The organism is Actinomadura sp. KC06, from assembly GCF_004348735.1.
Taxonomy (GTDB): domain Bacteria; phylum Actinomycetota; class Actinomycetes; order Streptosporangiales; family Streptosporangiaceae; genus Spirillospora.
In genome coordinates this window covers 1-55690 of sequence record NZ_SMKT01000044.1, presented here as the reverse complement: position 1 = coordinate 55690, position 55690 = coordinate 1, and the positions used below count along the sequence as shown (strand labels likewise).

Below are 55690 nucleotides of genomic sequence, written 5' to 3'. Positions count from 1 at the left end.
GCTCGGCGAACGGCATTCCGAGGGCGAGCAGGCTCACGGCCGCGGCGCCGAGTAGCCATGCGATCCATGCCTGCTTGCTGATCCGGCGCACCACCGCCGGCGTGATCAGGGCGGCGGTGAAGTAGCCGGCGCCGGAGACACCGAGCATGATCGCGAACGTTTCCAGGCCGGTGTCGGGGTCGTCCGCGAAATGGTTCCGGCACAGCAGCAGCGTCATGATCAGGACGATGCCGTACAGGAACCGGTGGAAGGAGATCGCGCCGAGCGCCAGCGCCGCCTGCGGCCGGCGCGCGATGTGCCGCGCCCCGTCCACGAGGCCGTCGATCACGGTGCCGAGCGCTTCGCGGATCCGCGGCGAGTCCGAGTGGGGGGTGCCGGGCAGGGCGTCTTCGGACGGATGCGGCCCGAGCAGCCTCCTCGGCAGCCGCGTCGCGATCAGCCCGGCGGCGAGGAACAGCCCGGCGGCGGAGACGAGGATCAGCGCCGTCCCGTGGTTTCCGGCGCCGAAGACGCGCCGGAGGAGGTAGCCGACGCCGCCGCCCATGAACGCGATGACCGTGCCGGACGTGACGGAGAACGCGTTCGCCGTCACCAGATGGTCGCGCCGCACCACGTGGGGAAGCGCCGCCGACAGCGCCGCGAGGAAGAACCGGTTCACGCCGAGGACGGCGAGCACGCCGATGAAGAAGACCGGGCCGTCCTGTCCGGCGGCCACCAGGCCCGCGACGCCCAGGACCAGCAGGGCCCGCAGGATCGGCGTCCACACCAGGATCTGCCGCCGCTGCCACCGGTCGATGAACACCCCGGCGAACGGCCCGAGCGCCGAGTACGGCAGCAGCGTCACCGCGAACGCCGCCGCCGCTTTGGCCGCGGTCGTCTGCCGTTCGGGCGAGAAGAACACATACCCCGCGAGAGCGACCTGGAAGACGCCGTCGGTCATCTGGGAGGCGATCCGCGTCCCGTACAGCCGCCGGAAATCGCGTCCGCGCAGAATCTCCGGCAGTTCGGCAGCCCTCACCAGATCAATGTACGCGCTCCTCCCACCCCTAACCCCGGGACCGCCGACCCACGACACCGAACAGCCGCGAAGCGACAGGGCCCGGCTAAACCGCACCCGCTATCGCGCTGACATCAGCCCCCTCCGCAACCCCGCGACAACCTCAATCGTCGCGATCGCGTCCGAAGGCAGGTTCGAGCTTGCGAGAACCTGATCGCGCAGCGAGCCGCCAGGCGAGCCGAAGCGATGCAGCGATCGCACAGCGTTGCTCGACGATGGAGGGCCCCAGGCCCGAAGGAGGAGCGCAGCGCAATAGGCACAGCAGGGCCGCCAAGGCCCGAAGGAGGAGAAAAAGGCAATTCAACGCAGCCAGAGGCGGGTGTAGTCATAGCCGGCGGTGGTGGGGAGGAAGCGGGTGCCGTGGACGCGGGAGGAGCGGAAGATCGTCTGGGCGCGGTTGAGCAGCGGGACGATCGCGGCGTCCGCCATGATCTTCTGGTCGGCCTGCTGCCAGGACTGCGCGGCGCGGGCCGGGTCGGGTGCGGTGAGGGCCGCGTCGATGAGGGCGTTGACCTGCGGATTGTCGTAGCCGCCGTAGTTGGTGGAGTTCTGCCCGTAGGCGCGTCCGTCGAACAGCGGCTGGATGATCGAGCGGCCGTTGTTGCCGTACCAGTCGGGCGTCCAGCCGGGGGCGGCGATGTCCCATTCGCCGGCGGCGGCCTTCGCGGGGGTGGCGATCGTGGCGGCGTAGAAGGAGCCGCCGGAGTCGGCGGTGAGCTCGGTCTTCACGCCGCAGGCGTCGAGGTTCTCCGCGATGGACTGGGCGATCAGCTTGTGGACGCTGTTGGTGCGGTACGGGAATTTCAGCGTGAGCCCGGAGTGGCCCGTCCGGCCGAGGAGGGCGCGGCATTTGGCGGGGTCGCCGGAATCGCCCGGTGTCGGGTAGTGGTCGGCGGGCGCGTACCCGGCGTTGCCCGGCGGGATCACCGTGTGCAGGGCCTGCGCGACCGACGGGCCGCCGACGATCTTGATGAGGGCGCTGCGGTCGATGGCGTACTCCAGCGCCTGCCTGACCTCCCGCTTGCCGAGCGCGCCGCCGTTGCCGGGGCTTCGCGTGTTGAACACCAGGTAGGGGCTGTTGCTCGGCGTCTGCATGATCGCGAAGCGGGGGTCGTCGCGGAGCCGTGGGATCGCCGACGTCGGGACGGGCTGGTCCCACGCGAGGTCGGCGACGCCCTGCTCGATCTGCTGCTGGACGGCCTCCGGCGAGTCCTGCCCGAGGGTGATCCGGATCTTCTCCACATGCCGTCCGCGGAGCGGATCGCTGCCCGGCCGCCACGCCGGGTTGCGGGTGAGCAGGTAGGACATGCCCGGCTTGTACTCGGTGATCTGGTACGGGCCGTCCGAAATGGTGTGCTGCCGGAACTCCGGTCCGTCCGGGATGTAGCGGTCGTACTCCTGCGGCGCCGCGGCGGTGGACGGCAGCGAGAGCAGGTTGAGGAAGTCGCTGGCGGGTCGCTCTAACCTGAACACGAGCGTCTCGTCGTCTTTCGCGCTGACCCCGTCGAACCCGTGGTCGCGCTGGTAGGCGGCGGTCGCCCCGGCGTCATGGGCGTTGACGGCGCCGAAGCCGCGGCAGAACTCGTCCATGCCCTTGAGCGTGGACGTGAAGTAGCCCTTGCCGCCGGACGGCGACGCCGGGTTGCACAGCCGTTCGAAGCCCCGGACGAAGTCGTGCGCCGTCACCGGCCGGGGCGGCTCGGTGTTCCACCGGACGTCCTTGCGCAGCCGCACGGTGTAGGTGCGGCGGTCCTTGCTGATGTCGCCGTTCTCGCGCGTCGGGATGCGCGCGGCCACGTCGGGGTGCACGGGGATCGTCTCCTGGAAGGTGTTGGACGCCCGCGTCCCGAACAGCGTCCGCGCGAACGTCCGGACGAGCCCGTACGCGCCCACGCTCGCGACGGACGCGGGGTCGAGGTGCTCGACATCGGACGAGCCGACGATCCGCAGCGTGCCGCCGTCGCGGGGACGTCCCTCCGCGGACGCGTCGTCACCTCCTCCGGCGCATCCCGTCAGCCCGATCACGAGCCCCGTCAGCCCCGCCGTCACCTTGGTCATCTCGCGGGCCATCGCGTTCTCACCTCAAGACTCGGAACTTGGCGCGCAGTAACCGTCGGTGTCACAGTAGGGCCAGAGGGTGACAAAGGACCGGTACATCACCGTTTTCTCTAGAGATCTCCAAAGAAGTAAGGACGCCCTGACAGTGGGTGTCCACTATCAGGGCGTCCCTTGGGAATGCCATGGCGAGGCCCTGCGCGGCCTCATTGCGCGGAGACGAACCCCAGACCGTCGCTAGAGGCGACGCTCCGAAGAGCCCCTCGTCAGCGGTCGACCTCGCCGCGGATGAACTTCTCGACGGCGTCGTGCGCCTGGTCGTCGTTGTACTGCTCGGGCGGCGACTTCATGAAGTAGGACGACGCCGACAGGATCGGCCCGCCGATGCCCCGGTCCTTGGCGATCTTCGCGGCGCGCACCGCGTCGATGATCACGCCGGCGGAGTTCGGGGAGTCCCAGACCTCCAGCTTGTACTCCAGGTTGAGGGGCGTGTCGCCGAACGAGCGGCCCTCCAGCCTGACGTAGGCCCACTTGCGGTCGTCCAGCCACGGCACGTGGTCGGACGGGCCGATGTGGACGTCCGCCTTCGCCATCTCGTGCGGGATCTGCGACGTCACCGACTGCGTCTTGGAGATCTTCTTCGACTGGAGGCGCTTGCGCTCCAGCATGTTCATGAAGTCCATGTTGCCGCCGAAGTTGAGCTGGTACGTGCGCAGCAGCTCGACGCCGCGGTCCTCGAACAGCCGGGCCATCACGCGGTGGGTAATGGTCGCGCCGACCTGCGACTTGATGTCGTCGCCGACGATCGGGACGCCCGCGTCCGTGAACTTCTGGGCCCACTCGGGGTCGCTGGCGATGAACACCGGCAGCGCGTTCACGAAGCCGACCTTGGCGTCGATCGCGCACTGGGCGTAGAAGCGGTCGGCGTCCTCGGAGCCCACCGGCAGGTAGGACACGAGGACGTCCACCTTGGCGTCCTTGAGCGCCTGGACGACGTCGACCGGCTCGGCGTCCGACTCGTCGACCATGTTCAGGTAGTACTCGCCGAGGCCGTCGAAGGTGTGGCCGCGCTGGACGGTCACGCCCATCGGCGGGACGTCGGCGAACTTGATCGTGTTGTTCTCGCTGGCGTGGATGGCCTCGGACAGGTCCATCCCGACCTTCTTCGCGTCCACGTCGAACGCCGCGACGAACTCGACGTCGCCCACGTGGTACTCGCCGAACTGGACGTGCATCAGGCCGGGAACTCGCGTCTCTGGGGCCGCGTCCTTGTAGAACTCGACACCCTGGACGAGCGAAGAGGCGCAGTTGCCCACACCCACGATGGCTACGCGCACCGAACCCATCCGGTTGCTCCTTCTCTTTTGCGGAACATGTGGTGTTTCTTCACCCGACCCCGGGGTCTCCGGGCCGCTTCAGCTCAGCGGCCCTCGTCCCGAGGCATGTCCTGTCTGGTTTCTGAAGACCTGTTATCTGAAGATCTGGCTTGCTGTTCCTGCTCGGCCCGCTCGCGTCCGATCAGCTCGTTGAGCCACCTGACCTCGCGTTCGACGGACTCCAGCCCGTGGTTCTGCAGCTCCAGGGTGTAGGAGTCGACCCGTTCGCGGGTCCGCGCCAGGGCGGCCCGGACGCTCTCCAGGCGTTCCTCCAGCCGGCTGCGCCGGCCTTCGAGGATCCGGAGCCGGACGTCGGCGCGGGTGTGCGAGAAGAAGGCGAAGTGCACGCCGAACCCCTCGTCCTCCCATGACGCCGGCCCGGCCTCGGTCAGGAGCTGCTGGAGGCGCTCCTTGCCGTCCGCGGTGAGCTTGTAAACGATCTTCGACCGGCGGCTCTGCAGCGCCAGCGCCGTGTTCGGCTCCTCCGGCCGGTCCTCGATGATCAGCCCGTTCGCGAGCAGCTGCTTGAGGCACGGGTAGAGGGACCCGTACGAGAAGGCGCGGAACATGCCCAGCAGGGTGTTGAGCCGCTTGCGCAGCTCGTACCCGTGCATCGGGGACTCGTGCAGCAGTCCGAGCACGGCGAGCTCCAGCACGCCCGCGCCCTTCCTGGCCGCCATCGTCCCACCTCCGCAGAGCCGGATGTCTCGATCCGATGTATCGAGTGAATGTATCGACTCGATACATCGCCAAGATACGTAGTGCGGCCCGTCCTGGCAAGTGGGGATCCGCCGGGACGCCGCGCGGGGACGTGCCGAGGCGCGCCGCGGCCGCCCCGATGGACCACAAAAACGGAGAATTCAGGGTGTATGTGGTGGAAGTGTGTCAAAGTTGCGCGTGGAACCACCTGGCGACGGCGTACGTCCTCGGCCACGGGGAGCAGAGCCCCGGGCGGCAGACGAACAAGGAGGAACCACCGGCCACCGCGTCCGGTCGGGGCGTTGACCAGCCAGGACGTACCTTCGCCCTGCACTTGCTCCCCCCGCTCACCAGCCCGCACAGTACGCTTCGGACGGCGCACAGCCGCTCTTAGCCGTGGGTGACCCCGGCCCCTCGGCAACTAACCGTTGTCCCCTGTTGATGAGGTCGCGTGAGTAATCCAAGCCAGCCCCGACCGGAACCCGGGTCGCAGAGGCCGGGCGGGCAGCAGAACCCCCGTCCCGGCGATTCCGGCGACCCCGAGCAGCCGGGCGTCCACCGCGAGTCCACCGCGCCAGGCGCGGCAGAGACACCGGCTGGACCGCAGGACCACACCCTGAGCTTCATGGGCGGCCCCTCCGTCCCCGGCCCCTCCGTTCCCGGACCTTCCGTTCCGTCCGAATCCGGGACGCCGCCCGGCCACGGCATGCCCAGCGAGCCGGGCGCCCTCAGCGGAACCGCCGCATCCGCCGGCCCGAGCCTTCCATCGGAGCCGAGCACTCCCGGCAGCTCTCCTTTGACCGACCCGGCTTTCCCTGGCTTGCCATCGTCCGCCGGTTCTGGAATGCCAGGCGGGACGACCGGAGGCGCTGCACCGGTGGGATCGAGCCCGTCGAGTGATTTTGGCTTGCCGAGCGACTCCGGTTTCCCCGGCTTGAGCCCGTCGGCTGGTTCCAGCGTGTCTGGTTTCCCTGGATTGGAATCGTCCTCCGGATCTGGAACGCCGGGAGCCCCGGGTGGCGGCGTTGGATCCTCGGGCGGGACGAGCGGAGGCGCTGGGTCGGCTGGATCGAGCCTGCCTGGTGACTTCGGTTCTCCGAGCGATGCTGGTCTGCCCGGGTCAAGTGGTGCACCCGGCGGTGGGCTGGGCGGCTCATGGACGGGCGGGGCCCCAAGCGGATCCGGCAGCCCTGGTGGTCCGAGTAACTCGAGTGGTCCGGGTGGGGCTACTGCGCCTGAAGGGTTGGGCGGATTTGGTGACGCGGCCACGCGAGGCGGCCCTGGTGGGTCCGGGTGGTCGAGCGGCCCTGGCAGCGCAGGCGGACAACCGCCCTTGAGCGGGCCGGGGATGCCGGGTGGAAGCGGTGCGGCCGGAGGGCCGAACGTTCCGGGTGCGCCGATCAGATCGCCTATGGGCGACGCCATGTCCGGCGGGCGCGGTCCGGTTGGCGCGGGTGGACCTGGCCCGGGTGGTCCGGGTGGGCCTGGTCCGGGGCGGCCTGGGATGAGTGGGCCTGCGATGAGTGGGCCTGGTGGGCCGAATATGCCTGGTGGGCCTCGGCCGCCTAACGCGTCCGGCATGGGCGGTGCTCCTCGGCCGGGTGCGGGAAGACATGCCGCCGGTGCGGCAGCCGGGCCAGGGATGGCGGCCGGTGCCGGGGCTGGAATGGCCGGGTTCGGGACGACCGGTAACGGCGTCCGGGAGAAGCTCGGCGGGCTCGGGAAGCTAGGTCAGGACCTCGGGTCGAAGGTCGCCGGGAAGTTCCGCGGCGGCGGGAGCGGGACGCGTGCGTCGCATCGGGCGGGCAGCCTCGTAGGACCGGGCGGCCCCGGCCGTCCAGGCGGTCCAGGCGGGCCGGGGGGACCAGCAGGGCCCGGCGGACCCGGAGGACCTGGGCCTAACAAGACGAGCTTTATCGATCATCTGCGGTCCCGGGGCGAGGGCTGGCGCAAGTACATCCCGTCCTGGAAGGTCGTGGCCGGTGTCTGCGGGCTCGGGTTCGCCGCGTTCATCACGCTGATCTGGGTCGCGTACGCGAACACGCCGACGCCCGCGGAGCCCACGGTGGCGGGCGTTGAGGACCAGGCGTCGATCTTCTACCACACCGACGGAACCGAGATCGGACGCATCGGCAAGAAGCGGCAGAGCGTCGAGCTGAGCAAGGTGCCGCCGACCGTCCAGGACGCGGTGCTCGCGGCGGAGAACCGCAGCTTCCGCACCGACCCCGGATTCTCGGTCAAGGGCACGACGCGGGCGGTGTGGAAGAACCTGACCGGCGGGTCGGGCGGCGGCTCCACGATCACGCAGCAGCTGGCGAAGAACTACTACTCCGACCCGAACAACCGGACGATGAACCGGAAGTTCAAGGAGCTGTTCATCTCGCTGAAGCTGGAGGACAAGCACACCAAGGACGAGATCCTCAAGCTGTACCTGAACACCATCTACATGGGCCGCGACACGTACGGCATCCAGGCGGCGTCCCGCGAGTACTTCGGGACGGACGTGTGGAAGCTCAAGCCGGACCAGGCCGCGTTCCTCGGCGGCATCATCCAGAACCCGAACCGCGACCCGGGCCAGGAGGGCAACCGGGCGTGGGTGACCGGCCGGTACCAGTACACGCTCGACGGCATGGTCAAGATGGGCAAGCTCAGCCAGGGCGACGCCGACAAGTACAAGCAGCGCCTGCCCAAGATCAAAGAGGCGGGCACGGGCAACCAGCTGTACGGCGGCCAGCGCGGCTACATGCTGATGCGCGCCAAGGAGGAGCTGCGCCGGCTCGGGATCGACGACAAGGAGCTGACGACCAAGGGCCTGCGCGTCTACACGACGTTCGACCGCAAGCGGATGGCGATGGCGAAGCGGGCGGCGGAGCAGACCGTCCCGCAGGTGGACCCGAAGAAGCTGGCGAAGAAGAAGATCCGCGTCGGGCTGGTGTCGGTGAACACCGCGAACGGCGAGGTCGTCTCGTTCTACGGCGGTCCCGACTACCTGGACCAGGCGTTCAACAACGTCTGGCAGGGACGCGCGCAGGCGGGGTCGGCGATGAAGCCGTACGTGCTGGCGACGGCGCTGAAGCAGAACTACAGCCTGAAGAGCATGGTGGAGGGCCGGTCGAAGATCCCGCTCGACGGTGAGGGCAACGTCGTCTCGCGGAGCGATCCCAACGCCGTGATGGTCCCGAACTCCCATCAGGTGCCTCCGGCGGTCAACCTCATCACGGCGACGGAGGAGTCGGTGAACACCGCGTTCCTCCAGCTGATGGGCAAGGTCGGCATCGAAGAGGTGATGAAGACGGAGACGGACGCCGGGATCGCGTCCGATCTGCTCAAGCCGCACAAGTGCTGCCTGAACCTGGCGCTGGGCGTCAACGACATCCGTCCGATCGAGCAGGCCGCCGGGTACGCGGTGTTCGCCAACGGCGGCGTGTACCACCAGCCGCATGTGATCCGCCAGGTCAGGCAGTCCGACAACAAGACGGTGCGGCTGAAGCCGAAGTACGAGAAGCGCCGCGTCTTCACCCCGAAGGTCGCCGCGGACGCCACCTACGCGATGCAGCAGGTCATCCGGGGCGGCACGGCGACGGCGGCGCGGCTGCCGGATGGACGCCAGGCCGCGGGCAAGACCGGCACGACCGACCGGAACGTCTCGTCGTGGTTCATCGGGTACGTGCCGCAGGTGTCCACGGCGGTGACGCTCTACAACGACTCGGTGGGGCCGAACGGGAAGAAGAAGTCGGTGATCCTGCCGGGGATCGGCGAGGTGGAGGGCGGCACGATCCCCGCCCGCATCTGGCGGTCCTACATGTCGGACGCGCTGCGCGGCGTGGAGGCCAGGCAGTTCCCGCCGCCGGCCTGGGGCGGGCTCGTCCAGACCTGGGCGAAGCCGCCGGAGAAGAAGGACGACAGGCCGCCGTGGTGCGACAGCCCGATCGGCGAGTACGACCCGCGCTGCAAGGGCGACGGCGGCGGCAACGGTGGTGGCAACGGCGGAGGCAACAAGCCGCCGTGCCAGTCGCCGTTCCCCGACCCCAACTGCAACCCGAACAGGCCGCCGAGCTACCCGGCGCCGCAATGGTGGTGCAACATGCACCCAGGCCACCCCGCATGCCGGATACGGGGCGGCGGTGGCCTCAACGAGCCCAGTACGGCGGGCCTCGCTCCGCTGTACCCGGTGTCGAGGCCGCCGGAATGAACCGGCGGACCGTCCCGTCCGAACCGTCCCATGGAGGCGGTGGTGTGACATGAAGCATGTTCCCGAGTCGCCGCACGCCAGGGGGCGTGACGGAGCGCGCCCGGAGCTCCGGGGGGAGGCGAGGCTCGGCGCCTCGGCCCCCGCGCCTCCGGGGGCGCAGTACTCTCTGACGACGCACAGCCGTACCCCAGTTGATGAGGTCGCGTGAGTAACCGAAGCCCATACGGACCGGAATTCGGAGATGGCCCCGACCGGAGGGCGACCCCCCGCTCCGGCGGTTCGGGCCCGCCCGCCGGTGCGCCGCGCGGCGGGTCGTCCGGCACCCCCGGCCGGGTCCCGCGCCCCGGCGGCAGGTCGGGCGGACGGAGCGGCGGGCCGGCGAGGATCGGAGGCGGCGGCGGACGGCGCCGCGGCACACCTTCATCGATGCGTTCGGGCCCGGGCGGCCCTCCGGGCCGTCCCGGACGGGCCGGTGCCGCGGGCGGCGCCGCAGGCCCCGGCATCCCAGGCGGACCCGGCGGCCCTGGTGGCCCCGGCGGTCCCGGCGGTCCCGGCGGGCCGGGTGGACGCGGGCCGGGCGGCGGAGGCGGCTTCGGCCGGCGCGGCGGCCCCGGGGACGACGGGGACGAGAGCTTCTGGGGCGGCAGCGGCGGCTCCGGCGGCAGGCGCGGCGACGGCATGCGCGACGGCCTCGCCTTCTGGAACCGCCGCGGCAAGGGCCCGGACGGCGACGACCCGGAGAAGACCGGCTGGCGGCGGTACGTGCCGTCCTGGAAGGTCATGGTCGCCGTCGTCAGCGTGCTGATCCTCGGCATGGCCACGCTCGTCGTCGTCGCGTACGCCAACACCCCCATCCCGACCGAGAAGCAGCAGGCCGCGCTCCGGCAGGAGTCGCTGATCACGTTCTCGGACGGCGCCCCGCTCGCCCGCATCGGCACCCACCGCGAGGACATCCCGCTCGACAAGGTCCCGAAGCACGTCCAGAACGCGATCCTCGCCGCGGAGGACCGCAACTTCTGGCACGAGCCGGGCATCTCCCCGACCGGCATCGCGGGCGCGATGTACCGGGCCGTCGCCGGCGGCGAGGTCGCCGGCGCCTCGACGATCACGCAGCAGATGGCGCGGAACTACTACGCGGGCCTCAGCCAGGACAGGACGGTCAGCCGCAAGCTCAAGGAGATCCTCATCTCGATCCGTCTCGGCAAGGAGATGGACAAGAAGATGATCCTCCAGCTCTACCTCAACACCGTCGCGTTCGGACGCCGGTCGTACGGCATCCAGGCGGCGTCCCGCGCCTACTTCCACAAGCCCGTCACCGAGATCAACGAGTCCGAGGCGGCGATGCTCGCCGCGCTGATCCAGCGCCCCGGGTACTTCGCGACCTACGGCCCGGCGTCCAACCCGGCCAAGCAGGCGCTGATCGACCGCTGGAACTACGTCCTCGACGGGATGGTCGAGCAGGGCTGGCTCGACCAGACCAAGCGCGCCGCGGCGAAGTTCCCGCAGACGCAGGAGAACTGGAGCGACGTCCCGGACGACGAGAACACCGGCTACCTCCAGGACCGCGTCCTCGCCGAGCTGAAGGCGCTCGGCATCGACGAGCAGATGCTGGAGACCGGCGGCCTCCGGATCAAGACGACCTTCAACCGGCAGATGCAGGACTACACCAACAAGGTCGTCAAGCAGATCAAGAAGGAGAACGGGCTCGGCAGCGACATCCAGTTCGGTCTCGCCGCCGTCGACCCGAAGACGGGCGGGGTGGTGGCCGCCTACGGCGGTCCGGACTACCGCAAGCAGCAGTTCGACAACTCCTTCCAGGGGCTGGTGCAGCCCGGGTCGTCGTTCAAGCCCATCGTGCTGGCCACCGCGCTCGACCAGGGCATCAGCCTGCAGACGACGATGGACGGCAGCTACAAGCGGACCATCAACGGCGCGACGTTCACCAACGACGCCAGGTCGGAGAACGGCGTCTACAACCTCAAGCAGATGACGGCGATGTCGATCAACACGGCGTACGTCGAGCTGGGGCAGAAGGTGCAGCTGTCGAACGTCATCGACATGGCCAAGAAGATGGGGATCCCGAAGAACACCCCGAACCTCAACCCGACCTACACCTCGCTGCCGCTCGGCGTCATCGACACGACCCCGGTCACGATGGCGTCGGTGTACTCGACGTTCGCCGCCGGGGGCAAGCACCGGCCCGCGCACGTCATCTCCGAGATCACCACCAACACGGGCCACCCGGTCACGAACAAGGACGGCGACGTCCTGGAGAAGCTGCCGTGGCAGAAGCCCGAGACCGTGTTTTCCGAGGGGGTCGCGGCCGACGCGACCTCGGCGATGCAGGCGGTCGTCACGTCCGGTACCGGTAAGCGCGCGAGCCTCGGCGCCCGTCCGGTGGCCGGCAAGACCGGTACGACGGACGAGAACAAGTCCGCCTGGTTCGTCGGCTACACGCCGCAGCTCGTGACGGCGTCGGCGATGTGGCGTCAGGGCAAGGACAACTCGCGCAAGTCGCTGATCGGCGTCGGCAACTACAGCCAGGTCTACGGTGGTACCGTCCCGGCCGACCTGTTCAAGCGGTTCATGACGAAGGCGCTGGACGGCAAGGAGATCGCGCAGTTCCCGCCGCCCGTCAACGGCGGCGAGCTCGCCCCGTGGGCGAAGCCGAAGCCGGCCCCGACGACGTCGGCGCCGTCCCCGACGGAACGCCCGACCTGCGAGCCGGGGCAGCCGTTGCCGAACTGCCAGACGCCGTCCCCGGGCCCGTCGTTCCCGACGGCGCCGCCCACAGGCGGGGGGCAGCCCTGCAACGAGTACGGCCTGCCGCTCGGCTGCAACCCGAACCTTCCGCCCGAAGGGGACAAGACCTGGTGGTGCGAGAAACCCGAGAACAGGAACCATCCCGCCTGCAGGCGGGACGAACCGAATGAGCCGAACCCCCCTAATTAGCGCGGCCGGGCGTTAGCCCCGGCACCTGGAACGGAACGGCCCGGAGCCCTTGGCGGGGTCCGGGCCGTCCCATGTTCCCGGTGCGCTTGCGGCGCGCGGGCGGCCGTGATGACCAATAGTCTTGCTGTCCATGGCGTCGTCTTCTGAAAGGCTCGGGATGCCCGCCGCCGGAACCGACAACGACGAGGCGGACGGCCCCGGCGGCTCATCCGGCCCTGGTCGGCTGGCGCGGCTCGCCCCCGTCCTGACGGGTCTCACTGCATTCGTGTGCCTGCTGGGCTGGCTGCAGAAGCGGCCGTGCGCGTCGGCGAACTTCGACTTCATCAAAACGACGACGAACGCCTGCTACACCGACATCTATCCGCTCTACTACGTGCGCGGGCTGAACGACGGCAAGGTCCCGTACTTCGACTCGCTCACCGGCTCCGACATCCAGTACGTCGAATACCCGGTGCTGAGCGGCGGCTTCATGCAGCTGGTCGCGTGGCTGGTGAAGCCGTTCGGCCTGGACGAGCGCGGAATGGCCTTCTACAACGTCACCGTGCTGCTCCTCGCCGCCCTCGCGGTGGTCGCCGTCCTCGCCACCGCGTACGCGGCCGGACGGCGCTCCCTGCGGACCGGCCTGATGGTGGCGCTGTCCCCGGCCCTGCTGCTCACCGCCTACATCAACTGGGACCTGCTGGCGGTGGCGCTGTCCGCGCTGGCCGTCGCCGCGTGGTCGGCACGGCGCCCGGCACTCGCGGGGACGCTGCTCGGCCTCGCGATCGCGGCGAAGTTCTACCCGCTGCTCCTCCTCGGCCCGCTGGTCCTGCTGTGCGTGCGCGCCGGGCGATGGCGCGCCCTCGGACGGATGCTCGCCGGGACCGCCGGCGCATGGCTGCTGGTCAACCTGCCCGTGATGCTCTTCGCGTGGGACGGCTGGAAGGAGTTCTACACCTTCAGCCAGGAACGCGGCGTCGACTGGGGCTCCATCTTCTTCTACCTCCAGGACCACGGGCTGGAGAAGACCACGTCCGACACCGGCACCCTCAACCTCCTCGGCACGGGGACGTTCCTCGTCCTCGCCGCCTGCATCGCCGTCCTCGCGTTCGCCGCGCCGCGCCGCCCGCGCTTGGCGCAGCTGATGTTCCTCGTGCTGGTCGCGTTCATGCTGCCGAACAAGGTCTGGTCGCCGCAGTACGTCCTGTGGCTGCTGCCGCTCGCGGTGCTGGCGCGTCCGAAGCTCCCCGCGTTCGTGGTCTGGCAGGTGGGCGAGATCGTCTACTTCTTCGGCATCTGGTGGTTCCTGCTGTCGGTGTCCGCGCAGACGCCGGGCGCGGACCTCTCGGACACGGTGTCGGCGGTGCTCAGCCTCGACGCCCCGGCGGGCGGCATCAGCGAGGACGTCTACCACCTGGCCCTGCTCGCGCGCTTCGTGACCGTCCTGGCCTTGGCGGCCCTGGTGGTGTGGGACGTCCTGCGCCCATCCGGCGACCTGGTACGCACGGACGACGCAGACGACCCGGCAGGGGGCGTCCTGGACGGCGCCCCAGACGTGATCTCCCTGAAACGCTGGCGCGGCACGCACCACACCAGCGTCCCAGCCACGCCCTAACAGGGGTGCTAGCGCTGCCGCGTGTGCCGCCTGCGGCCGTCCGCACCGCTAGCGCGCAGTGCCTCAATGAACCACTCGAAACACGGTGTCAGCGTCGGCGGGACGGGCCAGCCGTTGATGACGGCGAGCAGCTGCCAGTACCGCTCCGCACGGCGGTCAGTGCCGATCTCCATGCGTTCCAGCAGGTCGCGCCTGAACTCGACGCCGTCGGTCGCCTCGAACGCGTCCGCGTAGGCGCCCGCCAGGTCGTCCGTGATGGGACGGGCCGCGTCCGAATCCGGTGCGACGCCGTCCGCGATGGCCTGTTCGACCTTCTCCCGCGTCAGCTCGGCGAGACGCGCCGGGTCGTCCGGATAGGAGCCCCGCGAGATGTCGGCGGCCTGCGCCTCGGCCATCCGGCGAATCGACGTGCGGAAACCGGGGTCGCCTACCAGTTCGGCGAGTTCGACCCACGCGTCCACCTGGTCGGGTTCGGGGTCGTCGGGCAGTTCCGGCAGCGCCGACCGCATCTTCGCCGCGAAGTCGGGGTTGAGGTCGAGCCCGGCGAACGACTCGTCGATGAAGTCGGTGATGATCCGCCGCCGTTCCTCGTCGGACAGCCGGGCGAGCTTGTGCATGAGTTCGATCTCCTCTGGATTGGATCCGCGTTTCGCGACCGCCCGCAGCACGGCCCGGCGCAGGCGCAGCGTCCGGATCTGCACGTCCAGCGCCTCCACGTGCGCCGCCGCGACCTCCCCGACGCCGATCTCGCGATCCAGCACCCGCCGGACCGTGCCGAGGTCGATGCCGAGATCGCGCAGCGTCCGCACCAGGTCGAGACGCGCGACGGCCGCCACGTCGTACAGCCGGTAGCCGGCCGCGGTACGGCCGGACGGCGGCACCACGCCCTCGTCGGAGTAGAACCTGATCGTCCGTACCGGAAGGCCGGTGCGGCGCGCCAGTTCCCCGATCGTGTAGAGGGTGTCGCCGTCCATGCCGTCCACCATGAGGGCTCCAGTGACTAGAGACTCAACCCGGCCATCATCATGAATCGTCGAGAGTCGAGAGGGGTGCTCGGGTGACCAGGAACGTCGTCCTGCCGGAAGGGTGGGAGCCGAAGGTGCGCGCGGCCGTCGCCGAGGTCAGGCCCGACCTCGCGCGCTGCCCGCTGCACCCGCTCGGTGCCGGGTTCGAGAGCGTGGCGCTGCTGCTTGAGGCTGATCGGCAGTCGTATGTGCTGCGCTTCCCACGCGGGGAGGACGGCGCGGAGGGCATCGCATGCGAGGCCAGGCTGCTGCCGGAACTCGCCGGGCTGCTCGACGTCCCCATTCCCCGGTTCGCCTTCACTGCCCCGAACCCGCTTGGACCAGGGGAGTTCTGCTGCTATCCGGTGGTGCCCGGGGAGTCGCTGTCCGAGGAGGAGTGGCATGCCCGCGGGCTGCTGGACGAGCCGGAGGTCGTCCGCCAGATCGCGGACCTGATCGAGGCGATCCATTCGTTTCCCGTGAAACGTGCGCGCGAACTCGGCGTCCCGGAGGTGGATCCGCGCGCCGAGTTCACCGAGGACCTGCGGCTCGTCCGCGCCGAGGTCGCCCCGCTGCTGCCGCCCGATCAGGCTCGGCTTCTGATCGACGCCTACGAGCGGTACCTCGCGGACGACGGGAACTTCGACGACCCTCCCGCGCTGATCCACGCCGACATCAGCCTGGACCACCTGCTGATCACCGGAACGCGCGTCACCGGGCTGATCGACTTCGGGGACGCGCAGATCGGCGACCCCGACTACGACCTGTGCTTCCTGTGGCCCGAGACGAATCGTGCGTTCGTCCAGCGGCTTCAGGCGGAGCGGGGGCGGCCGTTCGACGCGCGCCTGGAGGGCAAGCTGCGCTGTTGGGAGCTTGCCGACCCGGCCACCGACGTGCTCCACGGCATCGAGAACGACCTGCCGGACGTCCGCGACGAGGGCCTCGCTCTGCTGAGCACCCTCCTCACCGCCGTCCAACGCTAACTCGCACGGGATCGTGCAGTTCTGCGGTCGTGCTGCACGATCCCGGCGAGCGTGTCGGGCACCTTGGAGGCGCAAGTGTCCTCGCCCAGTCGCGTTCGTGGCGCTTGGCTTCAGGCGGTGCGCGCTGGGTCGGCGGTCGTGCTGCACGATCCCGGCGAGCGTGTCGGGCGCCTTGAGGCGCAAGCGTCCTCGCCCGGCCGTGTTCCTGGCGCTTGGCTTCAGGCGGTGCGGGCGGGGTCGGCGATGGTGGGTTCGGTGCCTTCGCGGCGGGCGCGGCGGACGTCCTGGACGAACTCGCGAGAGAACATCGCGGAGAGCGTGGCCACGCCGCCCCTGTGGACACGGATCTCGCCATGCCGGATCTCGCCGGTGATCCGGATCCGGCGGCCTTCGCCGTTCTCGCCCGTCCAGTCCTTGACGCGGCCGCGGCCGGGGTAGTGCAGGTCCCAGTGGTCGATCTGGGCGTCCTGCGGGACGAGCAGCTTGACCATCGAATGGTCGAGATCGACCTTGACGTCGATGTCGCCGTCCGGGATCTCTGGGGAGCGCAGGTCGAGGACGACCATGCCGCGGCGGGCGCGCACCTCGAAGCGGCGGTCGGCCGTCCAGTGGCCGAGCTTCTTGACGTTCCGGTAGTGGGCCTGGACGCGAGTCACGGCGTCGGCGGTGGTCGTGGGCGTGGCGTTCATCTCTGTGTTCCTTCCGGAATCGGGCAACTGCCTCGCTGCGAGAGTAGCTCGTCTAATGAGTCTCTCGATATAAGAGAGAATAGCGCATGCGCGAAGACTGTCAAGCCTGGGTTGGTGCTATCTCGATCGACGCAGGTCAGCGCGTCGGTGAACGTCCGGCCGCGGACGCTGTGCGACGATCTCGGACGCACGTGGTACCCGAGCACCGGGAAGGCGTGGCCGGAATCTGCCCATATTGGGGGATTCTGTGGGCGTTGCTCGGGGATGATCGCGGCCGGCGGGGTGAGGTCGCCCCGGTCCCGCGCACGCGGGGCGCAGGAATTGCCGGGAGATGACGTGGACGCGAACCATGCACTGAACGAGCTGCTCGCGGGACGGCTGAAGCCGGGCGTCTACCAGTGGCGGACGCCCCCGGTGCCGGGCGCGATCGGCGACACGAGCTGGATCGAGCGCGCCGAGGAGGGCGGTTGGCGCGGATTCCACCTCGACGGCCGCCGCGCCCGCGACAGCGCCTCGTTCCTGCGGCTGTGCGCCGACGTCTTCGAGCAGCCTGAAGGGCCGGCCGCCGACTGGGACGCGCTCGGCGACTCCCTGGCCGACCTTTCGTGGACCCCCGCTAAGAACGGCTACGTGGTGCTGTACGAGTCGTGGGCCGAACTGGCCGACACCGACCAGCAGGCGTTTCGCGCCGTCCTGGACATGTTCGCCGGCGTGGTGAAGGCGTGGCAGGACACCCCCACCCCCATGACCGTGCTGATGTCGAGCGTGGGTGTGGAAGTGGCAGGCGTCCCCCGCCTCGCCTGACCGGTCATCCCCGTCCGGCCTGGAAAGACGCTCGTTCGGCTTGGAAAAGCGCCCGTCCGGCCTGGCAAGATCCCCGTCTGGTTTGGATGGATGCCCGTCGCGTCTGGACGGGCGTCGGTCAGTATGTGGACGTTCCGCTGGTCCCCACGATCGCTGCCCACAGGCCGATGTAGAAGATCCAGAAGACGATCCAGCCGGCCGTGACGATGTAGCCGAGGATGAGCCCGGCGACGGCCATCCCGTGGCCGCCTTCGCCCGTCCGCTTGATCTGGCTCTGCGCGACGTGGCCGAAGATGATCGCGAGAATCGACGTCAGGCCGCACGCGAGGAAGCCGATGAGCCCGCAGACCATCGACGCGGTCGCCATCCCGTTGGTGGGAGGTGCGACCGGCACGGGCGACCCGCCGTAGTAGTGGTGCTGGACGGACGCTGGCTGCGCGGGCTGCGAGTAGTGCTGGGCGTACGGGTCGTGCGTGCCGTAGCCGTACGGGTCGTAAGGGGGCTGTGACATGTGGTTCCCGATCGGTTCGCGCGCCCGCCGCCGGTAGGTTCGCGCGTGCGCTGTGGGCTGGGTTCCGAATTATGCCAGTGTGATGTGACCTTCGGACTTTGTCGTGATGCTGGTCCTCCGCGGTTTTAGATGCCGATCCCGGCCATCGGGTTCCCCCCGTCCAGCCACGACCTCAGCCTCTCCTCACGCCAACTCCGGCCAGGGGCGCGTCCACCCGCCCGTCGCTTCGGCGGCCAGTCGCCTCGCCGTCAGAGCTTCGAGCGCAGCCAGGAAATGTCGTCGGCCTGGCCTTCCGCAGGCGTCTCCACCACGACCGGAGCACCCGCGGCCCTGACCACGGCCAGGATCAATTCCGTGTCGATGGTGCCGTTCCCCAGATTGGCGTGACGGTCGGCGCCCGAACCGAACGTGTCACGGCTGTCGTTGCAGTGCACCAGATCGATGCGGCCGGTTATGGCCTTGATCCGGTCGACGGCGTCCACGAGTTCCTCCCCCGCGGCGTGCGCGTGGCAGGTGTCGAGGCAGAAACCGAGCTTCGACTCAAGCCCCGGAACCCCGGACAGCACCTCCCACAGCCTGGAGATCCGGTCGAACTTGCGCGCCATCGCGTTCCCGCCGCCCGCGGTGTTCTCGATGTAGACCGGGATCGGGCACTCGACCCTCTCGAACACCTTGCGCCAGTTCTCGAAACCGAGCTCGGGATCGTCGTCCCTCAACACATGCCCGCCGTGCACGATCAGCGCCTTCGCGCCGATCGACGCCGCCGCCTCCAATTGCTGCGTGAGGTTCTTGCGGCTCGGGATGCGGATCCTGTTGTTGGACGTCGCCACATTGATCGTGTACGGGGCGTGCACGTAGACGTCCACCCCGGAGCCCGCCAACGCCTCCACGCCCTTCGGCAGGACGGGCTTCTTCCACCCCTGCGGATCACCCAGGAAGAACTGGACGACGTCGGCGCCGACCGCGCGGGCGTTGTCGAGCGGATTGGTCTGGTCGACATGGGCTCCGATACGCATGACCCGAGCCTAGCCCCGCCCTACGACACCCCGCCGAACGTCCCCAAGACCAGCCCCAACGCAACCCGCCCCCCGCCGCGACACGTGCGCCCGCCGCGATGAGATGCAGGCAGCGGCTCGGCGAGCTTGACGCGATGCAAGCCTGACGCAATCCAGGCGGCCCAACGCGATGCGAGTGACCCCCGCCGCGCTTGACGGAACGCGAGCCCACCGCGACCCGGCGCAGCGTGACGTTATGCGGGATGCCCGACCCGATACGAGTGGGGTGGGCGCGAAACGGGGGTGGCTCGGCGAGGCGTGCCGGAACGCGAACCCGGTGCGGGGCGGCGGGGCGCGTGCGGTGGGCTGACGTGAAGCCCGGTGACGGCGGCTTGGCGTGGTGGGAGGACGGTCTGGTGCTATGTGTGGGCGGTGGAGCGTCGGGCGATCAGATCGAGAAGCCGCCGTTGCTCAGGGCGAAGGCGGCGCCCATGAACGAGGCCACCATGCCGATGACGTTCAGCCATCGTTCGTTCGTCGTCGCGGAGATCATCTGGGAGTACAGCGCGAGCGGCAGGCCGATCACGCCGGCGACGGCACCGGGGAAGTGGGTCGCCGGGATCCAGCCGAGCACGAGGGCGGCGAGACCGATCGTGACGGCGGCGACGGCGAGAACGTCCTGGAGCCGGTGCGACTCGGTCCGCGCGCCGGCGGTCTGCCGCTTCGCGCCTGCTGCCTCCTGTGGCATCGGGATCCTCCTCCAGGTCAGGTCTCCCGCGGCGGGGGCACATGGTGCGCGCGGGACCGGACGGACCACGCCCATAGGAGTTCCCGGCGAGGCCGGAGATCAACCGGCGGAGCCGGGGCGAAAATGTCGGCGGGAGGCGGTACGGTCGAACATGGATTCGAGAACGCCGGCTCGGTTCGGCCCCCGGGGGGAAGCGGGGGAGAGCAGGAGGTGCACCATCGTGACGAAAGTGGAGTTGGGGCTCATCGGTGACGCGGAGCTCGTGGAGGAGCTGTCGGTGCTGACGACCCAGACCGCCCGCATGCGCGCCCGGATGGCCGACATCATGGCGGAGCTGGAACGCCGCCGCTGCGCCAAGACCGTCCAACCGAGAGCGAGACGCTGAGATACCCGCCATCACCAGGACCGGCGCGAGCCGGGCACGGGGCCGGGGTACGGGCCGCTTTCGCGTCTCGGAGAGCGGTGCGGGGTACGCCGAGTGCTACTTTCCGCACCACCGGAAGCGGGAGCTGGGGCCGGGAGACTCCCCTTCCTCGCCGCCGCGAGAACGGCGCGAGGTTGGCTGGGAGTTCTCCCTTCGCGCCGTGTGGGGTTGGGTTAGGAGCAGCTTTCGTGCCGCCGGGACGGTCCGTGTGGGTTGGTCGAGGGGACATCCGTGCTCATGCGGGAGCGGTGTGGGTCGGAAAGGGAGCGACTTTCCGCGTCCGCGGACGGTGAATCCCTTCGCTGTGCTGGCGTTCTGCTTCGGGAAGCGGCTCGTGCGCTGCCGACTGTTGGTAGCCTGTATCGGTCTCGCGGCGGGCGCGCCCGGCGATCCGGGTTCCGGCGCAGCCGCGGGAGACGCAACAGCCCTCCTGTCACGGAGAGACCGTGACCGCACCAGTCCAGAGGAGGTAGGGACACAGCATGCGTCGTTACGAACTCATGGCCATCCTCGACCCCGCCGTCGACGAGCGCACCGCCAACGCGGCACTCGACCCGTTCCTGAAGGTCGTCAAGGACGGCGGCGGCAGCGTGGAGAAGGTCGACGTCTGGGGCCGCAGGCGCCTGGCGTACGAGATCCAGAAGAAGTCCGAAGGCATCTACGCGGTGGTCGACCTCTCGGCCGAGCCTGCCACGGTCAAGGAGCTCGACCGGCAGCTCAACCTGAGCGAGTCGATCCTCCGCACGAAGGTCATCCGCCCCGAGGTCCACTGAGCCAGACGCCCCGCGTCAGGCCCCAGGCCCTCACAGCAGCCGGAGCGAGCCCCATGGCAGGCGACACCGTAATCACGATCGTCGGGAACCTCGTCGAGGACCCGAATCTGCGTTTCACCCCCAGCGGCCAGGCGGTCGCGTCCTTCCGCATCGCCTCGACCCCGCGGTTCTTCGACCGCCAGTCGGGCGACTGGAAGGACGGTGAGGCGCTCTTCCTGACCTGCAACGTCTGGCGGCAGGCCGCCGAGAACGTGGCCGAGACCCTGCAGCGCGGCATGCGGGTGATCGTGCAGGGCCGCCTCAAGCAGCGGTCGTACGAGACCCGCGAAGGTGAGAAGCGCACCGTCTTCGAGATCGAGGTCGACGAGGTCGGCCCGTCGTTGCGCAACGCCACCGCCAAGGTCAACAAGACCCAGCGGCAGGGCGGCGGGTTCGGCGGTGGCGGTGGCGGCGGCCAAGGCGGCGGTGGCGGTTTCGGAGGCGGCGGCCAGCAAGGCGGTGGCGGCGGCTTCGGAGGCGGCCAGCAGGGCGGGGGCGGAGCCCCGGCCGACGACCCCTGGGCCACCAGCGGTGGCGGCGGCGGTGGCGGCGGCGGGTACTCCGACGACCCACCCTTCTAGCCACTGGGGCCGTTCCGCCGAGCACTTCGGCCGACCGCATCGGCCGACCGGGTTCGGTTGGCCGGGTCGGTTGGCCGGGTCGGTTGGCGGCGTCCGGCGCCCTCGGTCGGTTCGGTTGGCCGGTTGGGACGCCAGGGCTGCGGAGCGAATCGGCACTTCGTGCATGACCAGCAAGATCAAATGACAACGTCCATTCCCGCGTGAGCGGGGCTCTCCCAAAGGAGCACCACGATGGCGAAGCCACCTCCTCGCAAGCCGAAGAAGAAGGTTTGCGTTTTCTGCCAGGAGAAGATCTCCTACGTCGACTACAAGGACACCGGGCTGCTGCGGAAGTTCATCTCCGACCGCGGCAAGATCCGCGCCCGGCGGGTGACCGGCAACTGCACTCAGCACCAGCGGGACGTCGCCACGGCGATCAAGAACGCCCGCGAGATGGCGCTGCTGCCGTACACCAGCACCGCGCGCTGAGGCAGGGGGAAAGACGATGAAGCTCATCCTGACCCAGCAGGTCTCCGGGCTCGGCGAGCCCGGTGACGTCATCGAGGTCCGCGACGGCTACGGCCGCAACTACCTCGTCCCCCGCGGGTTCGCGATCAGGTGGACCCGGGGCGCCGAGAAGGAGATCGAGTCGATCAAGAAGGCGCGTTCGGCCCGCGAGATCGCGACCGTCGAGCACGCCAAGGAGGTCGCCGGCCGGCTCCAGGCGCTGCGGGTGACGCTGCGCACCCGCACCGGCAGCGGCGGCCGCCTGTTCGGCGCCGTGACGGCCGCCGACATCGCCGAGGCGGTCCGCGCCGCCGACGGGCCCGACCTGGACCGCCGCCGCATCGAGATCGGGAACCCGATCAAGACGGTCGGCACGCACCGGGTCAGCGTCCGCCTGCACAGCGACGTCAACGCCACGATCGACGTCAACGTCGTCGAGGCCTGACGCACGTCAGCCGAACGGCCCCCGCGTCCCATCCGGGCGCGGGGGCCGTCGTGCTTTTCCGCGTTTCATGTGAAACGTCCGCGAACCGCCCTGGGCTTGTTCTATCCGCAACGTCCAACTACGTTCCGTAAGGAGAGCATCGCGGAATGTAAGGGGGACGGTGTTGAACGCGTATTCGGAGGAGGATGCGGACGCCCGGGAACGCGACCGTTCGCCGGTGACGCGCCGCTCGCTCATCGGCGGCGTCGTGGGGGCCGGACTGCTGGAGATGCTGTCCGTGGCGTCTCCCGTCCAGAATGAGGCCATGGCTGCCGATCTTTCACCCGGACCGGCCGGGGCCTCCGGGCATACCGGGCTGGGACGCGCAGGGCCGGGTGAACGCCTCGAAGCAGGCGAAACCGTCCTCTTCACGGCGGACGCCCCGCGCGTGTACACCCGCGACCAGTGGAACGCTCGGGCGCCGCGCCGTCCCGCCAAGGTCGTCGGCCGCCGTCCCGACCACATCGTCGTGCACCACACCGCCACGGCGAACTCCAAGAACCGTTCGCGCGCCCATGCCTTCGCGCTGTCCCGGTTCATCCAGGACATCCACATGGACAGGAACCGCTGGGACGACGCAGGCCAGCAGCTCACCATCAGCCGTGGCGGCTTCGTGATGGAGGGCCGGAACAGAAGCCTCAAGGCCATCCGGAACGGCGACCTCGCCATCGGCGCGCAGGTCCTGCACCACAACGAGCACACGATCGGGATCGAGAACGAGGGCACGTACATGACGAAGGCGGTCCCGCGCCGCCTGTGGAGTTCGCTGGTCGAGGTGTGCGTCTGGCTCTGCCGGTCGTATGACCTGGAGCCGTCCAAGGCCATCGTTGGGCACCGCGACTACAACAAGACCGCCTGCCCCGGCGACGTCCTCTACGCTCGCCTGCCCGCTCTCCGCCGCGCCGTGGCGAAGCGTCTCGACGGGGCGTCGTCATCGTCCGACAACGCCACCGGAGACGACGGGATCCTGCCCATCCTCCCGCCCTTGGACGATCTGACCTGACCCTCATAAGGGTGCGGCGTCAGGTTTCGGGGGTGCTGTAGCGCGTGCGGCGGCGGGCGATCTCGGGGTCGATGCCCTCGACGAGCGACCAGATGCCCGCGACCCTTTCCACCAGGGTTTCGGGAGGCAGTCCGGTCAGGCCCTCCGCCGCCAGGTCGTCGATCGCCTGCGTCAGCCGGGCCATCCGCTCGCCGTGTGTGGAACACATGTTCGAATAGTAGCGAGTGTGAAGGCCGGTGCGGGTGCGGTTCGAGGAATCCGTTGCCCGCCGCCGCGCGTCCCCGGTCGCCAGGGCTCGCGCCGCGCCAGGGCTCCCGCCGCGCCAGGAGCCGGGCGCCTGCGCGTTTCCGTCAGCGGACGGCGCCGGTGACCATCCAGCGGTCGCCGCGGGCGCGCAGGCCCAGGGTGAGCAGCCGGGTCAGCATCCAAAGGCCGATCGCCGCCCAGAGCCCGATCAGTCCCGCGTCCGTCCGGTAGAGGACGATCGCGGCCGGCAGGAAGACGACCGTCGCGATGAGGGTCGTCACCGCCAGGTAGGCGCCGTCGCCCGCGCCGATCAGGATGCCGTCCAGGACGAACACCACGCCCGCGACCGGCTGCAGCGCGGCCACGACCAGCAGTGAGGCGAGCAGCAGGTGGCGGACGCCGTCGTCCGACGTGAACAGCCCGGGCAGCCACGGCCGGACCGCGAGGATACCCAGCCCGAAGGCCACGCCGCAGACGACGCCCCACCACACCATCCGGCGCGTGACGGCCCGCGTGCCCGCGAGGTCGGACGCGCCGAGGTAGCGCCCGGTGATCGCCTGACCGGCGATCGCGATGGCGTCGAGCGCGAACACCAGCAGCGTCCACACCTGGAATCCGACCTGGTAGGCGGCGATCTCCTCGTCGCCCATCCGCGCCGCGATCGACGTCCCGACGATGAGGACGATACGCAGCGCCGCCGTCCGGACGATGAGCCCGATGCCCGCCGTCGCGGACGTCCTCAACCCGGCCATGTCCGGACGAACCGGAGCCCCATGCCGGCGGGCCGCCCGCAGCACGACGGCGACGTAGACGGCCGCGCTGGCCGTCTGGGCGATCACGGTGCCCCACGCCGAACCGGCGATCCCCCACTCCAGGACGATCACGAACAGCACGTTGAGCAGCAGGTTCACCGAGAACCCGCCGATCGACACGACGAGGGGCGTCCGGGTGTCCTGGAGGCCGCGCAGCACGCCCGTCCCGGCCAGGACGATCAGCATCCCCGGGATCCCGAAGAGGCTGACCCGCAGGTAGGTCTCGGCATAGGGGGCGACGTCGGCGGACGCCCCGAACGCGTCCACCACCCCTGGGACCAGCGGCAGGCCGATCACGATCAGCGCCAGGCCGATGGCGAGCGCGAGCCACATCCCGTCGATGCCCTGCCGGACGGCCGCGCGTATGTCCCCGGCGCCGACCTGCCGTGCCACTCCGGCGGTCGTCCCGTACGCGAGGAAGACGCACAGGTAGACGAGCGTGGTCAGGGCCTGACCGGCGACTCCGAGCCCGCCCAGCGGCGCGGTGCCGAGGTGCCCGACGATCGCCGAGTCCGACAGCAGGAAGAGGGGTTCGGCGACGAGCGCGCCGAAGGCCGGCACGGCGAGGCGCAGGATCTCGCGGTCGTGCGCGGACGCGAGCCGCCGGGGAGTGGACACCGCGTCGAGGCTACCAGGCTGTAACTCATATAAGAACTTCACACCTTACATCGCTCAGGATCGCGAACTTTCTTTCCCGCACACCCGGTGGACGACGTTTACGCACTTCAAACGGCTGCGGCGCGCGTCGTCCACGCCGAATCCACAAAGTTGTCCACAGGTCGTGCACAACGCGATCGGCGTGTCTGCACAGGCGGTCCACAGGCTCGTCCACAGGACGCTTTGCTCCCGGCCGCGTGGCCTCGGGAGAATGTCGGACGCTTCAGGTAGACGTGAGATGAACGGTCGGCGATGGGGCGGACGGGGCCGCCGGCGACCGAGATGAAGGGGGTGCGACGGTGAGCGTGGCCGAGATCGGACCGTCCGAGCCCGAGTTCGAACGCACCCCACCGCACGACATCTCCGCCGAGCAGGGCGTCCTCGGCGGCATGCTGCTCTCCCCGGACGCCATCGCCGAGGTCGTCGAGCTCCTGCGCACGCCCGACTTCTACCGTCCCGCGCACCAGATCGTCTACGACACCATTCTCAACCTCTACGGCCGCGGCGACCCCGCCGACGCGGTCACCGTCGCCGGCGAGCTGACCAAGAACGGCGAGATCGGCCGCATCGGCGGTGCGCCCTACCTGCACACCCTGATCTCCCTCGTGCCCACGGCGGCCAACGCCGGGTACTACGCGAAGATCGTCCATGAGCGGGCGATCCTGCGGCGGCTGGTCGAGACCGGCACCCGCATCGTCCAGATGGGGTACGCCGCCGACGGCGCGGACGCCGACGAGGTCCTCGACCGCGCCCAGGCCGAGGTCTTCGCCATCGCCGAGAAGCGCGCCGGCGAGGACTACGTCGCCCTCAGCGAGATCATGCCCGGCGCCCTGGACGAGATCGAGGCGATCGGCAGCCGCGGCGGCCAGATGGTCGGCTGCCCCACCGGTTTCGCCGACCTCGACGCCCTCACCAACGGCCTCCACCCCGGCCAGATGATTGTGGTCGCCGCGAGACCTGCCATGGGTAAGGCATTTGCCCTAAATGTCCCACTTCCCACCCCTTCGGGATGGACCACTATGGGCGAAGTGTCCGTTGGTGACTACCTGATCGGAGCCGACGGCAAACCGACGCGCGTCGTCGCCGCCACGGAAGTCATGCACAGCCGCCCGTGCTATGAGATCGAGTTCTCGGACGGCGAGGTCATCGTCGCCGATGCACAGCACCAGTGGCGTACGACCACCCGCGCGAGCCGCCGTCAGCAGAGTCAGAGGAACCGGACCTATTACTGGTCCGACGAGGCGATCAACCGTGTCCGATGGGCGCCAGCGGATGCGAATGAGCAGGCCCGTCGGCTCGTCACGCACCGAGAGGCGGTCGCCGATGTTGGCGAGGAGTTCAAGAATGTGCTCCGCACGGTAACCCGGGAATTGGGGCACCGTGGAGAGGTAGATGCGAGCATCTCCAAACGCCCTCTCCGCAATGAGCGGACGAGTCTCTACCGAGGGGGGCTACTGGGGCGTGCGGTTCGTCCACTGAACTTCGCGACGACGGCGCAGCATCGGTCAACCAAGACGACCGAGGAGATTGCCGCAACCGTGCGTTGTGACGGCGACAATCGTCCTAATCATGCAGTCGAAGTTGCTGCGCCCTTTCAGCTGCCCAAAGCGGACCTGCCCATTTATCCATACGTGCTGGGTGCATGGCTCGGTGATGGGCACAGCTGGTCTGGCACGATCACCTGCTTCGATGAGGAGATCCTTGAGCAGATAGAAGCAGCCGGGCAGCCGGTCACGCGTCGCGGGACTCCCGGGCGGTTCGGCCTCCCGGGTTTCCACGCGAAGATCACAGAGCTGGGGCTGTGGCGGAACAAGCACATACCGGGTCAGTACCTGCGGGCGTCTGAGGAGCAGCGGCGGGCGTTGCTGGCGGGGATGCTCGATACCGACGGATATGTGTCCGAGATCGGGCAGGTCCAGCTAGGGTTCGTCAACAAGCGGCTCGCTGAAGGCGCCCACGAGCTGATTCTCAGCCTCGGTTACCGGGCGACGATGACGACCAAGAAGGTCAAGGGACGTTCGCCGGAGACGTCCACCTTCTACCGCATCAATTTCACGCCTGCGGAGACGGTGTTCCGGTTGCCGCGTAAGGCGGCGCGGCAGCGTGCGGTCGTCGACCCCAAGGTGCGGGTGCGGTACATCGTGGACGTCCGGCCGGTCGAGAGCGTCCCGGTGCGGTGCGTCCAGGTCGACAATGCCGACCACATGTATCTGGCCGGACGGTCCTGCATCCCGACGCACAATTCCACGCTCGCGCTCGACTTCGCGCGGGCGGCGTCGATCAAGCATGGGTTGACGTCGGCGTTCTTCAGCCTGGAGATGGGGCGGAACGAGATCACGATGCGGCTGCTGTCGGCGGAGGCGCGGGTGGCGCTGCACGCGATGCGGTCCGGCACGATGCAGGACGAGGACTGGACGCGTCTCGCACGCCGGATGAGCGAGGTCGCCGAGGCGCCGCTGTTCATCGACGATTCGCCCAACATGTCGATGATGGAGATCCGCGCTAAGTGCCGTCGGCTCAAACAGCAGCACGACCTGCGCCTGGTGATCGTCGACTATCTGCAGCTGATGACGTCGGGGAAGCGCGTCGAGAGCCGCCAGGTCGAGGTGTCGGAGTTCTCCCGCTCGCTGAAGCTGCTGGCCAAGGAGCTCGGCGTCCCGGTCATCGCGTTGTCGCAGCTCAACCGAGGTCCTGAGCAGCGAACGGACAAGAAGCCCATGGTGTCCGACCTGCGCGAATCGGGCTCGATCGAGCAGGATGCGGACATGGTGATCCTGCTGCACAGGGAGGACGCCTACGAGAAGGAGTCGCCGCGGGCCGGTGAGGCCGACCTGATCGTGGCCAAGCATCGTAACGGCCCCACCGCCACCGTCACCGTCGCCTTCCAGGGGCATTACAGCCGCTTTGTCGATATGGCCCAGTAATCGGCGGTCAGTGCTGTTTGGCGTAGAGGTGGAGGGTGAGCGGGGCGGACACCGCGGTTATGGCGGCGGTCGTGATGAGCGTCCAAGCGAATGATCCGCCGGTGCCGCCGGTGGCGTTCATCAGATCTCTGGCCGTGGTCGCGACGTGGCTGAGCGGGTTGATGTCCACGAAGGCCTGGAGCCAGCCGGGCATGGTTTCGGGTTCGACGAAGATGTTGCTGGCGAACGAGAGCGGCATGAGCACGATGTTGGCGATGCTGATGACGACGGCCGGGTCGCGCACGAGCAGTGCCACCGCGGCCCACAGCAGTGACAGGGAGAGCCCGAAGGCGACGATTAGGGCCACAGCGGCGAGCACGCCCGGTGCGCCGCCGTCCGGCCGGTATCCCATGATCAGCCCGAGGACCACGACGATGGCGGACGCGAACAGGTAGCGGGCGGCGTCGCTGAGCAGGCCGCCGAGCACGAAGGCGCCGCGCCAGACGGACAGCGAGCTGAAGCGCTCGAAGGCCCCGGTCGTGACGTCCTGGGCGAGGCGGGCGCCGCCGTACATGGTGACGATGGCGATGCTCATGCTCAGCGTTCCGGGCAGGAGGACTTCGAGGTAGGCGCCGGGCGAGCCGCTGACGGCACCGCCGAAGAGGTATGTGAACAGCACGGTGAACAGGACCGGGATGGCCACCGAGTCCACGAGCTGTTTGGGATCGTGCCTGATCTTGAGCAGGGCCCGCCGGCCGAAGGTCGCGGAGGCGAGGAGCGCCCCGGCGCGGCGACGCGGCCGGGCCGCCGTGAGCATGATGTCGATCTGGTGGGTCTCCGCCCCGATGGCGCGGGAGACGGCGGCCGGGCTGCTCATGCGTTGTCCTCCTCGTCAGCGGTGGCGGGGGCGACCTCACGGCCGGTCGTGCGGCCGCGGACGGAGCCGTCCGTGTGGCCAAGGGCGGATCCGGCCGCGCGGCGGCCGGCCTGTTCGGTGGTGGGGGCGGTTTTGTGGGCGGTCAAGGCTAGGAAGGCTTCGTCCAGGCTGGGGTGGCCGAGGGTGACTTCGGCGACCGGGACCCGGGCGTCGGCTAGCCGGATCATGGCGTGGCCGATCCGGCGGGCCACGTCCGTCGCGTCGGTTGGGGCGGTCAGCGGGACGGAGAGGGCGAGCGGGTCTGCGGCGAGGCGGACCGTCCCGTCCAGGGTGTCGGCCAGGACCTGCCGTGCTCGCGGACGCGCCGCGCCGTCGAGGAGCCGGACGTGCAGCGTGCCCGAGCCGACCCGGGATTTGAGCTGGGCGCTGGTGCCTTCGGCCACGACCCGGCCGCGGTCGATGACCGCGATCCGCCCGGCGAGCTGGTCGGCCTCGTCGAGGTACTGGGTGGTGAGCAGGACGGTGGTGCCCGCCGCGGCGATCCGGCGGACCAGCTCCCACACCCGGCCGCGGCCGCGCGGGTCGAGTCCGGTGGTCGGTTCGTCGAGGAACAGCAGGTCGGGGGTCACGATCAGGCTGGCCGCGATGTCGAGCCGGCGGCGCATTCCGCCCGAGTACCCGCCCACCGGACGGGCGGCCGCGCCGGTGAGGTCGAACGCGGTGAGCAGGTCGTCGGCTCGCCGCCGGACGGCGGCGCGGGACAGGCCGTGTAGGCGGCCGAGGACGGACAGGTTCTCGTATCCGGTCAGGTCCGCGTCCAGGGCGGCGAACTGGCCGGTCACCGCGACCCGGGCCCGGATCGCGTCCCGCGCGCGGATCACGTCGTGGCCGAGGACGCGGGCGGTGCCGCGGTCGGGCCGGGTCAAGGTGGCCAGTACGCGGACGGCGGTGGTCTTCCCTGCTCCGTTCGGGCCGAGGAGCCCGAACACCTGACCGCGCTGGACCGTGAGGTCGATCCCGTCCAGGGCTCGGTTCCCGCCGTAGACCTTGACCAGGCCGCGCGCCTCGATCGCCGGGCCGTCCCTCTCCGGGCTGTTCTTTGACATGCTGTAAGAGTTGGCTATCTCTTACGGCTTGTCAAGGTTGCGGCCGGACGGATATCGTCATCGGGATGGGTGACACGCTCGGCACGGCCGCGAAGGCGACTCGCACCCGGCGGTCCGACGCCCGGCGCAGCATCGACGCCATCCTCAACGCGGCGCGCATCGTGCTCGGCGAGCGGCTCGACGCCAGCATGGAGGAGATCGCGACCGCGGCCAGCGTCACCCGCCAGACCGTCTACGCGCACTTCCCCTCGCGCGACGCTCTCATCGCGGCCCTCATCGAGGTCGCGGCGGCCGAATACCTCGCCCTGCTCGACGACGCCGGCCTCGACACCGCCCCGCCCGCCGACGCGCTGGCCCGGTTCCTCGACGCCGGATGGCGGTTCATCGGCCGCTATCCCCTCATCCTCAATCCCACCCTGACCGGGATCCCGCGGCCCAAGACCAACGACCCCCACGACGTCGTGCCGCCGCGGCTCGAACGGCTCATCCAGCGAGGCCAGCGCGCGGGCGACTTCGACCGGTCGCCTCCCGCCGCCTGGCTCGCCGCCGCCGTGATCGGCCTCCAGCACACCGCCGCGGCCGAAGTCGCCGACGGACGCCTCACCGCCGACGAGGCTGCGGCTTTGTGCCTGGAAAGCACTCTGCGCCTCTGCGGCAGCGGCAGTGGCGGCGGCGACGGCGACGGGACGGCGAGCGCGAGCGCTCACTGACGGCGGCCAGGCGCGGGGCAGCCTAGGTTTACGCTGCTGGTACGTCGGTCAGAACGCGCCGCGCCAAGGTCGAGGACGTCCATGAGCTGGCCTTGGGGATGCCTCATGTCACGGTCGAGCACGGGAAGGGCGAGAACCCCGTCTACCAGGTCGGCGGCAAGTCGTTCGTGTTCTTCCGCACACCCCGTCCGGACGCGGTCGATCCGGACACCGGCGAGCGCTACCCGGACGTGATCGTGTTCTGGGTCCCGTCCGAGTCCGACAAGCTCGCGCTGGTTCAGGACGAGGCGTCGCCGTTCTTCACGACACCGCACTTCAACGGCCACCGGTCGGTGCTGCTGCGGGCGAGCCGGATCGGTGAGCTCACGCTGGGGGAGCTGACGGAGATCGTCCAGGACGCCTGGCTGTCCCAAGCGTCGCGCAGGCGGGCGACGGCCTGGCTCGACGCCCACCCGGACCCGGCCGAATAGGCACGGACGCGCGCGCCGCGCAGGTCAGCGGCCAGCCGCCGGGGTACAGGCGCGCGACGTTGGACGCCTTGATCGGCAGCGCAGACACGGTCATCTCGCGGCGGCGGCACCCGTCCGGGTACACCCATCGGCATCGCCGCCAATCCAGTCGGTTTTCTGCGACGGCAGGGAACGCGGTCAAGTTCTGTCCGCATTGGTTCGTAGGTTCTGGGGACCAGTACGAACAACAAGGGGGCACTGATGACGATCGTGGTTACCACTCCGACCGGGCATGTCGGGTCCCGCGTGGTCCGGTTGCTGTTGCAGGCCGGCGTCCGGCCGCGGGTGCTGGTCCGCGACCCGGCGCGGCTGGACGCGGCCACCCGCGAGCGCGTCGACGTAAGGCGCGGCGACCTGACCGACGCCGCGTTCGTCCGCGAGGCGACGTCGGGCGCGCGGACGGTCTTCTGGGTCGATCCGACTCCGCACTCGTCCGAGGACCCGATCGAGACGTCCGACCGGACGGCGGACCCGCTGATCGAGGCGGCCCAGGCCGGGGACGTCGCGCGCGTCGTCCTGCTGAGCAGCGTCGGCGCCGAGAAGCGCCACGGAGCCGGGCACATCGATGGCCTGGCGCGGATCGAGGAGCGGCTCGACGCCACCTCCGCCGACACGCTCCATCTGCGCTGCGGCTACTTCTTCACCAACCTGCTGATGGACCTGGACGGACTCGCCGGCGGCGTCCTGACCACGCCGTTCCACCCCGACGTGCCCATGGCATGGGTCGACCCGCGCGACATCGGGGACGTCGTCGCCGCACGGCTGCTCAACGACGACTGGAAGGGCCACGAGATCCAGGCCGTCCACGGACCCGAGGACCTCACCTTCCAGCAGGTCGCGGCCATTCTCACCGAGGTGCTGGGACGGACGGTCCAGCTCGTGGTCGTCGGCGAGGACGATGTCCGAGAGGCGCTGCGCTCCGCCGGGCTGAGCCCGACCGCCGTGGAGGGCATCGTCGGAATGTCCGCCGGGACGCGCGACCTCGTCCCCGAGCAGCCTCGCGACGTGGTGACCACGACTCCCACCCCGCTCGCGGCCTGGGCCTACGCCCACCTGCGCCCGGCCCTCAGTCAGTGACATCGACCGCCTCAAGCTCTGATTGGACTTACACCCACCCCGGTTGTGGTGTTTGGCCCACTGCCCGTCGCCATGCCCGCTCTTAGGTTGACGTTCAACCGACTGAGGAGCGCGAATGGCGGAGAAGAGCAGAAGGAATGTGCTGCGGGGCGGCTTGGCGGTGACGGCGGCGAGCCTTGCCGTCCCCATGACCGGAGCGAGCCCGGCCAAGGCGACTGTGGCCAAAGCGACGCCGGGCGAGGCAGGCCCGCCGCCTCCAGGCCCGGCCAAGGTCGGACGGGACGACCCGCGCTACCCGTCCCTCGCCTACCGCGGCTACAACCGGCGGTTCGTCGGCAAGCCGCAGCACGTGTGGGTCGCAGGCACGACGGAGCATGTCGTCCGCGCCGTCCAGGACGCGGTCGACACCCGCAGGAGGGTCACGGTCCGCAGCGGCGGCCACGGCTTCGAGGACTTCGTCGGCGATCCGGCCGTGGAGGTCGTCATCGACACCAGCGCCATGACCGCCGTCTACTACGACCCCCGCCGCCGCGCTTTCGCCGTCGAAGCCGGGTCTTCGCTAGGGGAGGCGTACCGCAGGCTGTACCTGGGGTGGGGCGTGACTGTCCCGGCGGGGTGGTGCCCCGGCGTGGGTGCGGGCGGGCATGTGCTGGGCGGCGGTTTCGGGCCGCTGTCGCGGATGATGGGCCTGGCCGTCGACCACCTCTACGCGGTCGAAGTGGTCGTGGTGGACGGCCGTGGCCGGGCGCGCAGCGTCATCGCCACCAGGGAGCGGACGGACCCGAACCGCGACCTGTGGTGGGCGCACACCGGCGGCGGTGGGGGCACCTTCGGCATCGTCACCCGCTACTGGTTCCGGACGCCGGGCGCACGCGGCGATGATCCGTCCCGGCTCCTGCCCGCGCCGCCGCCGACCGTGCTGAGCTTCACGATCACATGGGATTGGCGGGACTTCACCCGGGACGCGTTCGCGCGGCTCGTCCGCAACCATGGCAGGTGGGTGGAGCGCAACAGCTCCCCCGGATCCCCGGCGACGAAGCTGTACAGCGAGATCCAGCTCAATCGGCGTCCGATCGGCCAGCTCGGCATGATCGGACAGGTGGCGGCCGCGTCCGGCACCGCCGAGAGGCTGCTGGACGAGCACCTCGCCGCGATCAACGAGGGCGTGCCGGCTACCCCGTCCCGCCAGGTGAGGACCCAGCCGTGGCTGGCCGCCGCATTGGCGGGCTCGCCCGGTGATCCCGGCCCCGTGTACCGGCTGAAGGTGAAGTCGGGATATCTGCGCCGGTGCCTGACCGACCGGCAGATCGACGTCCTGCACCACCATCTGACCAGGTCCGACTACGACCACCCGGGCGGCAGCCTGAGCCTCTACACCTTCGGCGGCCAGGTCAACACGGTCGCCGCGGACGCGACCGCCACGCCCCACCGCGACACGATCATGAAGATGTTCTTCGTCAACGGCTGGGAGGACCCGAAGGACGACGCCAAGCACATCGCCTGGCTGCGGTCGCTTTACCGCGACCTTTTCGCCGACACAGGCGGCGTTCCCGCGGCCGGCGATGGCGCGTTCATCAATTACCCGGACAACGATCTCGCCGACCCGTTTTGGAACCGTGGTGCGCCCTGGCACACCCTGTATTTCCGGGCCAACTATCCGCGGCTGCAGCGAATCAAGGCGAAGTACGATCCGCGCAACGTCTTCCACCACGCCCTTTCGGTGCGCGCCGGAGAGTGAGCGATCACGTGACCTTCGTGTAGATGATGTCGAAGTCGTGTTCCCAGGTCTCGTTGTCGAGCGACTTCTCCCAGGCGGCCTGGATGGTGCGGCCGTCGGCGCTGAGCGTCCCAGAGAACCGCTGGTCGAAGCCCGGCGCGTCCCGCCACATCTTCCACAGGCCGTTGTCGAACGTCATCTGGTAGACGCGCGACACGCCACGCGAGTCGTAGTAGAGGACGGTGTAGACATCGGACGAGTCGTCCCGGCCGACAAGCTGCGTGGCGGTCGGGAAGGGCGGTGGCGACGCCGAGTGAATGCGCAGGAAGCCGCCGTCCTCAAGCCATTCGCACGTGACCGCCGCCTCTGCCTCCTCGAACGTCGGAACGCGAATCGTCCATTCTCCGACCAGCGGTTTCAGCGGCTCCAGCACCGGATTCGGTGGCATCGATGTCATGGCATGTCCTCCGCTTCCCGTCGCCGGGCCATCGCCCAAGCGTCCATGAAGTCTGACATTGGAGGTCGGCCACGACACGCAATCGCAGCCCGGATGGCGTGTCCGACGATGGCCATTTCGCCCGTCCCGTGCCTCGCGGCCAGGTCGGGCACGGTCAGGCACGCGTCAGGCGCAGATCAGGCGAGCAGCCGCCTAGCGTGATCTCGCCCGCATGATCGACTGGAAGAAGGAGGCTTTCGTGGCATCAACCGTGCGTTCCCTGGGGCTGGGCATCGCGGTCTCGGTGGCGATGTTGCCGCTCATCGCTGCAGCGCCGGCCGAGGCCGCTCCGAACTCGGATGCGGCGGCCGCGAGGTGCGGATACGACATCTGCATGTACACCAAGAAGAACTACAAGGGGACGATGAAGGGCTATAACCACTGGCAGATGGAGTGCACGAACTTCGACCGCAAGTTCAAGATGAAGTCACTGAAGATCACCAGCAACAAGGGTACGACGTTCTACGCCAAGAAGGGCTGCAAGGGCCGGGCTTCCAAGTCCTTCAGGGGCAATGTGAACATCCCGAACTACGCCTTCACCGCCCGATCCGGATACTGACCACCCGGCCACACCGCCAAGCCGGCTAGCGCAACGCCTGCCGCTGCCGATCCGGAGGCCGCACGTCGGGTCGTCCGCCTGCTGAAGGAGAGCGGGTGACCCGATCCGGTACCGGTCTCGGCGGGGGTGAGCAAGAGTGGCCCGTATGGTGCTGAGAAGGTTCCGCCGCATGCTGCGGAGTGCGGGCCGCTATGACGCGAATACGGGCGGGGTTTCACGCGAAGCGCATGTGTACATCAACCTGTCCGACGAGGGGCGCACGCACAAATGCTCGCCCGAGTTCGTCAACGATCTGTGCGACAGGATCATGCCTCCTGCGGTGGAGGAGCTGAACCGCCGCCTGGGTCAGGGTTGGGCGCGTGAGATCGAACCTTGGCTCGTTCTCGAAGGCCCGGCTCTGACCTTCAAAATCCTTCTCGTAAAGCTGGACGGGTTGGAGCTGATCGATATGTCCACGCTCGTCAACGAGGTGTTCAACGAGTATTGGGAAAGGGAGATCGACCGCATTCCTCCCGAGTAGCCGACCGGGGGCGGCGTCGGCGGGCGGGTGTCAGCGGGGTGCGGCGTCAGCGGGCGGGGCGTTCGTAGAGGAGTTCGCGTCCGTCTTCCTCGTCCCATTGCTCGCCGACCTCGGTGAAGCCGTGGCCCGCGATCGTGGCGAGGGAGGCGGCGTTGCCGGGGCTGATCGACGCGCGGACCGTCGTGACGGACGGTTCGGACGCGGCGCGGTCGAGCAGCGCGGTGAGCATCGCCTTCGCGTACCCGCGGCGGCGGTGGGCCGGGTCGACCGAGTAGGCGATCTCGACGGTTCCGTCGGTGTTCGGGGCGCCGTGGAAACCCGCGTGGCCGACGACGGTTCCTTCTGGTTCCGCGACGACGGCGCGGACAATCCATCGCGCGTGTTCCGGTTCGCGGGCGAGCTGGCCGAGCCGGAATCGCCAGAGGAATTTCGCCTCGTCGGTGACGAAGTATTCGGTGAGCGGGATTCCGGCGGCGGCGCTCGCAGTGGACAGGTCGTCGGCGAGCAGCGCTTTCATCGCCGATCGGGGCAGCTCGACGAAGCGGATGGCAGGTGGCATGGGCGGCTCCTCGGGTCGGGGCGCCCAGCCTACGTCGGGCTTTCCGACGGTGAGAAATGGATTTAGCGGCGGCGGATCTTCGCGTGGTGGTCGGCCAGGCGGCTGCTGGACGGCCCGCAGCCGATCATGTCGATCGCGCTTGTGAGCGCAGGCGGGCTGCGTGGTGGGTCTGGTTGTCCAGCGCGCGTTGCAGAAACGTCTCGATGACCTCTAGTTCGGCGATGGTGAAGCGGCGCAGTTCGGCCAGGGCATCGGTCACGATCGGTCCCCAGATTTCCTGGCTGAGCAGGTCGGCCTGGTCGGTCAGGTGGACCAGGACGCGGCGCCGGTCCGCCTCGTCGCGGACTCGCCGGGCCAGACCCGCCCGCTCCAAGCGGTCGATGGCGGTGGTGGCCGCGCCTCCGGTCAGTCCGGCGGCGGCGGCCAGTTCGCTCGCGGTGAGCGGGCCGCGGGCGGTGAGCCGGCTCAGACATCGCAGGTCGGTGCGGTTGACGCCCAGGCGCCGGGCCGCCAGCTCATCGATCAGGTCGGTGGCGTCCTGCAGCTCCTGGACGGCCCTGGCGATGGCGCCCGCCCTCAGTTCCTTTGACAATCTAATCCTTAGAAAGTTAAATCAATTGGTTGTCGAAGTCTAACCCCGAGGGAGGCGGTCGTGCCAGAACACCGGTTGCACCTGCGCCAGGCGACGGCGGGCGATGTCCCCGCTCTGCTTTCGCTGATGGACTCCGTCCTGAAGTGGCTGGTGGCCCAGGGGCGGCCCGAGCAGTGGGGGACGGTGCCGTTCTCGCAGCAAGCGGGATTCCCGGAGCGGGTCGCCGACTGGACGTCTCAAGGCGTCATCACCGTCGCCGAGCGGGGCGGTGCTTGCGTCGGACTTCTGGCTGCGGCGCCCGTCGTCCCGCCGCGCGTTCCCGATGGGGTGGTGCCTGAAGGATCGATGTTTATCCACAGTGTGATGACCGACCGTGGGCCTGACGGGTGCGGTGTAGGTTCGGCTCTGCTGGCCCACGCTGAGCACCTTGCGAAAGCGCAGGGCGCGCCCGCTCTGGCCCTGGATCACTGGGCGGGCAGCCCTGAACTCGGACGCATCTACGACGAACACGGCTACGTCCGGGTCGCCGAATACACCGATGGGCAAGGTGAGAGCGCCGACCGCAATCTTGTGCGGGTTCGGCGTCTCAAGGGGAGGTGAGTTCTTCAGAGAGGGCGTGGAGGTGGCCCAAGGCTGCTCACGTTGACGATCCGCGCCGGCGCCCACGAGATGAGGGTGGGCTGGAAGAGCCAGGTGAGCAGGTAGTCGGACAGGTAGTCCACCTGGAGCCGTCGTAGCCGATTCCGGCGTTGTTGACCAGCACGTCCAGGCAGGGGTTGTCGGCGTGGACGGCCTCGGCCGGCGTGCGGGTCTCGGCCAGGGACGACAGGCCGGCGCGGTACCGGGACGCGTGGCCGCCGAGCTCTTGCTGGGTCGCCTTGCCGCGCTGGTCGTCCCGTCCGTGGACGAGGACCGGCGCGCCTTCGGCGGCGAGTTCGGCGGCCAGCGCGCGGCCCAGTCCATCCGTCGCGCCGGTGATGAGGATGGTCCGCTATGGCCTGTCGAGGAAGTCCCTCACGAGCTTGGTGAATTCGTCGGGGCGTTCCATCATCGCCACGTGTCCGGTGTCGAGCTCGGCATATTCGGCGCCCGGGATGGTGCGGACGAATTCGCGGTGGTTCTCGACGGGGATGGTCTGGTCACGGGTGCAGCCGATGACGAGCGTGGGTGCCTCGATGCGCGGAAGCAGTTCGCGGACGTCCAGCCGTTGGACGAGGTCGAGCTGACGTAGCCGTGCGTCCGTGGGCTGCATGAAGCCCCGCATCTGCTCGGCGCCTTCGTGGCCGATCGCGTTGAGGAACTGGGGGCTGCAGGCGGTCAGCGTGCCGAGGCGTCCGAAGGCGTCCGGGTCGGAGGAGAGGCCCAGCCAGGTGGTGATCAGCTGCCGGACGTACTCGTCGCCCGCGTGGCTCAGCCCCGCGACGGGGACCAGCCGGCGGACGAGGTCTGGACGCAGCGCGGCGGCCGCGGCGGCCGTGGGCGCGCCAAGCGAGAAGCCGACCACGTCGGCGGGCCCGGCCCCGGCGTCCTCGATCACGGCGTTGACCTGGGCGGCGAGGGCCTCGATGGACAGCGGCGAGCCGTCGTCCGCGGCGGGGTCGGAGCCCGCGAGGTCGGGGAGGATCACGGTGTGGTCGGCGGAGAGGGCGCCGGACCAGCCGTCCCACATGGCCGAGCCGGGGCCCACGCCGTGGACCAGGACGACGGCGGGCCCGGAGCCCTCCGTGCGGTAGGTGATGCGGGCGTTTCCAGCGGTGAGTTTCGTCATGCGGCCCACGCTGCCCGGACGGGACGGCGATGAGGAGCGGACCGCTTTGGCTAGGACAAGCGATCCCAGGCTGCGCTCCCGGCGATCACGGATCATGGACGGTATGAGCATGGACCGACGCGAACTCGCCGATTTCCTCCGCCGTTCCCGGGAGCGGCTGCGTCCGCAGGAGGTCGGCCTCGCGGCCGGGTCTCGGCGCCGGACGCCGGGGCTGCGCCGCGAGGAGGTGTCGCAGCTCGCGGGGATGTCCGCCGACTACTACATGCGGCTTGAGCAGGCGCGGAGCCCGCAGCCGTCGGTGCAGATGCTCGGCGCGCTGGCCCGTGCGCTGCGGCTGACGGAGGACGAGCGCGACCATTTGTACGTTCTGGCTGGGCATCGTCCGCCTGCGGGGTCGTTCGCGGGCGAGCACGTCCGGCCAGGGCTGCTGTACTTGCTCGATCGGCTGCATGAGACGCCCGCGCAGATCGTGGGGGACCTTGGGGACGTCCTGGCGCAGAACGTCCTAGCGGAATCGCTTTTCGGTTGCGTGTGCACGGTGGAGCCGGGCGATCGGAACATGGTGTGGCGCTGGTTCACGGACCCGTTCGTCCGGGAGGCGTACCCGCAGGACGAGCACGACCACTACAGCCGCCTGCACGTCGCCGATCTGCGCGCCAGCGTGGCACGGCGCGGCAACGATGCTGCTGCGTCCGCGCTAGTCCGGCGCCTGCACGACGCTAGCGACGAGTTCACGGAGCTTTGGAAGCGCCATGAGGTTGCTGTGCGCCGCACCAGCCGCATGAGGGTTCTCCACCCGGAGGTGGGGGCGATCGAGTTCGACGCGGAGACCCTGCTCACCCCGGCAGAAGATCAGCGGCTGGTCGTCTTCACGCCGCCGCCCGGAAGCCCCACCATCGAGGCCCTCGAACTCTTGCAGGTCATCGGGCCCGAGACCGCCCATCGCAGCCACGTCTGACTCAGGTTCAGCGGGCCCGCCGCAAGCGCCAGAGGGTGGTCGTCTCGGCGGCGCGGGCGGCGTAGAGGGGATCGTCGGGGTCGGCGGCGCGCGGGTGCGTCGGCTTGGTGTCGAGCCGTCCGATGACCTCCAGACCGGACGACTCGATCAGCGCGAGCAGGTCGTCGCGAGTGCGGAGCCCTAGGAGTTCGGCCAGGTCGGAGAGGATCAGCCAGCCCTCGCCGTCCGGTTCTAGGTGTTCGGTGAGGCCGTTGAGGAAACCGTGAAGCATCCGGCCGCCAGGGTCGTAGACGGCGTGTTCGAGGGGTGAGCTGGGTTTCGCCGGTAGCCAGGGTGGGTTGCAGACGATGAGCCCGGCGCGTCCTTCAGGGAACAGGTCGGCCTGGACGACTTCGACCTGCTTCGCCACGTCCAGCCGGTTGACGTTCTCCTGGGCGCAGGCAAGCGCGCGCGGGTCGTGGTCTGTGGCGACGACTCGTTCCACACCGCGGCGGGCTAGGACTGCCGCCAGGACGCCGGTGCCTGTCCCGATGTCGAATGCTCGTGTCGTCTGTGGGAGTGGCGCTTCGGCGACCTGGTCTACGTACTCTCCTCTAACCGGCGAGAACACGCCGTAGTGCGGATGTATCCGGTCGTTGCCCAACGCGGGTATGGGGACGCCCTTCTCACGCCATTCATGGGCGCCGATCAGTCCGAGCAGTTCGCGCAAGGACGTCACGTAGGGCTGGTCGTCCGGCCCGTACACCTGCGTACACACGTCCTGGACGTTGGGTGCGCGGCGTAGCGGAATCACGTGTCCCGGGTCGAACGGGATGAGCAGCATGGCGAGCGTCCGCGCGCGCTGGGCACGTGCCTGGCGGTAGAGGTGGAACGCCTGTACCTGGGATGGTTCCGCTTTGCGTTTGCGTCGCCGCGCTGTGGGAGGACGGTCGATACGGCGCGCCATCGCGTTGAGGAGCTGCCGCGCGTTCTGGAAGTCGCCGCGCCACAGCAGTGCGGTGCCTTCGCAGGCCAGCCGGTAGGCGTCGTCCGCCCTGGTCTCGTCGTCGGCGATCGTCACGCGCCGGGGCGGCGGGGCGCCACTTTCCGACCGCCAGCGGACGCGCTGGTCCCGGCCGTCCTCCCGCCAGGAGATCTCGTCCACGAGCTCACGGTATCGCTGCGGAGGCCGTGAGTTCGGCGCTGGAAAGGTGGGCGGACGTCTCCGCGAGCCTCCGCAGCGCCTTCTCCGACGCCGAGCCCGGCTCCGCCGCGTACAGCATCAGCCTGCTGAGGTCGGGGTCGCCGGGCAGGTGCAGGGTCTCGAACGGCAGGACGAGCCGTCCGACCTGCGGATGGTCGATGCGGGCCTCGCCGTGCGTCAGGTCCGTCACGTGGTGCGCCGACCACAGGGCCGCGAACTCGGGGCTCCGGTCGCGGAGGGTGCCGATCAGGGCGCGCAGGCGCGGGTCGTCCGGGTCCTGCCCGGAACGAAACCGCAGGTGGGCGACGTTGCGCCGGGCGACGTCCGGCCAGTTGTCGCCGAGCCGCGCCTTGTAGTCGTCGTTCATGTGGATCTGGTGCGACCAGGTCCGCTCGTCCGGCGGGACGGCGGCGAGGTCGACGAACACGGCGGCGGTCAGCCGATTCCACGCGACGACGTTCGTGTAGTGGCCGACGATGTAGGCGGGCGCGTGGGTGATCGAGTCGAGCAGGTGCTGGAGCGGGGCGCGCAGGCGGGGCGGCCCCTGGACGGGCGTCCGCCTGGGCGGGTGTGCGAGGCGGTGCAGATGGACTTGCTCGTCGCCGTCCAGCCGCAGTGCCCGCGCGATCGCGTCCAGGACCTCGGCGGACACGCCGTCCGCCGTGCCCTGTTCGAGCCGGATGTAGTAGGCGACGCTGACGCCCGCGAGCTGCGCCAGCTCCTCCCGGCGGAGGCCGGGCACGCGCCGCCGTGTCCCGTACGAGGGGACGCCCGCGTCCTCGGGGTGCAGCCGTGCCCGCCGCGACTTGAGGAACTCGCCCAGCTCAGGGTTCCGCGCCATGCGGCCGAGGCTACGCGCCGTCCCGCCGGGGTCATCCGCCGGGCTTGACCTTGATGTCGCCGTTGTCGGTGGTCAGGTCGAGGAGGTGCGGGGCGGACGCGTCGTTGGCGATCCCGATCGTCCGGTCGCCGTTGTCGGTGCGCGCGGAAATGCGGTAGCGGCCCGCCGGGACGGTCACGGTCACGCCGCCGTTCGACGTCACCGCGCGGATGTTCTGCGCTTTCGCCGGAGTCAGGACGATCTTCCCATTGTCGGTCCGGACGTCGACGCCGTCGCCCTTGAGGCCGCGCCCTTCGATCTTTCCGTTGTCGGTCTTCGCCTTGACGGACCCGGCGACGTCGTCCAGGTGGATGGAGCCCGAATCGGTCGACACGTTCACCGCGCCGACCCTGGTCAGCTTGATCGAGCCGTTGTCCGTGGCGCCGTCCACGGGAAGGCCCGCTGGAACGTCGATCGTGTAGCGGACCGAGCAGTTGTTGCCGCAGCCGCGAAGCTTCAGGACACCGTTCTCGACACGATGCGTCTGTCCGGTCGGCTTGTCTCCGCGATATTCGACCGTCCGGCGCAGGGAGGCCTTGGACGCCCCGCCACGCAACGTCACGCTGCCCGAATCAATGTTGTCGAGGTGAACCGCCTTGATTTCGCCGTTGAGCGCGGCGTCATCATCGAAGGTCGAAGCGAAGGCCATGCCGCACGCGCCAAGAGTGGTCGCGCCGACCGCGGCTAGGACGAGAACTGAAAGCTGGCGACGCACGGATTCCTCCTGTTGACCCTAGGCCCTAGGCCTGAACGCTGTTGAGCCTAGAAAGGCGAGGGCCGAACAGCCTTCACGCCAGGGAACGAGGTTCGTCCTGGCTCCCAGGTGCCGGTGCACGCCGCCGGTGGTCTCCTAGCCTGCTACTGCCAGTAGTACTAAAGAGCGGTGGCTGGGTGGCCGTGCCTAGCGCGGCGATTGTCTGTGGCATGACAGCACTGACCACCACCGCCGTATCCGCCCCTTTGGGACGGATGTCTTCGCGGCACAAGCTGGTATTGACCCTTCTGCTCGGCGCGCAGTTCATGCTCGCCATCGATTTCTCCATCCTGAACGTGGCGCTGCCCGTCGTCGGCCGGGGTCTGGGCTTCGGCCTGGACGAGTTGCAGTGGATCGCGACCGCTTTCGCACTTCCGGCCGCCGGTTTCACGCTTCTGTTCGGTCGCGTTGCCGATTTGTTCGGACGACGCCGGATGCTGCTCGCAGGCATGGCTCTCTTGGCCGGAGGATCCTTGGTCGGCGGATTCGCTACGTCACCGGCGATGCTGCTGACCGGACGCGTCCTCCAGGGACTCGCCACTGCGATCGCCACACCGGCGGCCCTGTCACTGCTCACCACGTCCTTCCCGGAAGGCCCGCTGCGGACGCGGGCGCTCGGGCTCAGCGGCGCGCTGATGTCCGCCGGGTTCACCGTGGGCGCGATCCTCGGCGGCGTGCTCACGGACGTGCTGAGCTGGCGCTGGGCCTTCCTGATCAACGTGCCGGTCGCGGCGGTGATCCTCGCCGTGATCCCGGCCGTGGTCGCCGAGAGCCGCTCGCAGGACAGGGCGAAGCTGGACGTTCCCGGCGCGGTGACCGTGACCGGCGGCCTCCTCGCCCTCGTGTACGGGATCACGTCCGCCGCCGAACACGGCTGGGGCTCGGCGCCGGCGCTCGGCACGCTGGCCGCGGCGGCCGCCCTGCTCATCGCGTTCGTGCTGGTGGAGCGGCGTTCACCGGCTCCGCTGGCACCGCTCGGCGTCCTGACCCGCCGAACCGTCAGCTGGGGCAATGTGGGTGGCTTCGTGGCGTTCGCAACGGAAACGTCGCTGGTGTTCCTGATGACGCTCTACCTGCAGAAAGTGCTGGGCTTCTCGCCGCTGGCCACCGGGCTCGCGCTCGGCGTCCTCGGCGCCGGGACGTTCGCCGGAGGTGTCGCCGCGCCCCGGATCATGGGGCGGCTCGGCGGCCGGACGACCCTCGTCGCCGGGCTCGTCCTGCAGGCGGCGGCGACCGCGGCGCTGCTCGGGCTCGGGGAGTCGCGCGGCGGGCTCGCGCTGCTGCTCGTCGCGACCGCCGTCGGGGGATTCGGGAACCTCGTCGCGATCGTCGCGTTCATGGGGACGGCGACGTCCGGGCTGCCGGACGGCGAGCAGGGCCTCGCGACCGGCCTCGCCACGATGACGCAGCAGGTCGCCATCACGCTCGGGATACCCGTGATGAGCGCCGTGGCCACGGCGAACGCGTCCGTCCTCGGTGGAATTCATGTCGCGACGGCCGTGAACGTCGTGATCGTCCTCGCGGGAGCGGCCCTGGTCAGGACGTTCCTCCGCGCTCCTGAAAGGATTTGATCATGGATCTGGAACTCGGCGGCAAGGTCGTCATCGTCACCGGCGCGTCCGCCGGGATCGGCGCGGCGACCGCGGAACTCCTCGCGGACGAGGGCGCCCACGTCGTCGGTGCCGCCCGCAAGCCGTCGGCCGGTGGCGTCGCCGCCGACCTGACCGACCCCGCCGCCGCCCAGCGCGTCGTGGACGCCGCGCTGGAGCGGCACGGGCGGCTGGACGGCCTGGTCAACAATGCCGGAGCCCTCGAATCCCGGATCGGGTTCCTCGACGTGACCGACGACCAATGGCACGCCACGTTCGAGCTGAACTTCCACGCGGCCGTCCGGATGGCGCGGGCCGCGCTCCCCGCGCTGATCGACCAGGGCGCCGGGAGCATGGTGCACGTGTCCAGCGAGGCCGGACGGTTCCCCGACACGCCACTGGTCGACTATGCGGCGTCCAAGACGGCGTTGCTGTCGGTGTCGAAGACGCTGGCGGGGGAGTTCGGTCGCTGCGGCATCCGCTCCAACGTCGTCACGCCCGGCCCTACGCGAACCCGGCTGTGGGACGAGCCCGGTGGGTTCTCCGACCAACTCGCCGCCCAATTCGGACTTCCGGTGGAGGAGGCCATAGAGCGGTTCGTCCGTGAGGAGCGACGCCTCCCGGTCGGACGGCTCGGCACACCGCAGGACGTAGCGCGGGTCATCGTTTACCTGCTGTCCCCACTGGCCGCACAGGTCACCGGCGCGGAATGGACAGTGGACGGCGGCGCACTCCGCCAAATCTGAGCGGTCCCTAGGAGGGGACCTTGTCGAGGAACCCATGGACGCGGTCGAAGCGGCCGTCGTCGGCGAAGACCGCCACGTCGAACCCGACGACGACCGCCTCACCGCCTTCGGGGCCCATCTCCCAGGTGAAGCGGGCCACGTTGTGGTGCGCGTCCACGGTGCCCGCAGGGCGGAACACCATGCCGGGGAACTGCTGCCGGGCCGCGCTGATGTAGGCGTCGATCGCGTCTCGTCCCTCGGCGACGCCGAGCGGATCGACGTAGACGGGGCTGTCCGTCCACAGCTCGTCGATCGCCGCGCGGCGCGCGGACGGGTCGGCCTCGTTCCAGACCGCGAGGTAGTCCGCGACTCGCTGCTGAACATCGCTCATTTCATGATTCCCATCTGATCGGCCGGGTTCGTCCCGGCGATGCCCACTACGCTGCCAAGCCGAGGGCCGCAGATCGATTACCTGGGACGTCATGCCAGGCGGGCACAGCCCGAACGATGATGTCGGATTCTCGCTAGTGGAACGGGCTGACCATCGGTGATGCTTGGGACATGCACGAGGACGCGGAAAGATGCGTACGGGCCGTCCAGGCGAAGGACGCCCGCTTCGACGGATGGTTCTTCACCGGGGTCGTCACCACCGGGATCTACTGCCGCCCGAGCTGCCCGGTCGTAGCGCCCAAGCCCGAGAACATGCGCTTCTACCCGAGCGCGGCAGCAGCGCAGCAGGCGGGATTCCGGGCCTGCAAGCGCTGCCGCCCCGACACCTCCCCCGGCTCGCCGGAATGGAACCACCGCGCGGACGTCGTCGCTCGCGCGATGCGGCTCGTCGCCGATGGCGTGGTCGACCGTGAAGGCGTTCCAGGGCTCGCACGGCGACTCGGCTACAGCACGCGCCAGATCGAGCGCCAACTCAGCGCCGAACTGGGCGCCGGCCCACTCGCCCTAGCGCGGGCCCAGCGTGCTCAGACGGCAAGGCTCCTCATCGAAACGACAACCCTGCCGATGGGTGATGTCGCGTTCGCGGCCGGGTTCGCCAGTATCCGGGCCTTCAACGACACTGTCCGCGACGTGTTCGCCCTAACGCCGACTGAGCTGCGCGACCGTGTCGCCAAGGGACATCCGCCCGCCGGTTCGGGCGCGCTGTCGCTGCGGCTGCCGTTCCGGGCGCCCCTCTGCCCGGACAACCTCTTCGGCCACCTCGCCGCCACCGCCGTCCCCGGCGTCGAGGAGTGGCGGGACGGCGCGTACCGCCGCGCCATGCGCCTGCCCCACGGGCACGGCATCGCCACCCTCCGGCCCCAACCCGACCACATCGCCTGCACGCTCACCCTCAGCGACCTGCGCGACCTCACCATCGCGATCAGCCGCTGCCGCTGGATGCTCGACCTCGACGCCGACCCCGTCGCCGTAGACGACCTGCTCCGCGCCGACCCCGTCCTCGCACCGCTCGTCGACAAGGCCCCTGGACGGCGCGTCCCGCGAACCGTGGACGCCCCAGAGTTCGCCGTGCGCGCCGTCCTGGGACAGCAGGTCTCGACGGCCGCCGCCCGAACCCACGCAGGACGGCTCGTCACCGCCTACGGCGATCCCATAGACGACCCTGGCGGCGGACTGACCCACCTCTTCCCGACCCCGTCTGCGCTGGCGGAACTCGACCCGGAAGACCTCGCGTTCCCGAAAACGCGCCGCACCACCCTCATAACCCTTGTCGACGCACTCGCGAGCGGTGAAATCGACCTCGGTGTAGGGAGCGACTGGGGCGAGGCCCGCGCGCGCTTGTCCGTCCTTCCCGGGTTCGGTCCGTGGACGATCGAGTCGATCGCGATGCGCGCCCTAGGAGACCCCGACGCGTTCATCCCCAGCGACCTGGGAATCCGCGCCGCCGCCAAGACGCTCGACCTGCCCACGACGCCCGCGGCCCTTACGCGACGTGCCGCCCAGTGGCGTCCCTGGCGCGCTTACGCCGTCCAATACCTGTGGGCCACAGGTGACCACGCCATCAACCTGCTTCCTGCATCCTGACCCTAGGAAGGGAACCCATATGGAACCGACGCACGTCATCCTGGACAGTCCCGTAGGTCCATTGACGTTGGTGGCCCTGGACGAGGGACTGTCCGGCCTGTACATGGATATGCAGCGGCATCGTCCGTCCGAGGAAACGTTCGGCGCGCTAGGCGATCCGGACACCGAACCCTTCGCGACCGTTGCCGAACAGCTTTCCGCCTACTTCGCCGGTGACCTCACCGAGTTCGACCTGCCGCTCAACCTCCAAGGCACCGAATTCCAGAAGCGCGTATGGACGGCGCTCCAAGAGATCCCCTACGGCGAGACCACCACCTATGGGCAGCTTGCTGTCGAGCTTGGCAAACCGTCCGCGTCCCGTGCCGTCGGCCTCGCCAACGGACGCAACCCGGTCAGCGTCATCGTCCCCTGCCACCGCGTCGTAGGCTCCACCGGCGACCTCACCGGATACGGCGGCGGCCTCGAACGCAAGCGCTACCTCCTCGACTTCGAGCGCAAATCCAAGATCACCGAGGACGCCCTTTTCTGAATGTCAGAGGCCGGGGATACCGTGCGTGACACGGCCGGTTTCCCGGTCACGTCCGTCCAGCAGTCGCGGAAAGGCAGGCGAAGGTGGAGTTCCGAGTCGACCGGCAGACACTCGCCGACGCCGTGGCCTGGGCGGCGCGGACGCTGCCGGCCCGTCCCGCGCTCCCCGTCCTCGCGGGCATGCTCATCGAGGTCACCGAGGAGGGCGAACTCAGCCTGGCCGGGTTCGACTACGAAGTGTCCGCCCGCGCCAGGGAGGACGCCGACGTCGCCGAACCGGGCCGCGTCCTCGTCCCAGGGCGGCTCCTGGCCGACATCGTCCGCAACCTGCCCCCGCACCCCGTGGAGATCCTCACGAAGGGCTCGGAGGTCGTCGTGCGCTGCGGCCCCGCCGAGTTCGGCCTGCTGACGCTCCCCGTCGAGGACTACCCCACCCTGCCCGAGCCGCCCGCCCGCGCCGGAACCATCCCCGGCGACCTGTTCGCGACCGCCGTCGCCCAGGTCACCCCGGCCGCCGGACGCGACGACACGCTCCCGATGCTAACCGGCGTCCGGATCGACATCGAGGGCGACACGATGTGGCTCGCCTGCACCGACCGCTACCGCATCGCCGCCCGCGAGCTGACCTGGTCGCCCGCCGACCCCGGCTTCACCGCGGGCATCGTCGTGCCCGCCCGCACCCTCGCCGACACGGCCAAATCCATCAAGCGCGGCGCGGAGGTCGCCCTCGACCTGGGCGGCGTAGCCGACACCCTCATCGGCGTGTCCGGTGGCGGCCGCAGCATGACCAGCCGCCTCCTGGACGACCAGTACATCAACTACAGATCCCGGCTCACCGGCACCTGGTCGTCCGTCGCCGAGATCCCCGTCGCACCCTTCGTCGAGACCATCAAGCGCGCCGCCCTCGTCACCGAGCGCGGCACGCCCGTCCGGCTGGCCTTCACCGCCGACGAGGTCCGCGTCCGCGCCGCCACCGGCGACTCCGCCCGCGCCAACGAGAGCCTCGCGATCCGTCTCACCGGCGACGACCTCGACATCGCCTTCGCGCCCCAGTACCTCCTCGACGGCCTCGCCGGAATCGACACCGAATACGCCCGCCTCGAATGCGCAGGCCCCACCAAGGCCGCCCTCCTCACCGCCATCCCCGACAAGAAGGAGGACGCGCCCGACGACGCCTCGCCCTCCAAGGACGACCACACCGACACCGGCTACCGCTACCTAGCCATGCCCGTCCGCCTAACATCCTGACCCCCACCGCCACCGCCACCGCCAACCACCGGCGCAGGCCACGCCGTGATCACCATGCCTTGATTCCCTGGCCGTGGCCCCGCACGCTGGCCCTTGGCCTGGCGGGTTAGAGGTCGAGGACGGCCAGGATGAAGTGGACCTCGGTGTCACCGGCGTTGCCGTACGAGTGGGGGCGGTCGCCGACGAACACTGCGGCCGTTCCTTCCTCCACGAGATCTGTGCGGCCGTCCACGCCGAGTGTCAGCGTTCCCTGCTCCACGAACACGATCTCCTTGGTGCCCGGCACATGCGGGTCGCTCTCGCGCGTCTCGCCGGGCTGCAGTTCCCAGCGCCACAGTTCCAGTGACGGACGGGGGTCGCTGCCCGCGAGCAGTGTTCCTGTGCCGCCGTGTTCGCCCTGCCACAGCACCACGTGCCGTTCCGGCCGGAAAAGCCGCACCGGCGGCTCCTCCTCGACCTGGACCAGACGGGTCAACGGGACGCCGAGCGCGTCCGAGATGCGGATGAGCGTGCCGAGATTCGGGTTCCCGCGCCCCTGCTCCAGCCCGACCAGCACGCCCTTGCTCACCCCGGCGCGTCCGGCCAGCTCGTCCAGGCTCCAGCCGTGCCCGGCCCGCAGCGCACGCACGGTCCGCGCCACGGCCTCCCCGATGGCCTCCTGCTCGCTCACTCGTCCTCCAGCCGCCGAACCCGTCACCCAACGATCCCACCGCCGCCGATGGCCGGGGGGACGCGGAAGACCGGCGGGCGCCTCACCGTTGAAAGCGGGGTGGGGCGGGCGGTCGGTATGATGATACCGCTGTGTCATTAAAATGACCGAGAGAGGGGGCTTGGATGCTGGATCGGGTTGTCGTGGACGAGGCCGTACGGGAGCTGCGTCCCGACTTCGCCGTGCTCGTCCTGACCGCCGAGGGCCTGGCGAACGGGCCGAGCGATCACATGTCGGAAGGCTGGCTGGCGGAAGCGGCGGAGAAGGCCGACCCCGCCGACCCGCACGTGGAGGCCTGGCGCGACGCGTACCGGGCGTTCGGCGCCAAGCCCCAGCGCACCCGGCCCTCGGTGGACGCGCTGATCCGGCGGGCCGGCACGCTCCCGTCCATCAACAAGGTCGTGGACGCCTACAACGCGGTGAGCGTCGAGTACGCGCTGCCCATCGGCGGTGAGGACTTCGACGCCTACCAGGGCGCGGCGCGGCTGGTGCGGGCCACCGGCGACGAGCCGTTCGACGTGATCGCGGACGGCGAACCGGCCGTCGAGCACCCGGACCCGGGCGAGGTCGTCTGGCGGGACGACGCGGGCGTGACCTGCCGCCGCTGGAACTGGCGGCAGTGCGTCCGGACGCGGCTGACCGAGACCGCGAAGAACGGGTTCTTCCTGCTCGAACGCCTTGAGCCGTACCCGATCGAAAGGCTGGAAGAGGCGGGCGACCGGCTCGCCGAGCGGCTCCGCGCGATCTCACCGGACGTCCGGGTGGCGAGCAGGCTGATCGGCGGACGTTGATGGTCACCGTCCTCGCGCTGGGCGCCGCCCTCGCGTACGGCGTCGCCGACTTCCTCGGCGGCGCGGTCGCGCGGAAGTCGACCGCGTTGCGGGCCCTGACCTGGTGCGTCCCGGTCGGCCTGCTGGTCGTCCTGGTGTTCGCGCCGCTCAGCGGCGGAGACGCCGCGCCCGGGCCGATGGCGCTGGGGTTCCTGGGCGGGCTCAGCGGCGGCGCGGGGCTGATCACCTTCTACCGGGCGCTCGCGCGCGGGCCGATGAGCGTGGTCGCCCCGGTGTCCGCGCTGGCCGCCGCGATCCTGCCGGTCGGCGTGGGCGTCCTGCGGGGCGAGCGGCTGGACGCGTTCGTGGTCGCGGGCGTCCTGCTGTGCCTCGTCGCGATCGGCCTCGTCAGCATGGAGGCCGGAAACGGCCCAGACGCCGCCCCGGACACCCGACCCAGCACCGAGCCGCGCGCCGGGTCGGGCGTCGGGTCGGGCGCCGGGTCGTGGCTCGCAGGCGCGGCGCCCGGCGCGGATGGAGCGGTCAGCGCGGGCGCGGCTCCCGGCGCGGATGGAGCGGTCAGCGCGGGCGCGGCTCCCGGCGCGGTCAGCGCGGGCGCGGTCGGCGCGGGTGGTGTAGGTGGCGCGGATGGCGCGGACCTGGCGGTCGGCGCGAAGCTGGCGGTGGGGGCGGGTCGGTGGCGGTGGGTTCTGGATTCGGGGCCGGTCATGGCCGGGCTGTCCGGTGCCTGCTTCGGGGTCTTCTTTGTCCTGCTGAAGGCGGCCGGGGACGGTACCGGTCTTTGGCCGCTCGTCGGCGCACGCGTCGGCACCCTTAGCGTCGTCATGGTCGCGGTGCTGATCATGGCCGTACGCGGCAGCGGCCTCGGCCCCAAGGTGTCCGGACGGAAGCTGATCGGCCTCGCACTCCTGTCCGGCACCCTGGACGCGGGCGCGAACGTGCTCTACTTCCTCGCCGCCCACAAGGGGATGCTCAGCCTCGCCGCTGTCCTGACGTCCCTCTATCCGGCGATCACCGTCCTGCTGGCCCGGATCACCTTCAGTGAGCGGCTCCGGGGCGTCCAGCGCGTCGGTATGGCCGTCGCCGTGGCGGGCGTCGCCCTGGTCACCGTCGGCTGACGCCCGCTCCCAAATGAAATGAGAAGGCCGCCTACCCCATGCCCGGGGCGGCGGCCTCACTGGAGAGCGGTGGTGGTGGGATTCGAACCCACGGAAGGTTGCCCTTCACACGCTTTCGAGGCGTGCGCCCTCGTCCACTAGGCGACACCACCGCGGGAGAGCCTACCCGACTCTGCGGTGGGCGAAGAACTCGGTGAGCAGCGCGCCGCACTCGTCCGCCAGGACCTCCGCGACCACCTCCGGACGGTGGTTGAGACGGCGGTCGCGGACCACGTCCCACAGCGATCCGACCGCGCCCGCCTTCGGGTCGACGGCCCCGTACACGACCCGGTCCAGCCGCGCCAGGACGGACGCCCCGGCGCACATCGTGCACGGCTCCAGCGTCACGACCAGCGTGCACCCGGACAGCCGCCACCCCCCGAGGGACGCCGCCGCGGCCCGCATCGCGATGATCTCCGCGTGCCCGGTCGGGTCGGCGCTGCGCTCGCGGTCGTTGTGACCCGTCCCGATGACCTGGCCGGACGCGTCCAGGACGACGGCCCCGACCGGGATCTCCCCGCCGTCGGACGCCGCCCGCGCCTCCCGCAACGCCAGCCGCATCGCGGGCACGAACCCGGCGGCGACATCGACGGCGGCGTCCGGGTCAGTCACGGAGGCGGTCGAACTCTTCGCCGAAACCGGCCTGCTCGGCGACCGTGAGCAGCGCGTCGCCGGGCAGGGCGCGCTCACCGAGGTCGCTGAGCTGCTTGGCGTCGAGCCCCAGGTCTTCGAGGAGGGCGGGGTCGCCGGCGGGGTCGCCGTCCGGGACCTCGCCGACGAGCTGCTGGAACAGCGAGCCGAGCCCGTCCTCGCGGACGGCGGAGATGTAGGCGCGCGGCTCGTCCTCCCCGTCCAGCCGGACGACCGCGAACCAGTCGTCGTCCTGCTCGACCAGCAGGACGACGGGATCGCCATAGGACTCGACGGCCGCTTCGCGCATCAGGTCGGCGACGTCGTCGACGTGCTCGGCCTCGGCGATCACGGCCTCCGCGCCGACCCAGCCCTCCGGGGTCTGCGCGAACACGGCGGCGAAATAGGACACGTTGTCATTGTGACCCACGGGGTTGCCCCGATCACACCCCTCACCTCAGCGGATCGCCCGCTTCACCGCAGATAAGTCCGCCGCGTCCGGACGCCTGCGCCGTTCCGGCGGGACGCCCACGCCGTCGAGAACCCTTTGCGGACGCCGGTGGAAGGCTCAGGCGATGGCGTCCACGGCTCGTTCGAAGGCGAAGGCGAAGCCGATGCGGCCGGCGATGCTGAGCAGCATCTCGTCCGGGTAGAGCTCCAGGTCGCCGGAGATGGCGCCGAGCTCCATCTCGTCCAGCCCGAGATCGGCGAAGATCGACATGTCGCCGACGGGGAGGACCTGGTCGAGCTCCTCGTCCTCGGGGATCGGGATGTCCAGGTAGTCGAGGACCTGGCCGGCGAGGGGCCAGTCGACGGACGCGGTGACGTCCGACAGGAAGACCATGACGTCGTCGCCGAGCAGGCGGATCGCGACGAAGAAGTCGTCGCCGACCGACACCAGCCCGACCGTGCCGCCGAGGCTCGGCTGCTGGCGGAGGGCATGGATGAGCCCCGCGAGGTCCTCGGTCAACGCCACCGGGAGGATCTCGGCCTCCCAGCCCTCGTCTTCCCGGTACACCACGACGGCGAAGTCCGTCGCGTCCACATCCGTCATTTCCACCCCACCGGCGCGTCTCCTGCCAGGGCATGGTCGCAGATGCGACGCGCGCTCGTGCGCCCGACCGCCAAACTGGCGCCGACACCCGCGCGTGAGACCCGGAGTCAGCGCCGCCCGCGTAACCGGTGCCCGGCCGCACGAATCTACCGCCTCGACGCCCTTGTCGATCAGCGTCAGTTGATCCGGAAGGTGCGGCGGCGCAGCGCCGCGTGGATCCGTGCGCGGCGGGACCGGTGCGGCGTCACCCGGCGCCGCAGCTCGCGGGCCTCGGCCAGTTCCCGCAGGAAGATCGCCCGGCGGCGCAGATGCTCGCGCACCTCCTCGGGAGAGATGTCGCCCTGGGGGCCTGGACGCGGCTGGACGTCCCGCTCCCCTGTGACATCGGTCACCGAAGCCGGGGACTCGGACCCGACGGACCCCGCCGCGGTCTCGGAGGCGGCGGGGACGGGAGCGTTGGCGGGAGCCCGGTCGGCGACGGGGTCGCCGGGGGCGGAAGATTCGGCAGCCGCCGCGCCGGCCCGGGGCTTCGTCGCCCTGGGCTCGGAAGGCGGAATCGCAGCTTCGGGAGGAGACGCCGCGACCTCCGACCGCGATACGGAGGCGTCCGGCTGGGGTGTCGCCGCCTCTGGCGGGGGCGTCGCGACCTCGGAGGAAGGCGCCGCCGGCGCCGGCGGGTCCGCCGCGGACTCGCGCGCCCGCGCCGGCCCTCCGGGCCGCTGATCGCTTTCGCTGTTCATAACGCCATACTGCCCAGCTCAACGGCGTCTATCCAGTTTCGGCGGCCTCCGGCGGATCGGCCGAGGTGGACTACGGTGAGCGCATGCAGACCCTCGCCGTCGATCATCCGCTCGTCGCGCACAAGCTCACCACGCTGCGGGACGTCCGCACCGATTCCCCCACATTCCGCCGTCTGGCCGACGAGCTGGTCACCCTGCTCGCCTACGAGGCGACCCGCGACATGCGGGTCACGGCGGCGACCGTCCAGACCCCGCTCGTCCCGGCCGAGGGCGTCCAGCTGGCGAGCCCGAAGCCGCTCGTCGTGCCGATCCTGCGCGCCGGGCTCGGGATGCTGGACGGCATGACCCGCCTGCTGCCCACCGCCGAGGTCGGCTTCCTCGGGATGATTCGCGACGAGGGCACCCTGCAGGCCCAGACCTACGCGACGCGGCTCCCGGACGACCTGTCCGGCCGGCAGTGCTACGTCCTCGACCCGATGCTCGCGACCGGCGGGACGCTCGCCGCCGCCATCCGGCTGCTGTTCGACCGCGGCGCCGACGAAGTCACCGCGATCTGCCTGCTCGCCGCCCCGGAGGGCCTGAAGTACCTGGAACAGGCGTTCGCCGACCTCTCGGCGCCCATCCGGGTGGTGACGGCCGCGATCGACTCCCACCTCAACGAGCAGGGCTTCATCATGCCCGGCCTCGGCGACGCCGGAGACCGCCTCTACGGCGTCGTCTGACCCCTCGCTCCCAACGACGCCTCCGAGCGCCTGATCACTCTGTTCCGAGCGCTCGATCACGATGTCTCCCGAGCGCTAGATCACGCTTTCTCCGAGGGGTCGATCATGGTGCAGCTGGGGCGATCATGGCGTCCCGGGAGCTTGATCACGATCCGGATGCGGTCGTGACCTGCGATGTTCGTTCCCGGCGGCAGAGGGTACGACAGCGCTACGGAACGCCATGTGCGTTCCCCTCCGCCGTCCCGGCACAGGGGGACCGTTACGGACCGGGCGGTGCGAGCGAGCTCGAGGACACGTGATGGCTCACCAAGGGGACGGCGACCTGCCGCGCTACACCGCGATCGGAGAGCGGCTCGTCGAGGAGTTCGAAGGGGTGCACGGCGCCGACACGGTGGACCGGTGCGTTTCCGCCGCACGACACGGCGCCGAGGAGGTCACGGGGTCGGCGCCGGCCGAACTCGTGGAACGGATCGCGCGCAGGCACCTGGAGGTGCTCGCCACCGTCGCGGCCGAGAAGCGCCGCAGGACGCGCCGTTCGTCTCTCGACAACGCGCCATAGCGCCTGCTTTGCCGGTCGTACCGGCTGTGCGAGACTGAACCGGGGTCTGTGGGTCGATGCTCCGGGAGGCGCCCGTGCCCGCCAAGAAGTACATGACGTGGGTCGCCGTGGCCTTCGTGGCGTTTTACGTGATCAACCAGCCGGACGGCGCGGCCCAGTCGGTGGAGAGTGCGGCGAACGGCCTCGCTTCCGCCGCAGGCTCCCTGGCCACCTTCGTCGACGCGCTCGCCTGAGAGGCCGCCGACATGAGGCTCGTTACCCCCGGCGACTCCGCGCCGGCCTCGGTGAACAAGTACCTGCTCCCGCACGAGAACCAGGTGATCACGGTGCGGCGGCATCCGGCCGTGCTGATGGTCCCGGTCGCGCTCGTCCTCGGCGGCCTGATCATCGCGGGCGTGCTGAGCAACACCGTCACCGCCGCCATCACGTGGGTGTGGTGGGGCTGGCTGATCCTGCTGGCGTGGTTCGTCTGGCGTGTCGCGGAATGGTCCGTCGACTACTTCGTGATCACCAACCAGCGGATGCTGCTGACCACCGGCCTGATCACCCGCAAGGTCGCGATGATGCCGCTGGCCAAGGTCACCGACATGAGCTTCAAGCGGACGATCGCGGGCCGGATGCTCGGCTACGGGGAGTTCATCCTGGAGTCCGCCGGCCAGGACCAGGCGCTCACCAACGTGGACTACCTGCCCTACCCCGAGCAGCTCTACCTCGAAGTCTGCGAAATGATCTTTCCGAACAAGAACCCGGAGCCGGAGACCGCGCTGCCCCCGCCCCCACCTCCGCGCAGGCCCCGGGAGCCCGTCGAGCCGGACGACGTCCCCACCGCGTCAGGCCCGGACGAGCAGGCATAACCCCGGCGTGCCCCACCC

At 69.9% G+C, this 55690-nt stretch carries 57 protein-coding genes, 1 tRNA gene and 1 pseudogene (1 of these 59 cut by a window edge); 32 read left to right on the top strand and 27 right to left on the bottom strand.

Features of this window, described 5'->3' with window-relative positions; all coding sequences use genetic code 11:
• The 4 genes from E1287_RS16600 to E1287_RS16585 all read right to left on the bottom strand — a co-directional run.
• On the bottom strand, positions 1-1018 hold part of the coding region annotated (locus E1287_RS16600) for an MFS transporter (RefSeq protein ID WP_243719084.1) (this coding region is incomplete at its 3' end). 277 nt of the annotated region lie to the left of the window's left edge; 1018 of 1295 annotated nt are visible.
• A 339-nt stretch (positions 1019-1357) separates the two neighbouring features.
• Positions 1358-3127, bottom strand: a complete 1770-nt coding sequence (locus E1287_RS16595; protein ID WP_279505212.1) for an ABC transporter substrate-binding protein — start codon at positions 3125-3127, stop codon at positions 1358-1360.
• Between the two features lie 251 nt (positions 3128-3378).
• The gene (locus E1287_RS16590; protein ID WP_131965843.1) at positions 3379-4458 is read right to left on the bottom strand and encodes an inositol-3-phosphate synthase; all 1080 of its coding nucleotides are present in this window, start codon (positions 4456-4458) and stop codon (positions 3379-3381) included.
• Positions 4459-4532: 74 nt separating this feature from the next.
• Positions 4533-5168: a PadR family transcriptional regulator gene (locus E1287_RS16585; protein ID WP_131965842.1), complete on the bottom strand. Its 636-nt coding sequence runs from the start codon at positions 5166-5168 to the stop codon at positions 4533-4535.
• A 35-nt stretch (positions 5169-5203) separates the two neighbouring features.
• On the opposite strand from E1287_RS16585, the gene E1287_RS44780 reads away from it, so the two are divergent.
• From E1287_RS44780 to E1287_RS16560, 4 genes are all read left to right on the top strand, one after another.
• Entirely contained in the window at positions 5204-5581 is a 378-nt protein-coding gene (locus E1287_RS44780; RefSeq protein ID WP_207934252.1) for a DUF5318 family protein, read from the top strand.
• Positions 5582-6829: 1248 nt separating this feature from the next.
• Positions 6830-9379, top strand: a complete 2550-nt coding sequence (locus E1287_RS16570) for a transglycosylase domain-containing protein (protein ID WP_131965839.1) — start codon at positions 6830-6832, stop codon at positions 9377-9379.
• 426 nt (positions 9380-9805) lie between these two features.
• Positions 9806-12331: a transglycosylase domain-containing protein gene (locus E1287_RS16565; protein WP_243719082.1), complete on the top strand. Its 2526-nt coding sequence runs from the start codon at positions 9806-9808 to the stop codon at positions 12329-12331.
• Between the two features lie 130 nt (positions 12332-12461).
• Complete coding sequence (locus tag E1287_RS16560; protein WP_243719080.1) at positions 12462-13925, top strand: glycosyltransferase 87 family protein; 1464 nt, start codon at positions 12462-12464, stop codon at positions 13923-13925.
• Positions 13926-13933: 8 nt separating this feature from the next.
• Here the strand turns inward: E1287_RS16560 and E1287_RS16555 are convergent, their stop codons facing one another.
• A complete protein-coding gene (locus E1287_RS16555; protein WP_243719078.1) occupies positions 13934-14911 on the bottom strand; it encodes a MerR family transcriptional regulator in 978 nt (325 codons plus the stop codon).
• A 71-nt stretch (positions 14912-14982) separates the two neighbouring features.
• Between E1287_RS16555 and E1287_RS16550 the strand changes: the two genes are divergently transcribed.
• Complete coding sequence (locus E1287_RS16550; RefSeq protein WP_131965838.1) at positions 14983-15912, top strand: phosphotransferase; 930 nt, start codon at positions 14983-14985, stop codon at positions 15910-15912.
• 218 nt (positions 15913-16130) lie between these two features.
• Here the strand turns inward: E1287_RS16550 and E1287_RS16545 are convergent, their stop codons facing one another.
• Positions 16131-16601 (bottom strand): hypothetical protein, encoded by a 471-nt coding sequence (locus E1287_RS16545; RefSeq protein WP_165969036.1) that lies wholly within the window; start codon positions 16599-16601, stop codon positions 16131-16133.
• Positions 16602-16937: 336 nt separating this feature from the next.
• Between E1287_RS16545 and E1287_RS16540 the strand changes: the two genes are divergently transcribed.
• Positions 16938-17405, top strand: a complete 468-nt coding sequence (locus tag E1287_RS16540) for a barstar family protein (RefSeq protein WP_165969035.1) — start codon at positions 16938-16940, stop codon at positions 17403-17405.
• Positions 17406-17523: 118 nt separating this feature from the next.
• Here E1287_RS16540 and E1287_RS16535 read toward each other — a convergent pair whose 3' ends face one another.
• The 3 genes from E1287_RS16535 to E1287_RS16525 all read right to left on the bottom strand — a co-directional run bounded on the left by E1287_RS16535 (position 17524) and on the right by E1287_RS16525 (position 19659).
• Positions 17524-17916 carry a DUF4190 domain-containing protein gene (locus tag E1287_RS16535; RefSeq protein WP_131965836.1) on the bottom strand — a complete coding sequence of 131 codons (393 nt, stop codon included), beginning with the start codon at positions 17914-17916 and terminating at the stop codon, positions 17524-17526.
• Positions 17917-18164: 248 nt separating this feature from the next.
• Complete coding sequence (locus E1287_RS16530; RefSeq protein ID WP_131965835.1) at positions 18165-18932, bottom strand: deoxyribonuclease IV; 768 nt, start codon at positions 18930-18932, stop codon at positions 18165-18167.
• Between the two features lie 427 nt (positions 18933-19359).
• Complete coding sequence (locus E1287_RS16525; protein WP_131965834.1) at positions 19360-19659, bottom strand: hypothetical protein; 300 nt, start codon at positions 19657-19659, stop codon at positions 19360-19362.
• Between the two features lie 220 nt (positions 19660-19879).
• Between E1287_RS16525 and E1287_RS43750 the strand changes: the two genes are divergently transcribed.
• The 6 genes from E1287_RS43750 to E1287_RS16500 all read left to right on the top strand — a co-directional run bounded on the left by E1287_RS43750 (position 19880) and on the right by E1287_RS16500 (position 23449).
• A complete protein-coding gene (locus E1287_RS43750) occupies positions 19880-20044 on the top strand; it encodes a hypothetical protein (RefSeq protein ID WP_165969034.1) in 165 nt (54 codons plus the stop codon).
• Between the two features lie 521 nt (positions 20045-20565).
• Positions 20566-20856 (top strand): 30S ribosomal protein S6, encoded by a 291-nt coding sequence (gene rpsF, locus E1287_RS16520; protein ID WP_131965833.1) that lies wholly within the window; start codon positions 20566-20568, stop codon positions 20854-20856.
• A gap of 53 nt (positions 20857-20909) precedes the next feature.
• Positions 20910-21476: a single-stranded DNA-binding protein gene (locus tag E1287_RS16515; RefSeq protein WP_131965832.1), complete on the top strand. Its 567-nt coding sequence runs from the start codon at positions 20910-20912 to the stop codon at positions 21474-21476.
• Positions 21477-21707: 231 nt separating this feature from the next.
• Positions 21708-21944 (top strand): 30S ribosomal protein S18, encoded by a 237-nt coding sequence (gene rpsR / locus E1287_RS16510; RefSeq protein WP_019631633.1) that lies wholly within the window; start codon positions 21708-21710, stop codon positions 21942-21944.
• Between the two features lie 16 nt (positions 21945-21960).
• Entirely contained in the window at positions 21961-22407 is a 447-nt protein-coding gene (rplI, locus tag E1287_RS16505; RefSeq protein ID WP_131965831.1) for a 50S ribosomal protein L9, read from the top strand.
• Positions 22408-22570: 163 nt separating this feature from the next.
• Positions 22571-23449 carry a peptidoglycan recognition family protein gene (locus E1287_RS16500; protein ID WP_243719076.1) on the top strand — a complete coding sequence of 293 codons (879 nt, stop codon included), beginning with the start codon at positions 22571-22573 and terminating at the stop codon, positions 23447-23449.
• 19 nt (positions 23450-23468) lie between these two features.
• Here the strand turns inward: E1287_RS16500 and E1287_RS16495 are convergent, their stop codons facing one another.
• Both E1287_RS16495 and E1287_RS16490 read right to left on the bottom strand, forming a co-directional pair.
• Positions 23469-23657 carry a hypothetical protein gene (locus tag E1287_RS16495; protein WP_131965830.1) on the bottom strand — a complete coding sequence of 63 codons (189 nt, stop codon included), beginning with the start codon at positions 23655-23657 and terminating at the stop codon, positions 23469-23471.
• A gap of 142 nt (positions 23658-23799) precedes the next feature.
• Complete coding sequence (locus tag E1287_RS16490) at positions 23800-25125, bottom strand: MATE family efflux transporter (protein WP_131965829.1); 1326 nt, start codon at positions 25123-25125, stop codon at positions 23800-23802.
• Between the two features lie 338 nt (positions 25126-25463).
• Here E1287_RS16490 and dnaB point away from each other — a divergent pair, with 338 nt between their 5' ends.
• Positions 25464-28088, top strand: a complete 2625-nt coding sequence (dnaB, locus tag E1287_RS16485; RefSeq protein ID WP_131965828.1) for a replicative DNA helicase — start codon at positions 25464-25466, stop codon at positions 28086-28088.
• Positions 28089-28095: 7 nt separating this feature from the next.
• Here the strand turns inward: dnaB and E1287_RS16480 are convergent, their stop codons facing one another.
• Positions 28096-28944, bottom strand: coding sequence for an ABC transporter permease (locus tag E1287_RS16480; protein WP_207934251.1), 849 nt, complete (start codon positions 28942-28944; stop codon positions 28096-28098).
• Positions 28941-30050 (bottom strand): ATP-binding cassette domain-containing protein, encoded by a 1110-nt coding sequence (locus E1287_RS16475; RefSeq protein ID WP_131965827.1) that lies wholly within the window; start codon positions 30048-30050, stop codon positions 28941-28943. The genes E1287_RS16480 and E1287_RS16475 overlap by 4 nt, the downstream gene beginning before the upstream one ends.
• Positions 30051-30115: 65 nt before the next feature.
• Between E1287_RS16475 and E1287_RS16470 the strand changes: the two genes are divergently transcribed.
• The 4 genes from E1287_RS16470 to E1287_RS16455 all read left to right on the top strand — a co-directional run bounded on the left by E1287_RS16470 (position 30116) and on the right by E1287_RS16455 (position 34084).
• Complete coding sequence (locus E1287_RS16470; RefSeq protein ID WP_131965826.1) at positions 30116-30760, top strand: TetR/AcrR family transcriptional regulator; 645 nt, start codon at positions 30116-30118, stop codon at positions 30758-30760.
• Between the two features lie 98 nt (positions 30761-30858).
• Entirely contained in the window at positions 30859-31230 is a 372-nt protein-coding gene (locus tag E1287_RS16465; RefSeq protein WP_131965825.1) for an MmcQ/YjbR family DNA-binding protein, read from the top strand.
• Positions 31231-31470: 240 nt separating this feature from the next.
• Positions 31471-32346 (top strand): NmrA family NAD(P)-binding protein, encoded by an 876-nt coding sequence (locus E1287_RS16460; RefSeq protein WP_131965824.1) that lies wholly within the window; start codon positions 31471-31473, stop codon positions 32344-32346.
• Between the two features lie 115 nt (positions 32347-32461).
• Positions 32462-34084 carry an FAD-binding protein gene (locus tag E1287_RS16455; RefSeq protein WP_131965823.1) on the top strand — a complete coding sequence of 541 codons (1623 nt, stop codon included), beginning with the start codon at positions 32462-32464 and terminating at the stop codon, positions 34082-34084.
• 4 nt (positions 34085-34088) lie between these two features.
• Here E1287_RS16455 and E1287_RS16450 read toward each other — a convergent pair whose 3' ends face one another.
• Positions 34089-34520, bottom strand: a complete 432-nt coding sequence (locus E1287_RS16450) for a hypothetical protein (protein ID WP_131965822.1) — start codon at positions 34518-34520, stop codon at positions 34089-34091.
• A gap of 211 nt (positions 34521-34731) precedes the next feature.
• Between E1287_RS16450 and E1287_RS16445 the strand changes: the two genes are divergently transcribed.
• Positions 34732-35118: a hypothetical protein gene (locus E1287_RS16445; protein ID WP_131965821.1), complete on the top strand. Its 387-nt coding sequence runs from the start codon at positions 34732-34734 to the stop codon at positions 35116-35118.
• 169 nt (positions 35119-35287) lie between these two features.
• The gene (locus tag E1287_RS16440; protein WP_131965820.1) at positions 35288-35638 is read left to right on the top strand and encodes a hypothetical protein; all 351 of its coding nucleotides are present in this window, start codon (positions 35288-35290) and stop codon (positions 35636-35638) included.
• Between the two features lie 46 nt (positions 35639-35684).
• Here the strand turns inward: E1287_RS16440 and E1287_RS16435 are convergent, their stop codons facing one another.
• Complete coding sequence (locus E1287_RS16435; protein ID WP_207934250.1) at positions 35685-36197, bottom strand: GNAT family protein; 513 nt, start codon at positions 36195-36197, stop codon at positions 35685-35687.
• Positions 36198-36321: 124 nt separating this feature from the next.
• Positions 36322-36789, bottom strand: coding sequence for a MarR family transcriptional regulator (locus E1287_RS16430; RefSeq protein ID WP_165969033.1), 468 nt, complete (start codon positions 36787-36789; stop codon positions 36322-36324).
• Between the two features lie 60 nt (positions 36790-36849).
• Here E1287_RS16430 and E1287_RS16425 point away from each other — a divergent pair, with 60 nt between their 5' ends.
• Complete coding sequence (locus E1287_RS16425) at positions 36850-37389, top strand: GNAT family N-acetyltransferase (RefSeq protein ID WP_131965818.1); 540 nt, start codon at positions 36850-36852, stop codon at positions 37387-37389.
• 391 nt (positions 37390-37780) lie between these two features.
• On the opposite strand, the gene E1287_RS16415 is transcribed toward E1287_RS16425, so the two are convergent.
• The gene (locus E1287_RS16415; protein WP_131965817.1) at positions 37781-38557 is read right to left on the bottom strand and encodes an alpha/beta hydrolase; all 777 of its coding nucleotides are present in this window, start codon (positions 38555-38557) and stop codon (positions 37781-37783) included.
• 103 nt (positions 38558-38660) lie between these two features.
• Between E1287_RS16415 and E1287_RS16410 the strand changes: the two genes are divergently transcribed.
• A complete protein-coding gene (locus E1287_RS16410) occupies positions 38661-39515 on the top strand; it encodes a helix-turn-helix transcriptional regulator (protein WP_131965816.1) in 855 nt (284 codons plus the stop codon).
• Positions 39516-39522: 7 nt separating this feature from the next.
• Here E1287_RS16410 and E1287_RS16405 read toward each other — a convergent pair whose 3' ends face one another.
• From E1287_RS16405 to E1287_RS16395, 3 genes are read right to left on the bottom strand one after another with little or no spacing between them, the layout of a single operon-like run.
• Complete coding sequence (locus E1287_RS16405; RefSeq protein ID WP_131965815.1) at positions 39523-40659, bottom strand: class I SAM-dependent methyltransferase; 1137 nt, start codon at positions 40657-40659, stop codon at positions 39523-39525.
• A 4-nt stretch (positions 40660-40663) separates the two neighbouring features.
• Positions 40664-41539, bottom strand: a complete 876-nt coding sequence (locus E1287_RS16400) for a helix-turn-helix transcriptional regulator (RefSeq protein WP_131965814.1) — start codon at positions 41537-41539, stop codon at positions 40664-40666.
• Positions 41540-41570: 31 nt separating this feature from the next.
• Positions 41571-42293: a DUF4097 family beta strand repeat-containing protein gene (locus E1287_RS16395; RefSeq protein ID WP_207934249.1), complete on the bottom strand. Its 723-nt coding sequence runs from the start codon at positions 42291-42293 to the stop codon at positions 41571-41573.
• Positions 42294-42502: 209 nt separating this feature from the next.
• On the opposite strand from E1287_RS16395, the gene E1287_RS16390 reads away from it, so the two are divergent.
• The gene (locus E1287_RS16390; RefSeq protein WP_131965813.1) at positions 42503-43903 is read left to right on the top strand and encodes an MFS transporter; all 1401 of its coding nucleotides are present in this window, start codon (positions 42503-42505) and stop codon (positions 43901-43903) included.
• Between the two features lie 2 nt (positions 43904-43905).
• On the top strand, positions 43906-44667 hold the full coding sequence (locus E1287_RS16385; protein WP_207934248.1) for an SDR family oxidoreductase: 762 nt from the start codon (positions 43906-43908) through the stop codon (positions 44665-44667).
• 7 nt (positions 44668-44674) lie between these two features.
• Here E1287_RS16385 and E1287_RS16380 read toward each other — a convergent pair whose 3' ends face one another.
• Positions 44675-45037 carry a nuclear transport factor 2 family protein gene (locus tag E1287_RS16380; protein ID WP_131965811.1) on the bottom strand — a complete coding sequence of 121 codons (363 nt, stop codon included), beginning with the start codon at positions 45035-45037 and terminating at the stop codon, positions 44675-44677.
• 170 nt (positions 45038-45207) lie between these two features.
• Here E1287_RS16380 and E1287_RS16375 point away from each other — a divergent pair, with 170 nt between their 5' ends.
• From E1287_RS16375 to dnaN, 3 genes are all read left to right on the top strand, one after another.
• Entirely contained in the window at positions 45208-46680 is a 1473-nt protein-coding gene (locus E1287_RS16375) for a DNA-3-methyladenine glycosylase 2 family protein (protein ID WP_131965810.1), read from the top strand.
• A 19-nt stretch (positions 46681-46699) separates the two neighbouring features.
• Positions 46700-47209, top strand: coding sequence for a methylated-DNA--[protein]-cysteine S-methyltransferase (locus E1287_RS16370; protein ID WP_131965809.1), 510 nt, complete (start codon positions 46700-46702; stop codon positions 47207-47209).
• 83 nt (positions 47210-47292) lie between these two features.
• Positions 47293-48456: a DNA polymerase III subunit beta gene (dnaN, locus tag E1287_RS16365; protein ID WP_131965808.1), complete on the top strand. Its 1164-nt coding sequence runs from the start codon at positions 47293-47295 to the stop codon at positions 48454-48456.
• Positions 48457-48562: 106 nt separating this feature from the next.
• Here dnaN and E1287_RS16360 read toward each other — a convergent pair whose 3' ends face one another.
• Entirely contained in the window at positions 48563-49126 is a 564-nt protein-coding gene (locus tag E1287_RS16360) for an XRE family transcriptional regulator (protein WP_131965807.1), read from the bottom strand.
• A 164-nt stretch (positions 49127-49290) separates the two neighbouring features.
• Between E1287_RS16360 and E1287_RS16355 the strand changes: the two genes are divergently transcribed.
• Positions 49291-49956: a phenylalanine--tRNA ligase beta subunit-related protein gene (locus E1287_RS16355; protein ID WP_131965806.1), complete on the top strand. Its 666-nt coding sequence runs from the start codon at positions 49291-49293 to the stop codon at positions 49954-49956.
• Positions 49956-51074: an EamA family transporter gene (locus E1287_RS16350; RefSeq protein ID WP_131965805.1), complete on the top strand. Its 1119-nt coding sequence runs from the start codon at positions 49956-49958 to the stop codon at positions 51072-51074. The genes E1287_RS16355 and E1287_RS16350 overlap by 1 nt, the downstream gene beginning before the upstream one ends.
• Positions 51075-51141: 67 nt before the next feature.
• Here E1287_RS16350 and E1287_RS16345 read toward each other — a convergent pair.
• From E1287_RS16345 to E1287_RS16325, 5 genes are all read right to left on the bottom strand, one after another.
• Positions 51142-51226: transfer RNA gene (locus E1287_RS16345), tRNA-Ser, on the bottom strand.
• Between the two features lie 10 nt (positions 51227-51236).
• Positions 51237-51674, bottom strand: a complete 438-nt coding sequence (tadA, locus tag E1287_RS16340; RefSeq protein ID WP_131965844.1) for a tRNA adenosine(34) deaminase TadA — start codon at positions 51672-51674, stop codon at positions 51237-51239.
• A 43-nt stretch (positions 51675-51717) separates the two neighbouring features.
• Positions 51718-52155, bottom strand: a complete 438-nt coding sequence (locus tag E1287_RS16335) for a tRNA adenosine deaminase-associated protein (RefSeq protein WP_131965804.1) — start codon at positions 52153-52155, stop codon at positions 51718-51720.
• A gap of 156 nt (positions 52156-52311) precedes the next feature.
• Positions 52312-52797: a tRNA adenosine deaminase-associated protein gene (locus tag E1287_RS16330; RefSeq protein ID WP_131965803.1), complete on the bottom strand. Its 486-nt coding sequence runs from the start codon at positions 52795-52797 to the stop codon at positions 52312-52314.
• Between the two features lie 176 nt (positions 52798-52973).
• Positions 52974-53189, bottom strand: coding sequence for a hypothetical protein (locus tag E1287_RS16325; protein ID WP_131965802.1), 216 nt, complete (start codon positions 53187-53189; stop codon positions 52974-52976).
• A gap of 431 nt (positions 53190-53620) precedes the next feature.
• Between E1287_RS16325 and upp the strand changes: the two genes are divergently transcribed.
• From upp to E1287_RS16310, 4 genes and pseudogenes are all read left to right on the top strand, one after another.
• Positions 53621-54259: a uracil phosphoribosyltransferase gene (upp, locus tag E1287_RS16320; RefSeq protein ID WP_131965801.1), complete on the top strand. Its 639-nt coding sequence runs from the start codon at positions 53621-53623 to the stop codon at positions 54257-54259.
• Positions 54260-54557: 298 nt separating this feature from the next.
• Complete coding sequence (locus E1287_RS16315; protein ID WP_131965800.1) at positions 54558-54818, top strand: hypothetical protein; 261 nt, start codon at positions 54558-54560, stop codon at positions 54816-54818.
• A 74-nt stretch (positions 54819-54892) separates the two neighbouring features.
• Positions 54893-55051 carry a hypothetical protein gene (locus tag E1287_RS43745; protein ID WP_165969032.1) on the top strand — a complete coding sequence of 53 codons (159 nt, stop codon included), beginning with the start codon at positions 54893-54895 and terminating at the stop codon, positions 55049-55051.
• Positions 55052-55063: 12 nt separating this feature from the next.
• Positions 55064-55561 (top strand): annotated as a pseudogene (locus E1287_RS16310) (PH domain-containing protein); the annotation flags it as partial.
• Between the last annotated feature and the right edge of the window lie 129 nt (positions 55562-55690).

Coding starts and splice junctions, on each gene's coding strand:
- E1287_RS16595 (WP_279505212.1), bottom strand. CDS start 3,127: ATGGCCCGCGAGATGACCAAGGTGACGGCGGGGCTGACGGGGCTCGTG.
- E1287_RS16590 (WP_131965843.1), bottom strand. CDS start 4,458: ATGGGTTCGGTGCGCGTAGCCATCGTGGGTGTGGGCAACTGCGCCTCT.
- E1287_RS16585 (WP_131965842.1), bottom strand. CDS start 5,168: ATGGCGGCCAGGAAGGGCGCGGGCGTGCTGGAGCTCGCCGTGCTCGGA.
- E1287_RS44780 (WP_207934252.1), top strand. CDS start 5,204: ATGTATCGAGTGAATGTATCGACTCGATACATCGCCAAGATACGTAGT.
- E1287_RS16570 (WP_131965839.1), top strand. CDS start 6,830: ATGGCGGCCGGTGCCGGGGCTGGAATGGCCGGGTTCGGGACGACCGGT.
- E1287_RS16565 (WP_243719082.1), top strand. CDS start 9,806: ATGCGTTCGGGCCCGGGCGGCCCTCCGGGCCGTCCCGGACGGGCCGGT.
- E1287_RS16560 (WP_243719080.1), top strand. CDS start 12,462: ATGGCGTCGTCTTCTGAAAGGCTCGGGATGCCCGCCGCCGGAACCGAC.
- E1287_RS16555 (WP_243719078.1), bottom strand. CDS start 14,911: ATGGTGGACGGCATGGACGGCGACACCCTCTACACGATCGGGGAACTG.
- E1287_RS16545 (WP_165969036.1), bottom strand. CDS start 16,601: ATGAACGCCACGCCCACGACCACCGCCGACGCCGTGACTCGCGTCCAG.
- E1287_RS16535 (WP_131965836.1), bottom strand. CDS start 17,916: ATGTCACAGCCCCCTTACGACCCGTACGGCTACGGCACGCACGACCCG.
- E1287_RS16530 (WP_131965835.1), bottom strand. CDS start 18,932: ATGCGTATCGGAGCCCATGTCGACCAGACCAATCCGCTCGACAACGCC.
- E1287_RS16525 (WP_131965834.1), bottom strand. CDS start 19,659: ATGCCACAGGAGGCAGCAGGCGCGAAGCGGCAGACCGCCGGCGCGCGG.
- rpsF (WP_131965833.1), top strand. CDS start 20,566: ATGCGTCGTTACGAACTCATGGCCATCCTCGACCCCGCCGTCGACGAG.
- E1287_RS16515 (WP_131965832.1), top strand. CDS start 20,910: ATGGCAGGCGACACCGTAATCACGATCGTCGGGAACCTCGTCGAGGAC.
- rpsR (WP_019631633.1), top strand. CDS start 21,708: ATGGCGAAGCCACCTCCTCGCAAGCCGAAGAAGAAGGTTTGCGTTTTC.
- rplI (WP_131965831.1), top strand. CDS start 21,961: ATGAAGCTCATCCTGACCCAGCAGGTCTCCGGGCTCGGCGAGCCCGGT.
- E1287_RS16495 (WP_131965830.1), bottom strand. CDS start 23,657: ATGTGTTCCACACACGGCGAGCGGATGGCCCGGCTGACGCAGGCGATC.
- E1287_RS16480 (WP_207934251.1), bottom strand. CDS start 28,944: ATGAGCAGCCCGGCCGCCGTCTCCCGCGCCATCGGGGCGGAGACCCAC.
- E1287_RS16475 (WP_131965827.1), bottom strand. CDS start 30,050: ATGTCAAAGAACAGCCCGGAGAGGGACGGCCCGGCGATCGAGGCGCGC.
- E1287_RS16470 (WP_131965826.1), top strand. CDS start 30,116: ATGGGTGACACGCTCGGCACGGCCGCGAAGGCGACTCGCACCCGGCGG.
- E1287_RS16465 (WP_131965825.1), top strand. CDS start 30,859: ATGCCTCATGTCACGGTCGAGCACGGGAAGGGCGAGAACCCCGTCTAC.
- E1287_RS16460 (WP_131965824.1), top strand. CDS start 31,471: ATGACGATCGTGGTTACCACTCCGACCGGGCATGTCGGGTCCCGCGTG.
- E1287_RS16455 (WP_131965823.1), top strand. CDS start 32,462: ATGGCGGAGAAGAGCAGAAGGAATGTGCTGCGGGGCGGCTTGGCGGTG.
- E1287_RS16450 (WP_131965822.1), bottom strand. CDS start 34,520: ATGACATCGATGCCACCGAATCCGGTGCTGGAGCCGCTGAAACCGCTG.
- E1287_RS16445 (WP_131965821.1), top strand. CDS start 34,732: ATGATCGACTGGAAGAAGGAGGCTTTCGTGGCATCAACCGTGCGTTCC.
- E1287_RS16440 (WP_131965820.1), top strand. CDS start 35,288: ATGCTGCGGAGTGCGGGCCGCTATGACGCGAATACGGGCGGGGTTTCA.
- E1287_RS16435 (WP_207934250.1), bottom strand. CDS start 36,197: ATGCCACCTGCCATCCGCTTCGTCGAGCTGCCCCGATCGGCGATGAAA.
- E1287_RS16415 (WP_131965817.1), bottom strand. CDS start 38,557: ATGACGAAACTCACCGCTGGAAACGCCCGCATCACCTACCGCACGGAG.
- E1287_RS16410 (WP_131965816.1), top strand. CDS start 38,661: ATGAGCATGGACCGACGCGAACTCGCCGATTTCCTCCGCCGTTCCCGG.
- E1287_RS16400 (WP_131965814.1), bottom strand. CDS start 41,539: ATGGCGCGGAACCCTGAGCTGGGCGAGTTCCTCAAGTCGCGGCGGGCA.
- E1287_RS16390 (WP_131965813.1), top strand. CDS start 42,503: ATGACAGCACTGACCACCACCGCCGTATCCGCCCCTTTGGGACGGATG.
- E1287_RS16385 (WP_207934248.1), top strand. CDS start 43,906: ATGGATCTGGAACTCGGCGGCAAGGTCGTCATCGTCACCGGCGCGTCC.
- E1287_RS16380 (WP_131965811.1), bottom strand. CDS start 45,037: ATGAGCGATGTTCAGCAGCGAGTCGCGGACTACCTCGCGGTCTGGAAC.
- E1287_RS16375 (WP_131965810.1), top strand. CDS start 45,208: ATGCACGAGGACGCGGAAAGATGCGTACGGGCCGTCCAGGCGAAGGAC.
- E1287_RS16370 (WP_131965809.1), top strand. CDS start 46,700: ATGGAACCGACGCACGTCATCCTGGACAGTCCCGTAGGTCCATTGACG.
- E1287_RS16355 (WP_131965806.1), top strand. CDS start 49,291: ATGCTGGATCGGGTTGTCGTGGACGAGGCCGTACGGGAGCTGCGTCCC.
- E1287_RS16350 (WP_131965805.1), top strand. CDS start 49,956: ATGGTCACCGTCCTCGCGCTGGGCGCCGCCCTCGCGTACGGCGTCGCC.
- tadA (WP_131965844.1), bottom strand. CDS start 51,674: ATGCGGCTGGCGTTGCGGGAGGCGCGGGCGGCGTCCGACGGCGGGGAG.
- E1287_RS16330 (WP_131965803.1), bottom strand. CDS start 52,797: ATGACGGATGTGGACGCGACGGACTTCGCCGTCGTGGTGTACCGGGAA.
- upp (WP_131965801.1), top strand. CDS start 53,621: ATGCAGACCCTCGCCGTCGATCATCCGCTCGTCGCGCACAAGCTCACC.
- E1287_RS16315 (WP_131965800.1), top strand. CDS start 54,558: ATGGCTCACCAAGGGGACGGCGACCTGCCGCGCTACACCGCGATCGGA.